A 57,671-nucleotide genomic window follows, 5' to 3' on the forward strand; every position below is an offset into this window, starting at 1 on the left:
ATTTTACTGCTTGCCGGCATTGCCCATCGCCTATTCGATGTATGTACGCCGACAGCCTGGCGTAAGATTGTCGGTTGCTGCACGTGGCGTCTTGGGCGAGAAGTCGAATGGGTGGTTGGGAATCACACTTGATACGGTGGTGGTTTTCGGGATTGTTGGCGGTGTGGGAACATCCCTAGGGTTGGCCGTCCCGCTGGTCTCAACCCTGGCCAGCGACATTTTTGGAATACAGCAGTCCTTCGCATTTGACATGTGCGTTTTGGCGCTCTGGACATTGATGTTCGGCATGAGTGTCTGGTTTGGGCTGAGCAAAGGGATAAAGATACTTAGCGATATAAACGTCTATTTGGCTTTTCTGTTGCTTTTGTTCGCTGCCGTTGTCGGCCCAACCTTGTTGCTCATCAACGGTTGGGCAAACAGCCTGGGCCTGATGCTCAACAACTTCATCCACATGAGCCTGTGGACTGACCCTGTTGCGAAAGGTACGTTCCCTCAGGATTGGACCATTTTTTATTGGGCCTGGTGGATTGCTTATGCGCCCATGATGGGGTTGTTTGTTGCGCGTATTTCTCGAGGGCGCACAATCAAAGAGCTTATTTTGGCTGAGCTTGTGTGGGGAAGCCTGGGGTGCTGGGTTTTCTTTGCGGTCTGGGGAGGCTACTCGCTGAATCTTCAGCTCACAGGCGAGCTGGACGTCAGTGCGATTTTGTCACAGCAGGGTATACCGGCGGCTGTACTCGCCATTTTAAAAACAATGCCATTTTCAAGTCTTGTTATTGGCGCTTTCGTTCTGCTTTGCTTTGTGTTCCTGGCGACAACGCTTGATTCGGCAGCTTATGTGCTGGCGTCAGTGACATCGCGTGAGCTCAGCGGCTATGAAGAACCTCAACGCTGGCTACGGATTGTATGGGCGCTGTTACTGGCGGTGATTGGCATCGGTCTTCTCAAAGTAGGCGGGCTGAAAGCTGTTCAAACGTCTACCATTGTCGTTGCGCTGCCTTTGATACCTGTGCTTGGCGTATTGACCTGGTCGCTACTGCGCATGATTCGTGCCGACCTCACGCATGAACTGGCGTCCAGAGAAATTGTCCTGGAAGACGCGGTGACACTTGCCGATCTGCCGGAGGTTGATGTTTCGCGGGCGGTTGAAGCTGTTTTGGTTTCGACTCATCCTGAACCTAAATATTAAAGATTGACCTCGTGCTCTATTCGCAAAGGCCTAGGGTTTCCTAGGTCTTTGGTTTTCTCGCCGTCGCGCGGGTGAAGAGCGATCGAGTGTTCCCACTCAGGGCGATGCAAGCCTGTGTGGAGGGCAATGTCATGCGGCGGAGCCATAAGCAAAACAAACCCTTTGGGGTGTTTATTCTGATTTTTAGATGGTGGGGCGACTGAGTATATTGATGGGTTTTTTCTGTGGTGTAGAGCGTTGTTTGTGTCGCAAAATGCTTTGTAATGTCGCTGGCGATCAACTGGTCTTTTGTGATGTGTCTTATGTTTTCGCAAACCGTTATCTACGTTGTAGGCAACGAGCTTTTCACTTATTTCGATAAGCGGGCTGCGAGAGAACGCCTGGTTTTAGCAACTCCCAGCCCGAGAACGTTCGTTCAGCCTACTGCCCGTATGCTGATGTGGTTGCCAGATTTGCACGGGCCCATGCCTCAGCGGTCGTGACCTGAATCGACTGCTGCGCATTGAAAGTGCCGGCTTTAGGCCATGCCACGCCTCTGCCTTGGGCGAAGACAGCGCGGTACTTCTTGATGTGATGCGTTGGGTCTTCCTCCAACTCTTGGAGCAAGTACGGCACAGTCCACACGTTGCGTTTGAACGGGCGGCCCAGTACACGTTCGAGGAGGCTCGCAACCTCTCCGTACGTCACGGTGTCGCCCGAGAGGTAGACAATCTGATTGCGGAAGCGAGGTTCGAAGAAAACGATCTCCGCTGTCAACGCGCCAATGTCATCTGGCGTCGTGAGCGTCACGCTGGTCTCAAGACTGCCTAGCGCGTTCACCGTATCGTTTTCGAAGTCAACCACCTCGAATACTGGCTCGAACAGAAAGCTGGTGAACATGCCCGTCGAGATGATTACCCATTCAGTTTTATCCTGGGCTCGAAGCAATTCGCGGACATCAAGCTGAGCATCGAACAAATCCTGAGGGCTGCCCCGACCGATTACCTCGAAGTCGACACCAAACTGCCACGGGAAGTAGCGCTTCACACCAGCCTTCAGGGCGGCGGTGGCCAGCTTCATTGGGGTTTCCCGGCCTGCAACCATGCCTGCACAGCCTATTACGGTATCGAAACGTGCGAATACTTCAGCCAGCTGATCGATTGAGTCATTCACGAGATCGGCAGCCACCATCTGGATCCCGAGGCCCCGAAGCTCATCGATTTTGACCTTTTTCTCGGGCACTTGCGTGTTGATGGTCGAATCTCTGAGCAGGACGCTGATTGTGGAACCGGGCGCGCGTTTTGCTAGTCGCGCAAGATTGCGCAGCACCGGCAGCCCAAGCTCACCGGCGCCTAGAACGAGGATGGATTGGGGGGGAAGCTGGGTCACTTCGGTCATGATTTCTCCTGAGAACTGTTGCCTGTAAGATGAACAAATGCTTGCACGATTAGGCAACGTTCGTAAGAAGGCACACCTGTGATACTTGAGAAAGCAATGACTGATCAGGAGGCGCTAAGCCAGGCAGAGACGATTTGCCGAACGCTTAGAGAAGACGATGATGGCGTCAGGCGAGAAGTGCTCGCTCACGCAGGCAGTCGCTGGTCGTTAGGTATTCTGCATGCCCTGGGGGTATACGGCACGATGCGCCATGCCGAAATAAAAAGGCAGATGACGGGGGTGACTCAGCGGATGTTAACCAAGACGCTGCGCTCCATGGAGCGGGATGGCCTGGTGCTTCGGCGGGAGTTCGGAGAGATTCCGCCACGTGTCGAGTATGAGCTCACGCCACTTGGTATGGGGCTGTTGATCCGCATGTCACCTGTCTGGACTTGGGTTGTCGAGAACGTTGAGGACTTCCGCAAGGCGCGGCGTATTTTCGACAGTCAGGATGACAAGAAGCCAGCGTGGCAAATACCTGCATCAACACCATTCCATTCAGACGCGGATGACTGAATGTAGCTCACAGGGGGTGAGAAGCCCTGTGCCCGTTCATGCATGCCAATTGAATCACAGGTCGAAGACCTTGCGATGAGCATGGGCCATGCAGCCGATTTTGATGATGCGCCCTCCCAAGCCGGCCATGTAGCCTGCGAAGTGATCGCAGACCAGGTTGCCGTTCCAGGTGCCCTGGAAGTTGCGCCCATGTTCGTCAGGACGGCTCGGGCTGAAGTGGATGACGTTGGCGTTGACGTCGTGGCTGATGGCGACGCTCCAAACCGTGGCGCCAGGCTGGAGGCATTCCTGCACTTTACCTTTATCTGTGCCAAAGCTTGATACTCAATGAGCCGCCGACCTTGCTGAATGGGAGATGCCTTTGATGGAGTTACGCCAGCTTCGTTACTTTCTGAGTGTGCTGGAGTGTGGCAGCCTCGGCAGAGCCGCGCTCGAAACGGGCGTTGGGGTATCTGCGTTGAGCCAGCAACTCACGAAGCTCGAAAGTGAGTTGAGTACCCGCCTGCTGACACGCTCTAGCGTTGGCGTCACGCCTACCGCGGCAGGTTTGGCATTTGAATACCATGCGCGCCTGACGCTGCGCCAGGCCGATTACGCCATGCTGGCTGCACGCAGTGGGCGTATGAGTGGGTACGCCAGCGTCGGTATGGCACCCACCACGGCTTCGGTGTTGGGGCTGGCGCTGATCGCCAGGATGCGCGAGCGCTACCCTGATATACGTCTTCATTTGGTGGAAATGCTGTCGGGCTACCTGGTGAACCAGCTCAATACTCGGCACCTGGACTTGGCGGTGTTGTTCCAGCTGGAGGCTGGCATGCGGCTGGATGCGCGGCCGCTGCTGGAGGAGCGGCTGTTCGCATTGGTTCCGGTAGCCTTGGTCAAGGCTGACTGGGGGACGTCGCTGACGTTGCAGCAGATCGCCTCGCTGCCCTTGGTGATGCCCAGCGCCCAGCATGGTCTTCGCGCCACGTTACGCGTCATCCTTGAGCGCGTCGGATTGGACGCGAATATCGTCATGGAGGTTGATGGCCTGTCGCTTCTCATGGATTGCGTCAGCGCAGGTCACGCCGCGACGATTCAACCCGGCGCCACTGTGGCCCGGGCCATGCAGGCAGGCCTGCGGGTGTTTTCAATCGACGATCCGCAAGCTCAGCGTCGCAACTTGGTGGTGAGCCTGGTCGATGATGAACTCTCGCCTGCTGCACTTGCCACGCGAATCGTGCTGCATGAAGTGTCCCGCGAATTGGTGCAGCAGGATCGCTGGCCAGGGGCGCGTTTGCTGTGAGCGCCTGCGAACGACCGTCCCTTTAGAAAAACTGAAGACCTCCCCCCTGCAATCGTGTTTCGCCCAAGGTACGCGACCCTCTAGAGTCCGGGGTCCGCGAGGAGCTGCCCAACCCTGGCTTCTCGCTCCCTGGAGGCGACATGATCGATGTACTTGTCATTGGCGGCGGCAATGCTGCCCTCTGCGCCGCGCTGATGGCGCGCGAGGCCGGCGCCAGCGTGATGCTGGTGGAAGCCGCGCCCCGCGCCTGGCGAGGCGGCAATTCCCAACACACCCGTAACCTTCGATGCATGCACGATGCCCCGCAGGACGTGCTGGTGGAGGCTTACCCCGAAGAAGAGTTCTGGCAGGATCTGCTGAAGGTTACTGATGGCCAGACCAACGAGGCCCTGGCGCGTCTGGTGATTCGTGCCTCGTCCGACTGCCGCGGCTGGATGCGCCGCCACGGCGTGCACTTCCAGCCCTCGTTGTCGGGTGCGCTGCACACTGCGCGGACCAACGCGTTCTTCATGGGCGGGGGCAAGGCCCTGGTCAATGCTTATTACCGCAGCGCCCAGCGGCTTGGTGTGCAGGTGCGCTACGACAGCCCGGTGTGCGATCTGGAGTTGCGCGATGGACGCTTCATCGCTGCCCACCTGGCGGCCCGCGACGTCGACGGGCGGCGCCTGCCCGCCGAGCGCATCGAGGCGCGCAGTTGCGTGCTGGCGGCCGGCGGCTTCGAGTCCAATCGCCAATGGCTGCGCGAGGCCTGGGGGCAGAATAATCGCGGCGAGTGGCCGGCGGACAACTTCCTTGTGCGGGGCACGCGCTTCAACGACGGCGCGCTGCTGCGGCGCATGATCGACCTAGGTGCCGACACCATTGGCGACCCGACCCAGGCCCACATGGTCGCCATCGATGCCCGCGCACCGCTGTACGACGGCGGTATCTGCACGCGCATCGACTGCGTGTCGCTTGGCGTGGTGGTGAACCGCGACGGCCAGCGATTCTACGACGAAGGCGAGGATTTCTGGCCCAAGCGCTATGCCATCTGGGGGCGCCTGGTGGCCCAGCAGCCTGGCCAGGTGGGGTTCTCGATCATCGACCAGAAGGCCCTGGGCCGCTTCATGCCACCGGTCTTCCCTGGCAGCCGCGCCGACAGCCTCGAGGCCTTGGCTGTAGCCCTCGGACTGCCGGTGCCTGCGTTTCTCGAGACCCTGCGCGCCTACAACCAGGCATGCCGCCCCGGCACGTTCGACCACACCCAGCTGGACGATTGCCGTACCGACGGCGTGCAACCGGTCAAGAGCCATTGGGCCTTGCCGATCGATAAGCCGCCGTTCTTCGGTTACCCGCTACGTCCGGGGGTGACCTTCACCTACCTCGGCCTGCGCACCGATGCCACGGCCGCCGTGCATTTCGCTGGGCGGCCCAGTCCCAACCTGTTCGTCGCCGGCGAGATGATGGCCGGCAACGTGCTGGGCAAGGGCTACACCGCCGGTGTCGGCATGTCCATCGGTACCGCGTTTGGCCGCATCGCCGGCACGCAGGCGGCGGCTGCCGCCGGCCATTGTATTTCCCCCCTGGAGGCCCAGCATGACTGTGCAAATGCCTGATCCCCACGTGTTCGAACCCGCCCCGCCACAGGCCGAGCTGATCCCGCTGCTGAACCTGGACGAGCAGGAGGTGGACCGGCAGATGCGCATCTGCAACGCCTGCCGTTATTGCGAGGGGTTCTGTGCCGTGTTCCCGGCGATGACCCGTCGACTCGACTTCGGCAAGGCCGACATCCACTACCTGGCCAACCTCTGCCACAACTGTGGCGCCTGCTTGCACGCTTGTCAGTACGCTGCACCGCATGCGTTCGCGGTGAACGTGCCGCAGGCCATGGCCAAGGTGCGCGGGCAGACCTACGCTGAGTACGCCTGGCCGGCCCGTTTCGGGCAGCTCTACCGGCGCAATGGCACCTTCGTCGCCGTGGCGTTGGCACTGGCGCTGTCGCTGTTCTTGCTGCTGGCCTTGCAGGTCAACGGCACTTTGCTGCCTGGGCGGCTGGCCGGAGATTTCTACGCTGTGTTCCCGCACAACACCTTGGCGCTCTTGTTCGGTGGCGTGTTCAGCGCTGCCGGGGTGGCGCTGGGCGTGGCGTTGAGGCGCTTCTGGCGCACGGTGTCGCCCACCCAAGCGCGGCAACCGGCCAACGGTGCGCTGCCGGAGGCGGCGAGCGCAGTGCTGACGCTCAAGTATCTGGATGGCGGCCATGGCCAAGGCTGCAACAACGCCGACGATCGCTACACGCTGTGGCGTCGACGCTACCATCACTTGACCTTCTACGGCTTCATGCTGTGCTTTGCCGCCACCGTGGTCGCCACCGGATATCACTACCTGCTGGGCCTGCATGCGCCATACCCGCTGCTGAGCCTGCCGGTAGTCCTCGGCACCCTCGGCGGTATCGGCCTGATCGTCGGGCCAGCGGGCCTGCTGGCGTTGAACCTGCGCCGCGCGCCAGAGCATGGCGACGCCGCGCAGCGCCCCATGGACCGTGCGTTCATCCTGCTTCTGCTGTTGGTCAGCACGACCGGTATGGCGTTGCTGGCCCTGCGTGACACCGAGGTGATGGCGATCCTGCTGGCCGTGCACCTGGGCACCGTCATGGCACTGTTCGTGACCTTGCCCTATGGCAAGTTCGCCCATGGCCTGTTCCGCAGTGCCGCGCTGCTGAAGTTTGCGATCGAAAAGCGCCGGCCCGACCCTCACAGCTTGGGCGGGGACTGAACCCTGCCGGGGATGCGATGCGACACCGTGTGTTCGGCCTGGCGAGCAACGCAGTGGCCGCCGTGCTGATCTCGCTGTCCGAGGGTGCCTGAGAACGCGAAACCCTGCTGCGTCGCCTGAAGGGTCCGCCGAACCTCATCGCCACGGCCGACCGAACCGTACACCCCGCATTGACACAAACGCCTACCTGGCATCAAGCGATGCCGGGTGGGGAAGGGGGCCGTCTACCCGTCGGGCGGCCACATAGACAATAAGAACAAGAGAACAAACCATGCTCGCACTTCTGGGCCTGATCATGGTGGTGACCTTCACCTACCTGATCATGAGTAAACGCCTGTCCCCGATCGTCGCGCTGACCATCGTGCCGATTGTTTTCGCCCTTGTTGGCGGTTTCGCGCCAGACCTGGGCAAGATGATGCTCGATGGGCTGAAAATGGTCGCACCGTCTGCCGCGCTGCTGCTGTTCGCCATCCTGTTTTTCGGCCTGATGATCGACGCCGGCCTGTTCGACCCGCTGATCCGCAAGATTCTCAAGCGGGTGAATGGCGACCCGATAAAGATCGCCATCGGCACCGCCTTGCTATCGCTGCTGGTGGCGCTGGACGGTGACGGCACCACGACCTACATGATTACCTGCGCCGCCATGCTGCCGCTGTACAAGCGCATCGGCATGAACCCGATGATCCTGGCGACCGTATCGATGCTGTCATTGAGCATCATGAGCGGCATGAGCCCGTGGGGTGGTCCCGCCACCCGTGCCATTGCAGCGCTCGGCCTGGATGCGACCGAATACTTCATTCCGATGTTGCCCACCGTCATCGGTGGGGCGGCATGGGTCGTGTTCACCGCCTACCTGCTGGGCCGTGCCGAGCGCCGGCGTATCGGCAATATTGCCCTGGAGTCCGGTGGCGGCAACTGCTACATCAAGGAAATCCTCGGCGACAGCCCGCACAAGCGCCCGCGCCTTGCCTATGTGAACCTGGTGCTGGTGATCGCCGTGATGACCGCGCTGGTGCTGGGGCTGATGCACGCGGCCATCCTGTTCATGATCGGTTTCGTCGCCGCACTGATGATCAACTACCCGCAGCTGGACCTGCAGAAAGAGCGCATCCTCGCCCATTCGGGCAACGCCATGACCGTGGTGCTGCTGGTGTTCGCCGCGGGCATCTTTGCCGGTATTTTCTCGGGTACCAAGATGGTCGATGCATTGGCCCAGACGCTGGTGGACTGGATTCCGGAAGCGTGGAGCCACTGGTTCCCGCTGGTGGTGGCGATGACCAGCATGCCGCTGACCTTCGTGCTGTCCAACGACGCGTACTACTTCGGCGTTGTGCCGATCCTGGCCAATGCCGCGGCCGCGTACGGCATCGACCCGGTGGAAATCGCCCGCGCCTCGGTGCTTGGCCAGCCGGTTCACCTGATGAGCCCGCTGGTGGCCTCGACCCTGCTGCTGGTGGGCATGGTCGACCGCGATATCGGTGATTTCCAGAAAGCCACCTTCAAGTGGGCCGTGCTCACTTCTCTGGTGATCACTGCGCTGGCACTGCTGACGGGCGCCTTGTCCTTCATTGTTTGAAGCACTCAGGGCGCCGCTTGCGGGTACGGTGATATCCCGCTTCTGGAACTATCGTGCTGTTTCAAGCAATCGATTTTGTCATTTTACGACCCCTCTCCAAGCCCCATTGAGCTGCATAAATCAAAGGTTTCAGGGCGCGTCGGGATTTCTCGCAAAAAGCACTGATGGCACGTTGACTCTCCCCTTAGGGGGAGACTTTAGACTCCCGGCCCCCGATAGATCTGGCCTTAAAACAGCTTTTTTTGGCCCGATGACTTTATTCATTCAATGCGGCTTTTGTAGGGAAACACTCAATGAATAATCCGTTGGAATTGGACAGCGTTATCAGCAGTACACAGGATATTCTTGCGCAGTTGCTGGTGCTGGATAGGGGCGACGTGACAGAGCACAGCAGTATCGTTGACGACCTCAGCGCCGACTCGCTGGACATCGTCGACCTGAGCTTCCAGCTGGGCCGTCAGTACGGTTGCACCTTGCCGAAAACCAGCGTGCTGGATCACGCGGTAGCGGTGTTCGGCGACGCCACCCGGTTTGTCGAAAATGGCCGAATCACGCAGGACGGCGTGGCCTTGCTGGAGCAGAGCCTCAGCGCTTATGCGCCGGGCCAGCTTCACGTGGGCATGCAGCCGGGCGATGTCTTCTCGGCCACCACCGTGCGGAACTGGGCGCAGCAATGCCATAACGTGTTCAACCACCTCCCCGAAACCTGCCCTGAGTGTGGCGCGGCTCATGCCCAACTCAATGAACGCCAACAAGTGGTGTGTGGCGGTTGCAGTGCTCGCCTGACCCCTCTGGACGGTGACTCGATCTCGCGTCTGTTGGTTGAGCAGTACGCGGCCGCCCAGTTGAAGGCTTCGGCGTAGGGGGTGCCTTGATGCAGGCCCGAGAGGTTCTGGTCACCGGCTATGGACTGGTGGCTCCCACGGCACTGGATGCGGCCTCGCTGTTCACGACGATCAGCGAAAACCGTTCCTGCATTGGCCAGCACCCGGCGTTTGTCGAACTGGGGTTTGCGAACCCGGCGGCCGGATTTATCGATGATCAACAATGGCAGGTCATCGCGGCGGCCTTTCCGGGCGACCTGCAGACCACCTCCCGCCAGGAATGGCTGGCGCATTACGTGGCCCGTCAGGCGCTGGCCCATGCCGGGTTGGCCGACGGCGCATTTGCCCGAGTCGCCAGCGGTATTTTCGTCGGGGCCAACAAATATTGCGTGAGCAGTGATTTGCGGGACGCCAGCCGTTACATGGACGATCAGGGGCGGGTCGATCTCGACCAGTTCCTGGATAACCACACCCTCAGCGGTGGGGCGTTTGCCCGACGGGTTGATCAGCAAACCCGCCATCTCGCCGAATGGCTGGGTGTCCGTGACCATATCTCCACGCATTCCGATGCCTGTGCCGCCGGCACCATGGCCATCGGCAGTGCCTATCGAGCGATCGCCCGTGGCGAGATCGACCTGGCGTTGTGTGGCGCGGTGGAGTTGATGGCCCATGAATTGTCCTACTACAGCTTTGATGGGCTGGGCGCACTCTGCCAGCGCGTGGACTTTTCCCCACAAGAACAGAGCCGGCCGTTCATGCCGGACCGCTGCGGTTTTGTGCTGAGTGAAGGGGCGGCGCTGTTGGTGCTGGAATCCCGCGAGCATGCCGAGCGTCGTCAGGCCTGTTCGCTGGGCCGGGTGCTGGGGTACGCGAATCTGTGCGAGGCAGAGAAAATCACCTCCAGCAGCCGCGACGGCAGCAAGTATGCCGCCTGCATGACGGCGGCCCTGGCCGATGCCGAACTGACCAGTGCGGCTGTGGACCATGTGAATGTTCACGGTACGTCGACACAGGCCAATGACCGTTGCGAGGCCCTGGGCCTGGTGCAGGTCTTCGGCGAAACCCTGGAGCAGATGACGTTCACCGCCAACAAATCTGCCGTAGGGCATTCGTTGGCCGGCAGTGGTGCCATTGAGGCGGTGCTGTCGTTGATGAGCATTCAGTTGGGCGTGGCCTTGCCGACCCTCAATTTTCAGCCGGAAAAATCCGAGTTTCCGGCGTTGAAATTCCTTTGCGAACCGTTGCAGCAACCGATCAATGTCGTGCTCTCCAACTCCTTTGGGTTTGGTGGCGTGAACAGTTCGTTAGTGCTGGGCAGGGCATGACATGACCAGATCCAATTCAACCGCTGTTTATATCACTGCGGCGTCGGTACTCAACGCCGCCGGTACTGAATGTGCGCCTCGTGACAGTCAACCTCAGGCCGCGCAACCCCTGGATTTCGACCCGGCACGTCTGGCCCATTGTGTCGCAGCACCCGCCTTGCCGGCGGGTGTGTACGACCGCAGACTGTCCCGCAGCCTCGAGCCTCAGGGCGCGCGCCTGCTGTATTGCGCCGGCCGTCTCGCCGAGACCTTGCGTGGGCTGGAACTGCCCGACGAGCGGATCGCATTGATCGCTGCCATTCCGGAAGTGGATGGCCCCAGTTCGTGCTGGGATGCAGTGCAGGCCATTGGCGCACAACCGGCAGATCTGTTGGCGCAATTCTTTGCCCACACACCGCCGCTGCATGCGCTGATGATGCTCAACAGCAGCGTCATGGCCCACGCGGCTGAGGCCTTGCGTTGCAAGGGGCCCATGGGCGGTTTTTGCTCCCAGGGCAATGCGGGGCTGGATGCTTTGATGGAGGCCGCTGCCCATCTGAGCGAAGGCCGTGCCGATGCTGCCGTGGTCGTCAGCAGCAGTCCGAACATCACCCCGGCGTTGTACCTGCGTGACGCTACTCACCCACCTGTAAACCCCGGCCCGTGGGTTTTCGGCGAAGGTGCTGCGGCACTGTTGCTGACGACCAACCCAGGCAGCGGTGCTCAATCTGCGTTGCGTATTGCCGGGTTTGCCCGTGGTTACAGCGCGCAACCCGAGCGTGGACTGGCGGTTGGTCGCGACGTCATTGAGCGTGCTTTGAGCAACGAAAAACTGTGCCTCAGCGATGTCGGGCAAGTCGTCGCCGATGCACAGGATCCGCAGATTGCCGCGTTGTTTAGCCTATCGGGGCACACCCTCGAACACTCCAAGGCGTTGCTAGGCGACTTGGGCGCCAGCGCCCTGCTCAGCGAAATTGCTGTGACCTGGGCACTGGATTGCAGCCGTTACACGCTGTTGCTCGAACATAGCCGAGGCGGGCATTGGGGCGCGGTACTGCTGGCCAGAACGTCGTCGGACACAGAGACAATGGAGAGTTACCCATGAGCCCCACACGGATCGTGATCACGGGCATGGGCGCCGTCACCGGCTTCGGTTTCGAGTGGCAGTCCATGTGGCAAAGAATGTTGGCCGGCGAGCATTGCATTCGGCCATGGCAACCGGAAGGCGTCGAGGCGGGTGCGTTCCCCGTGCGTTACGCAGCGCCCGTGGATATGGGCTTGATGCCGGCACACTTGAAAGACCATCCGGCCTGGGGATTGTCGCTGGAAAAACGCACCCGCTTTGGCTGGGTCGCGGCCACCCAAGCCATTGCCGATAGTGGTCTGAGCCCCGAACAGTTGCGTGGCGCGGCGGTATTGTCAGCGTCCGGCGCACCTGCTCATCGTTTGCAGGACATGCTGCTCAGCCTGGCGGATAACCCGGCGCAGGCGCCGTCCTGGGCTCAATTGATGGCGCGACAGGCGCAGGTCGATCCTGACAGTTCACTGTGTCAGAGCAACGACCGCCTTGCGCGGGTGATTGCCGATGGCATCGGCAGTGAAGGCCCGGTGATCAATGTCAGCAGCGCCTGCGCGGGAGCGTCCCAGGCCATCGGCAACGCATTCCAGATGATCCGTCGCGGCGAGATCGAGCTGGCCATTGCCGGGGGCGCCGATTCGGTGTTGAGCCTGGACACCATGACCGCGCTGTATCTGCTCGGCGCCGCCAGCAGCGAACAGCGTTGGGGCACCGAACTGTGTCGGCCGTTCGACCGCCATCGCAGTGGCTTGATTGCGGGTGAAGGTGGTGGTTTCGTAGTGCTCGAAACCCTCGAACGGGCGCTTGCCCGAGGGGCAACGCCGTACGCCGAAGTGCTGGGTTTCGGCAGCAGCCTGGATGCCTACAAAATCACCGCACCCGACCCGCAGGGCCGGGGCGCGGTGCTGGCGATGCAGGCGGCCCTGACGGATGCCGGGCTGGCGCCGCAACAGGTCGATCTGATCAATGCCCACGGTACCTCGACACCCCTCAACGATGCCGCCGAAACCCTGGCGATCAAGACCCTGTTCGCCGAGCGCGAACATTATCGGCGGTTGCTGGTGACGGCCAACAAATCCCAGTTCGGCCACCTGATTGCGGCCGCCGGAGCACCGGAGTTCATGCTCACGGCCCTGGCCTGCCGGGATGATCGAGTCACGCCGACCCTGAACCTGCAGGATGCCGACGAACAATGCGACCTCGACTACTGCGCCCACCAAGCGGTCAAGCGCAAGGTCGACGTTGCCCTGAGCAACTCCTTCGGTTTCGGCGGCCTCAACACTTCGCTGGCGCTGGGCAAGTACCGGGAGGCGCCGCGATGAAACAGGCGGTCGCGATTGCCGGTGCGGGTTGCGTGTTGCCCAGCGGCTGGGGTGTCGAGTCTTTCTGGGCGGCCGCAACCGAAGGGCGCAGTGCAATTACGGCGCTGAACGCCCGACGGTTCAGCAGCGAACGCGTGGTGGCGTTCGGGCAAATTCAGGATCAGGACCACCAACGCAGCCGACAAGACCTTGCGCAAAACCTTCAGCGTTACTGCACGCCGGCAGTGATCTGGGGTGTCAGCGCGGTACGTCAGGCGTTGGAAGAAGCCGGCCTGGCCGATGAGCAGCCGGATGTCCGTTTCGGTTTGTATTGCTGTCAGGGCGGCTACACCCATCCGTCTCTGGAATCCTATGCCGAGTTGTTGCACGGCTGTCGGCAGGACGGCGTCGCCGACATGGCGGCGTTCGCCAAACGGATCCTGCAAGACCGTGCCCAGGACCCTTTTCTGGTGCTCAAAGGCTTGAGCAACTGCTTGCTGGGTGTCACCAGCCTGGCGCTGAAACTGGTGGGCGAGTGCAACGCCTATATGCAAGGTGTCGCCGGCAACCTGGCAGCCTTGCGTGAGGCTACGGCCGCTTTGCAGGATGGCCGAATTGACGCGGCAATCGTTGTCGGCGCGGGCAGCGAGCTGGATGCCCTGGCGCTGTCCGGGTTGGTCCAGGCGGGTGTCATCAGCGCCAACGGCTCGAACACGCTGCTGCCGTTTGACCTTCGGGGCACTGGCGGCATTGCCGGGGAGGGCGCGGCAGCGCTGGTGCTGCGCCGGCGCGAAGACCTGCCGGCCGGTCCTCAGGCGTGCCTCGCCGACATGACGGCCCATGCCTCCCTCGGTCGCTTGAGCCTGCCCGACAGCCCAACCGATGTGTTGGTGTGCAGCGGCACCGGCGATGCGCACAAAGACCGCGTGTTGTGCCAGACGCTGGCCCTTGCGCGCGCCTCGCACATCACCAGCGGGTTGGCGATCAACGGCATTCTCAGCGCGGCGCCGAGCCTGGTGGATCTGACTCTTGCGCGTTGCGCATTGCTGGCCCAAAGCGTGCCGCCGATTGCCGGTTTGCAGCAACCAGTGGCGAACCTGCCGTTCATTCAGGGCGCGCCCCACGCCGCGAGCCTTGCGCATTGCCTGGTGCTGAACCGCGACGACAACGGATTCAGCGCCGCCTATCAAGTGCTCTACAGCGCAAAGGTCACTCAGGACTGCCGCTGACTACCGCCTCTTTTTTACTTTCAAGGGATATGACTGTCATGGATTATCGCGATTTCGTTCGGCCCAAATTCGTCGGCCTGCTCCAGGCACTGGGCCTGGAGTGTGAATTTGAGCGCGCCCTCGGTAGCCAGTTGTTCTACCGCAACCCCAAGGGCGATATGGTCACGGTCACCGACTTTCTCGGCGGTTACGGTGCGGCACTGTTCGGCCACAACGACCCACAGTTTGTCGATCAGCTATGTGCGCTGCTGCGCAGCGACGTGCCGTTCAACGCACAAATGTCGATCCGCGGTGCGGCCGGGCAATTGGGGCGAGCGCTCAGCGACGCCTTCAATCGAGAACTGAAGAACACCGAACGTTATATTTCGACTTTCTCCAACAGCGGCGCGGAGGCGGTGGAGATCGCCGTCAAGCACGCGGAGTTCCGTCGCCAGAAGAGCCTGCAAAAGCAGTTCGACGACATCGATTTCACCCTGGCCAGCCTGACCGCCAGCGAACACGCTTACCGCGAACTGGATGTGGCCGACCTCGACCTGCCTGCAGGTGTCCTGCCGGCCACCCTTGACAGCGTGACCTTGCGTCAGGTGGTTGAAGCCGTTCGCCAACACAACCTGGCGCAGTTGCACATCGAACCGGTATTCGTCGCCCTGCGCGGCAGCTTCCACGGCAAATTGGTCAATACCGTGCAACTGACCTATGGCCGTCAGTACCGCGCGCCGTTTTCCCGTTTTGGTCTGAACGTCGAGTTCATCGACCCACAGCAGCCCCATCAGTTGCAGGAATTGCCGGCACGGCACACGCACCATTGGTTGAGCCTGCAATGGGACGGCGAACACCTGCACGTGCTGCAACTGCCGTTCAGTGCGATTACCGCTGTGTTGATGGAACCGATTCAGGGCGAAGGCGGTATCAACGAGTTCGCGGCCGAGTTCTATCTGGGGCTGCGCAAGCTGTGTAACGAGCAACAATGCCCGCTGGTGGTCGATGAAGTGCAGTCGGGTTTTGGTCGCGCCGGGACGTTTCTTGCCAGCAGCCAGTTCAACCTGCAAGGCGACTATTATTGCCTGTCCAAGGCCCTCGGCGGCGGCTTGATGAAAATCGCCGCGACGGTGATCCGCAGCAGCCACTACGAAGGCGAGTTCAGCTACATCCACAGCTCGACCTTCGCCGAGGACGACCCGTCCTGCCATATCGCGCTGTCGGCATTGCGCCGGTTGTTCGCCGATGACGACGCGATGCTCAAAGACATATGCACCAAGGGCGCCTACCTCAAAGCCTCGCTCAATGAACTGAGGATGGCCTATCCGGATGTGATCGCCGATGTGCGCGGGCGTGGCTTGCTGGTGGGGCTGGAATTGCACGATTTGAGTGTCAGCAGCTCGCTGGTACAGGCGTCGGCCCAGTACAATGATGCCTTGGGTTACTTGATCGCCGGTTACCTGTTGCAATTCGAAGCGTTGCGGGTGGCACCGTCGGGCAGCAACTCCAACGTGATTCGCCTGGAGCCGCCAGCCTGTATCACCCTGGGCGAAATCGACAAGCTGATCGCTGCCCTGCAACGGGTCTGCGACATGCTGCGCCGTGGCGATGCCTTGCCGTTGGCGGCGGGTATCTGCGCGGACTCGATGCCCGCCGTGCCAGCCCGTCAGGACGATTTTCGGGTGGCCGAGCCCGTTGAAAACAGGGATGCCAAGGTCGAAGTCGTCGCTCGGGTAGCGTTCATCAACCACCTGATCGATGCCGATATCCTCGGTGACGTCGATCCCTCGCTGGCAGCCCTGAGCCCGGAACAAAAACGCACGTTCATCAATCGCACCAAGCCTGAACGCCGCGCTGTGCCAGTCGGCCCGGTGATCATTCGGTCGCGCCTCGGCATGGCGGTGGAGTTCACGTTATACCCGCTGTGCATGGACTCGGATGCCATGGCCGAGTACATCCGCAGCGGTGACCTGGACAGCATTCGCGAAGAAGTCGGCAGGCGTGTCACCGATGCCCGCGCCGATGGCTGCAGCATCGCCGGCCTCGGGATGTACACCTCGATCGTCACCAACAATTGTCAGGCGCTGAAGATTGCCGACATGGCGCTGACGTCCGGCAACGCCCTGACCATCGGCATGGGGCTCGAAGCCATCGAGCAAGGCTGTGTACAGCAAGGTTTGGCACTTTGCGAGCAAACCGCTGCCGTTGTCGGTGCCGCCGGTAACGTTGCGTCGACCTATGCCTCGGTGCTGTCCGCCACCGTCGATCACCTGATTCTGATTGGCAGCGGTCGTGACGGCTCGGTTCGGCGCCTGGAGAAAACTGCGCAACAGATTTACGCCGACGCGGCCCGTTCGATCCTCAAAGGCACGGCCGAAAACGACCGCTTGGCCCAGCGACTGCTGACCCTTGATGGTTTTCGTGGCTTGTTGCACTCACATGGCCAAAAAGCCGACCTCGGTTTGCACATCGCCCGTCTGGTGGATGAGCGCCTTGGCGCGAACGCCTTCATCACGGTCACCAACGATCTCGACGCCATCAAGGGCGCACGGATTGTCCTGTGCGCTGCCAATGCGCCTCAGCCGTTCCTCGGTGCCGAACATTTTGCCGAGCGCAGCGTGATTTGCGATATCGCCGTGCCGCTGAACGTCCATCAAGACCTGCCGAGCCAACGCGAAGACGTGCTCTACATGCACGGCGGCATCGTCCAGACGCCGTTCGACGACGGCCTGGCGCCCAACGTGCGGGCCTATCTGAAAAAAGGTCAGCTGTATGCGTGCATGGCCGAGTCGGTGTTGATGGGCTTGTCTGGCATGAGCCAGCACGGCTCCTACGGGGATATCAGCCGTGAGCAAGTTCAGCAGGTCCGCGCACTGGCCACGACCCACGGTTTCACCCTCGCGCAATTCAAAACTCAAAACTCACTTTAAGGAGCGGTCATGACTCAGAAAATAGCTGTTGTGACCGGCGGCAGCCGTGGCATTGGCAAGTCCATCGTGCTGGCCCTGGCCGGCGCGGGTTATCAGGTTGCCTTCAGTTATGTCCGTGACGAGGCGTCGGCCGCTGCCTTGCAGGCGCAGGTCGAAGGGCTTGGCCGGGAGTGCCTGGCCGTGCAGTGTGATGTCAAGGAAGCGCCGAGCATTCAGGCGTTTTTTGAACGGGTCGAGCAACGTTTCGAGCGTATCGACTTGTTGGTCAACAACGCCGGTATTACCCGTGACGGATTGCTCGCCACGCAATCGTTGAGCGACATCACCGAGGTCATCCAGACCAACCTGGTCGGCACGTTGTTGTGCTGTCAGCAGGTGCTGCCCTGCATGATGCGCCAACGCAGCGGGTGCATCGTCAACCTCAGTTCGGTGGCCGCGCAAAAGCCCGGCAAGGGCCAGAGCAACTACGCCGCCGCCAAAGGCGGTGTAGAAGCATTGACACGCGCACTGGCGGTGGAGTTGGCGCCCCGCAACATCCGGGTCAACGCGGTGGCGCCCGGCATCGTCAGCACCGACATGAGCCAAGCCCTGGTCGGCGCCCATGAGCAGGAAATCCAGTCGCGGCTGTTGATCAAACGCTTCGCCCGGCCTGAAGAAATTGCCGACGCGGTGCTGTATCTGGCCGAGCGCGGCCTGTACGTCACGGGCGAAGTCTTGTCCGTCAACGGCGGATTGAAAATGCCATGAGCCAGTTACGCACGATTGTGATTACCGGCGCGGCCAATGGTATTGGCCGCGCCGTCGCGGAAAGTTTTGCAGCCCAGGCCGAGCACCTTTTGATCTTGCTTGATCGGGATCTGGAAACCTTGCAGAGCTGGGTCACCGAGGGCGAATTTGCCGCTCGCATCGAAACCCATCAAGCGGACATCGCCGATCTCGCCAGCCTGCAACTTCTGTTCAAGGGCCTGGCCAACCGGGTCGGCTTTGTCGATGTGCTGGTCAACAGCGCCGGGGTCTGCGACGAGAACGAACCCGAAGACCTCGACAACTGGCACAAGGTCATTTCGATCAACCTCAACGGCACCTTTTACGTCACCTCGTTGTGCCTGCCACTGATAGCCGATGGTGGGCGGATCGTCAACATGTCGTCGATCCTCGGCCGAGCGGGCAAGGTCCGCAACACCGCTTACTGCGCCTCCAAGCACGGCATCATCGGCATGACCAAAGCCTTGGCGCTGGACCTGGCGCCACGGCGAATCACCGTCAATGCCATCCTGCCCGCCTGGATCGACACACCGATGCTGCAAGGCGAATTGGCGGCTCAAGCGCGCATCGCCGGGATCACACACGAGCAGATCCTGCGCAATGCCAAGAAGAAGTTGCCCCTGCGGCGCTTCATTCAGGGCGACGAAGTGGCGGCCATGGTTCGTTATCTGGCGAGCCCGCAGGCTGGTGGTGTCACGGCGCAAAGCCTGATGATCGACGGCGGTGCCGGGTTGGGAATGTAGCCATGGCTCGACTGGGATTGAACCGCGGCCTTTTGGCCGCGCTGGTCAGCCTCGGCCCGCCAGTGGCGATCGCCGAGTGGTTGCCGGAGCATCATGAAGCGGAGATCGGCGTTGCCACGGCCGTGCGTCTGCACGGTGACGACCGGGTCACGCAAAAGGCCGTGTACCTCAAGTTCAGCCTGGAGGATGCCTGGGACAGCGGCTACTACAAGGCCAAGGGCCGAGCCCGTTACGACTTCCGTTATGACGGCAACAACCCATACAGCGCGCAAGCCCGGGATGATTACCGGGCCACTGCCGATTGGCGGCACCTTTACTGGGGGCTCTACGTCGGTGACGGCGAGCTGACGGTGGGCTGGCAGCAGGTGGTGTGGGGGCGTGCAGATGAATTACGGGTGCTCGATCAGATCAACCCGCTGGATTATCGCGAGGGTGTGATCGGTCTGTTGGAAGACAGCCGCATCGCCGTGCCGATGATTCGCCTGGTGCAGCCGGTCGCCGAGTGGGAGCTGGAAGCGCTGGTGATCACTGATTTTGTGAAAAACCAGGCGCCGGCCGTCGGCAGCGAGTTCGATGCACCGATCTTTGCCACACCCGATCCGCAGATGTTCGTGGTCGATTCGCGGCCCGGTTATGACGGTCACAGTGGCTTCGGTTACGGCGCCAGTGCCAACGGCCGGGTCGGCACGGTGGATGTCAGCTTCGTTGCCCTCAACGCCCGCCAACAGGACCCGGTCTACGCCGTCGAAGGCCAGACCGAAGAGGGCCTGATTCGCCTCGAGCGGCAATTCCCGCGCTATTCCATGGGCGGCGCCGGTGTGGCCATCGATGCCGGCCACAGCATCGTGGTACGCAGTGAAGTCGCCTACTTCGACAATTGGCGCGTCACCAATCCTTACCGCGCTTACGGCAGCGACCAGACGGCGATGACCAAGTCGCTGCTGGGCGTCGATTACCTATTGCGGGACTGGCTGATCTCGACGCAGTGGCAACATCAGCGGCTGCTCGACTGGCAGCCCGGCATGGTCCAGGACAAGCGCGACGACCTGTTCACCGTGTCTGCCGAAGGCTCGCAGTTCCAGGATCGCCTCAAGACCCGTCTGGTATTCGGCATGTCGCCGCCAGCGCAGGACGACAGTTTCGTTCAGGGGATCTTCACCTACAAACCGGTGGACTGGCTCAAGTTGGGGCTCGAAGTCGATGTGTTCTTCGGCAAGCCCGACCGCCAGTTCGGTGCGTACGACAACCGCGACCAGGTGCGCTTGTCCGCCGGTTATCTGTTCTGACCACACCGGTGCGGTGTGCGAACCACTCAAACAATGAAAAGGAAATCGCCATGTTGCCCATCTTCAAGACCCTGACTGTAAGCGCACTGCTGCTGAGCGCCGCTGCCGCCATGGCAGCTGAAACACGCACGGCCGACGAAATCATTCGCCAGGCCCGGGACCGCGATGACGGCAAGAGCTTCATGTCCCAGGTGTCCCTGATCCTGATCGACAAGCAAGGTAACAGCCGCATCCGCGAGTTCAGCTACCTGCAAAAGGATTACCCGGACAGCGACAAGTTCACCATGTATTTCTCCGCGCCGAGTGATGTGCGTGACGTCGCCTTCCACATCGAAAACCCGCGCGAGGTCCTGGGCCTCGAAGACAGCCAATGGATGTATTTGCCGGTCAGCCGACAGACCCGAAGGATTTCCACCACCGACAAACGCGGGGCGTTCATGGGGAGCGACTACTCCTATGCCGACCTCGACAAGATTCGCGCCGAAGACTATCGCCAAACGCTGGTTGGCGAAGAGCAGTTGCAGGGCCGCGATTGCTACGTGATCGAGCGTGAGCCGGCGACGCCTGCCGTGCTGGCCAAGACCGGCTACAACAAGCTCAAGGTCTGGGTTGACAAGAAGAACTCACTGGTGCTGCGCCAGGACTTCTTCGATGTAAAAGGTGTGATGTTCAAGCAGATGCGCACCCTGAAGACTGAAACCATCGACCAGATCGACAGCATTACCCTCAGCGAAACCGAGGACTTCATCGCCGGTACGCGCTCTCAGCTGCGCTTCAACCAGTTGCAGTACAACGTCGCGCTGGACGACCGCCTGTTCACGCAGACCGCGATCAAGCGCGGGCTGAAAGCCGGCGACTTGCCGGAATACGCCGTGTCTGCCCGCTAAGCGCCGCTCCCGATTCATCTGGAACCCTCATTCATGGAAAGATACCTGAACTTCGTCGAGCGCTATGCGCGGGCAATTGTGTTCGTGCTGGTGGCGATCACCGCCTACTTCACCTACACCCTCGGCGCGCTGATGTCGGACACCAATCCGTATCTGCTCAAGGACACTCACCCGGCGCGCAAGACGATCATTGATTTGCAGCGCGAGTTCACCGGCACCTATGACTCGGTCATGGTGGCGCTGAACAACCCCGAGAGTGTCTTCAACACCACGTCGTTGAACGCCCAGTTCGAGCTGTCCCAGGCCATACGCCGGTTGATGCTGGCGAACGATGAGGACCGTGTCGAACTGCAGCGCATCGTCGGCCTCCACAGTGGCGACCCTGATGCTCAGGCTTTGCTGGTGCAGATCCTCGCCGAGGGTTTTTCGCAGAACGACTACGCTGCCGCCAAAGCGCTTCGTGACCATGGGATTGCCCGGAACTGGGACAGCCATGACCTGCAGTTTTTGAGGTTTCTTGCCGAGCGGCTCAACCCGATCCAGGAAATGGCCTCGATGGCTGATCTGGAAAACATCAGCTTGAGTGCCGATGGCGAGTTGTGGATCCACAAGACCCTGCACGCCCTGGATATGGACCCGATCAAGGTCGAAGCGCAGATCATGGGCAACGAGCAGATGGTCGGTGGCGTCGTCTCGGCGGACAAGAAAGTCGCCATGGTCGTCGCCGAACTGGGCACCAAACAGGACGACGCTCAAGCCCAGTTGCGTGCCTATCACCAGGTCCGCGAGATCATCGCGAAGTACCAGGCCGCCCATCCGGAGTTCACCGATGAGGTGTTCATCGCCGGCATGCCGATCTTCATTGCGGCCCAGCAGGAAATCATCGATCACGACCTGGCGATGCTGTTCCCGATCGTGTTCCTGTTGGTGACCTCTCTGCTGGTTTTCTTCTTTCGCAAACCACTTGGCGTGGTGCTGCCGCTGTTCAATATCCTGTTCTGCACCATCTGGACCCTTGGCCTGATGGCGCTGCTGCGTGTGCCGATGGACTTGCTCACCAGTGTCTTGCCGGTGTTCCTGTTCACCATCTGTTGTGCCGACGCGATCCACGTCATGGCCGAGTATTACGAACAGCTCAATTCGGGTAAGTCTTTCCGCGAAGCCAACCGTGAAACCCAGCGCCTGATGGTCACGCCGGTAGTGTTGACAACGGTCACGACGATTGCGACGTTCCTGATTTCCACCACCAACAACATTGTCAGCATCCGCAACTTTGGCGTATTCATGTCCATCGGCCTGACGGCGGCGCTGATCATCTCGTTGCTACTGATTCCGGCGTGGATTTCGATCTGGGGCAAAGATGCCGTCCCACGCAAAGTGCAACTGAAAGAGTCGCTGATCTCCCACTATCTGGTGGTGTTCTGTGCCTGGCTGATTCGCTGGCGCAAGCCGGTATTGCTGGTGACCCTGCCGTTGTTGGCGATGATGACGGTGTTCACGTTCAAGGTGGATATCGAAGACTCGGGCATTGCCTACTTCAAGAAGGACAGCCCGGTGCGGATGTCCGACGAGTTCATCAACCGGGCTGGAGTCGCGGGTACATCGCCGGGCTGGATCGCTTTCGACACCAAGACTCCGCGTGGCGCGCTGACCACTGAAACCGTGCAGTTCCTCGACCGTCTGGACCAGTTCATCAAGGCCCAGCCGAACGTGAGTTACACCTATTCGGTGGCAACCTACATCAAGCGCATGAACCTCGTGCTCAACGACATGAACCCTGCTTTCCTGCGGGTGCCGCAGGCGGTGGAGCAGGTGACGGTGGTCGATGATGACGGCAAACCGGAGACCTTCGATGTCGATGGCAACTCGCTCATCGAACAACACATCATGATGTTCGAGAACGGTGGCGGCACTGACTTGCAGAACGTGCTCAATGCCGATTACTCGAAGGCGGTGACGCTGTTCACCATGACCTCCTCTGTGGCGGGCGATTACCAGGCGATGCTCGATAAACTGGACGCCTGGCTGGTCATCAACAAACCGGCCAACCTGCAAGTCACCCATGCCGGTACGCCGTACATATGGACCGGGGTGTTGCAGGAAATCACCCAGGGTCAGGTGCTGAGCTTCTCGCTGGCGTTGCTGGCCGTGACCTTGATGATGATGTTCTGGCTCAAGTCAGTACGCCTGGGCATTCTCGGCATGCTGACGTTGCTGACCACGTCGGTGACGGTGTACGGCAGCATGTACCTGTTGGATATCGAGTTGAACATCGGTACCACACTGGTGACGTTCCTGGTGGTGGGCGTGGTGGATTACGCCGTTCACCTGCTGTCACGGATCAAGATGCTGGTGCAGAAGGGCATCGAGATCGACGAGGCCATCCTGATGGCCATGCAGGGCGTCGGGCGCTCGACGGTGGTCAACGTCGTGATCTTCTCGATGGGCTTTGTCGCGCTGCTGTTCTCCGCCTACAAACCCGTCATTGACCTGGGGGTATTGGTGATACTGGCGCTGTCATCCAGCGGCTTCATGACCATTTTGTTGGTCACGCTGATTTCGCCGTGGTTCTTTGCCTCGATTGTGCCGCAGCCAGCAGTGCAAGAGGGCGAGCAGCCGGGGGGTGGGGCTGTGCCAGGCTAAATCGCCGGGGCGCCTGCGTGCTGAAAACGGCACCGGGCGCCATGGCCGTTCAGGGGCGGCGGAGCGGATTCAGCGGGCTTTTTCCAGGTGTTCGAACTGGCATTGCATCTGAGCATCCTTGAGGCTCAGCTCAAACTCAACCAAGCCGTCATGCACTTGCTGCAAGGCCTGGATCTGCCCCATCAATTCCTGCTTTTTGTTATCGATGGCCTGCATGGCCAGATCCCAGGGCAGCTCCTGGCCGCGATGATCCTGCAGAATGGCCTGCATTTCCTTGAGCTTGAAACCGAGTTGCTGAGCGCATTTGATGAAGGTCAGCAGCTCTACGCTTTGCTGGCTGTAGATGCGGTACTTGCCTTCGCGTTGCGGGGGTGGCAACAGGCCGATTTCTTCGTAATGGCGGATGCTTTTGACGGTGGTGCCCGACAGCTGGGCGGCTTTGCCGATGTACATGAAAATCCCTTTTTGACGCATCAGAAGCGAAAAGATGTCGCGTCCTCGTACAGGCGCGCGACATTTTTGCACAAGCGTCAGGGGGTGGGAAGCCAAGCTGAACAAGGCGTCACAGCAGGGTGGTTCGGCTGGGCAGCGCAGGGGCACGGCCCGACCGGGGCCGATCAGCGGCTGGCGACGGCCTGGACTTGTTTGAGCCAGGCTTCACGCTGTTCCGGCTTGGAGCCCAATACCGGACCGAAGGTCAGGGTTTTCAGAGGTTTTATGCCGCAGAACTCCAGGGTGGTCTTGCGCATTTGGTGCAGGCCCGGCATGCGATACACCCATCGGTAGTACCACGGCGGCGTGTCCATGGTCACCAGAAGGTGAGCCGTGCGGCCCTTGAGCAGCTTATCCGGGAAAGGCGAGCCCTTGCGGTACTTGAAGGCAAAACCGGGCAGAAACACGCGGTCGAAGAACCCCTTGAGCAACGCCGGAATGCCGCCCCACCAGATCGGGTACACCAATGTCAGGTGTTCGGCCCAGGTAATGTCGTTCTGTGCGTTGATCAGATCGGGCTCAAGCAACTGGATCTGGTTATAGCCATCGTGCAAGACCGGATCGAAATCCAGGGTATCCAGGCGCAGCAGGCGCACCTCATGGCCTGCTTGCGTGGCAGCCTCGACATAACGTTCGGACACAGCGCCGCAAAAGCTGTCGTTCGAAGGGTGGCCGAGGATTACGAGCATGCGTTTGCGCTTCATGACAAACTCCAGGTAATGAAGTGCCAAGGGTAAAGTCTGCCCCTTACGGTAGAGTCAAGCCTTGCCGGTTAGTGGTAGCGACAGACAGTCCAGTAGCGCTCGGGTGGAGCCCGGTAAACCGTTGAATGAGGGGGCGCAGAAACGCAATGTGCGTTTTTCCGGCAGCTACGAGTGGATTACAGTGGAAGCACCGAGGGGGGCGGTGTCGAACGTGCAATCCGTCACCCAGTCGCTGTTAAGTCACACCTTCATGGAACAACAGTGTCCAGCCATGTCGCAGCATCAGATCGCGACCTCACCGTCGATATCTTCGTCCAGATTTACAGCGTGGCCCGCATTGGCGAGCATGGTTTGCGCCAGGTCTTCCGGCAGGGTGGTGAGGTTGCGCCCGCTTCGGATATCAGCCTCCAGCAAACCCAGGAATGCACCGATGGCAGGGTCCTCATGGATGGATTCTACGCGGCTGACCACGACTTCCCCGGCGCGTACGGCGAATGCGATCTTGCCACCCGTGTCGAGGCCTAAAAGCTGGCGAACGGACTTGGGCACTGTGACCTGCCCCTTCGAGGTCAACGTGGCGATTTCGTGGATGGCAGGCATGAGCGTTCTCCCGGATGTATTGATTGAGCGGTAAGGAATAATCCTTATATGGTCAATCTTGGTTTTCTGCTGATCAAGCATAGGCGGGGAGGACGCTCAGTAGCGTCGCAGGATGAGTTACATCTCTTCCAGGGACACGATGCGGAAACGGTCGCTACGCGACGGTGTTTTGCAGTTCCTTACCTTGCAGGCGGCTGATTAATGCCCAGAGAGTGTCGTCGACTTGAATGATGTGCTGCATTGGATAATTCCTTCGTTGCTGAATGGAGGCTAGCTTTAGCCTGAAACGACTTATGGAATCTTGATCCCCAACGCATTCAGCGATGGCGTATCCATCCGGCCATTCACGGTCAGCCCACTGTCCATCTGAAAGGCCATCAACGCACCACGTGTCGCCTTGCCCATCACCCCATCAATGGTGCCTTGGTAATACTGGCGCACCATCAGCGCGGTCTGCACACGGGCTACCAGGTTGCTTTTCTGCTCATTGGTCGCGCGGCTCTTTGAAGTGCTCGAACTTGTCCCGCTGGTAGTGCCAGACGACTGATAAAGGCTGTTGCTGCTTGGGGTGCTGCTCGAAGCACTCGGCGCGCTGTAGCTTCGGGTACTGGTAGCGGGTGGGCTGTAGTAGCGAGGTGCGCTATAGCCACCCGAGCCGCTGTAGTGAGAGCTGTGCGAACTGTGGGATCGGTGCGAACTGTGCGAGCGATGTGCCGCATAGATGTTGACGGTGTCTGGCGCATTGAGCGTATCGGCAAATACCGGGGGCTGTAGCTTGTCGTTGGGTTGCCAATTTGCATCGGCGAGCGACAGATGGCCCGCCTGTGCCAGGGTGGTACCTGCCATTGGCAGCAAGCTGATCCCACTGATCAGGACTTTCCAGCGGTCGAGCAATTTCACTGTGCACTCCTTGCGTAGGCGCTAAAGGCCTCGGTCGATAATTGTTTTATGCCGCGGCTCTGCCAGCGGTTGGTGTGGGATTTGAAGAAACCAGAGCAATGTTTGACGGCAGCGCATTGCTGGCAGGTATCGATGAACAGGTTTTTCCAGTCCGAGATGCTCTGGCGGGCGAAATGCGAGAGGTGGGCTGGGATAAGGCACAGGGGCAAGTTGTAGATTGAAACCGGCACTCCGCGGTTGAACAGGAAATACACCGCCTGGCTCAACGTCTCTTGGTAGTCCAGCGGGTCAATCCACAGTTCTTCGTAGTTTTTCCTGGCCAGGCCGGTGCTTTCGATACCCATCAGCGCAACATGCCGCACGAAGGGCAGGTTCCTGAACACGTAGTGGGCGAGCTCTGGCAAGCGTGGCGTAGTCAGGCGATTGAGCACCACGCGTATCTCGATGATCTGGTTGGCGCGCGCCAGGTTGTAAAGACCTTGCAGGGTTTCGCTGAACGCTCCTGGAGCCTGCACCACATGGTCATGGTCTTCGGCATTGTCGGCATACAGCGGGATGCCCCAGCTCAATTGAGGGTGGCCGATGGCAGAGAGCGCTGCGATCCAGCTCGGGTCTTGGAACAGACGCCCGTTGCTGAGCACATGAATGGATTTCTGCGGCAAAACGGCTTTGCACTTGGCCAGGATTTCGAGCAGGCCGTCGCGATAAAGCGTGGGTTCTCCGCCGCTGATTCCCAGATTTTCCTCGCCCGGGTCCATCAGGTCGATCAGCCGTAGGTTCTCCTCAATGTGCCAACGGTCATCGATATCTTTGGGTGGCTGTGAGCACATCAGACAGAGGCTGTTGCAACGATCAGTCATGAACAGCAGGTTGCTGTCTGAGCCTCGTCGATAAAGCACTCGCACCATCGCGTTGCCTGGGGTGATGGCAATGACATCGCCGGGCTGCACGACGTCCGCATCTTTAGGAGTGTGCAGATGTGGCCGCGTGCTGTCGAAGTCGCCGATCAATGGCTCCGGGATCAGGAATCCACCCACTGGTAATGAGAGCAGGTTCGGGCTCCGTAGCCGTTCTTCGTTTGGCAGCCAAAGCAGCAGGTCACCGAACTCCGCGCTTCCGGCACAAACAGCCAGGCCTTGTTCGATGAACTCATCCAGAGTGATGACCTTGAGCAGTTTCGGCTCATTCAGGTGATGGATTTCGAAGTGGGTATCTTTGCGCAGCATCGCCATCAGCCCCTGTAACCCGGAAACCGGACATCGTTGTAAGAGCGCCTGCTCAACCAAGACAGCAGTACCCTCTGCACGTTGTCGTCGCCATCGCAAAGCAGGCCGAAAACGTGCTTCAGCAGCCCCATGTTCTTCTTGCAGAAGCTGCTGAACACTCTGTGTCCGATTGGGTCAGCTTGGCGGGCATAGTGTTCGATGGGGTCAGCACCACAGTACGGGACAAGTGCGCAGTCGGAGCAGCCCGGCAGCGTCTCTGCTACACCGCTGGCGAGCAACGCATCCATAACGGGCGACGCGAGCAATTCAGACAAGGGTTGCTGCACGGTGCCGAGCCTCAAGCCGTCTTCACCCATTTCCAGCAACATTCGGGCTTCGTCCGAGGGATAGACATAACCGTCATAGTTGTAAACCAGTGCCGCAATGCCTGCGCCAGCAGGTGAGCGAAGGTCTACATAGCCGGAGGAGAAGGGTGTCAGGATATTCTTCAGCAACAGGCTCGTATAACTCTCTGAGAGGTATACGCCCTGTTGGTTGATATGCAGCAAATAGGCCAGTGCCTTTTTGTAGAAGGCCAGGTATCGCTCAATAGGGTAATCAAGTCGATGGGCACTCTTGGTGGCAAACCCATAAGGGCTCAGAGGCCGAAGTGAGATGCTGGAGAAGCCCTGGCTTACATACTCATCGATGATCGCTTCAGGTTGTTCGAGGCTTCTTGAAGTCAGCGTGGTCAGCGCGGAAACTGCATCACGGCCAAGGCGCTCACGGACCCACTGGATGCCTTTTACAGTGCGTTCGTAGGAGTCTCGTGACGGGGTAGGGCGGTTGGCATTGTGCAAGGGCGCCGGCCCATCGAGCGAGGTTGAAAACTGGATGCGATTTTGTTCTGCGAAGTCGAGTATTTCCTCCGTCAGGTGGTGCAGCGTGGTGGTGATGACGAACTGGATATCCCGTTGTTCGACCACGTTCCGGTCAACGACCCATTCGACAATCTGGCGGACGCGCTCGAAGGCTAGAAGCGGCTCGCCACCCTGAAACTCCACAGTTAGGGCGGGAGCGTTCGATTCGAACAGGCGATCAACCGCCGCCAGTGCATCCGCTTCCGATAGGTCGTGGCCGGATCCTCCCAGAGGGGCACGCGACACCTGGCAGTACTGGCAGGTGTGGTTGCAACGCAATGTCACTACGAACAAGTGCAGTGCTGGGCCCTGGAAGAGGAAGTCCTTGCGGCTGCGATACTGCGCGGCCATTTCCGGGAACGGGTCGTGGCGGCCTGGTTCGTAGATGAAGTGGCGGGCCAGCAGGTCCTTGTAAAAAGGCGTACCTGTTTGAACGTCGAAGTAACTGAGGGCCCGTAATTGCGCGTCGTTCACGTGCATGTACTCACCGGTATCGGAGGTGAGCAGGATGTCACGGTCACGTCCCGTGTTCATGCGCATGAATCGAAAGGGCAGCAAGTGGTAGTGCTTGGCGTCGGTCGCAATCAGTGTCACTGCGAAACCCCACATCCAGCAAGCGCGGCTTGGGCCAGTATTTCACGCAACCCTACTGTTTCGCGGTTGATATGGTCGCGTAGGGCGAAGTCGTTCAGATGCTGGAGGATCAGCGAGTGAGCCTGCTCCGGGGAAAGCGTTAGCCTTGCTTCAGCGGGGTGGGCCGTGAGGCTTATCTGATTGTTTTCAATACCGACCTGGATCGCGACAGTGTCGGCCAGGGAATAAGCGGCGCGTTGCACCACGCTGAGCGGGTAGGCTGCGCTGTCGAGTTTCAACGTGACTGGCCATGTCATCGGAACCGCCCCTTCAAATCCGCTGGAAACGTGTGGATTTTGCAGCTTGCCGAGGCATTATGCCATCACGATTTTTTACATTTGCACATATCTTATGCAGCGTGATATCGGAGAATCAGTCAAAGGTTCACCGGCTGGATGTTCATTGTTCCGCTGAAAGTTAAGGGCCGGTACCGCCACTCGCAGAAGAGTCCGGTCGGAGCTGCATCCATCAATAGCCCGCCCGACGACGCCTAAAGACTGTCAGGATCCCCGAAGAACATCTGTATCCGCGACCGCAGCCACCGCTCCGCCGGGTCGTTGTCCTGTGCCCCGCGCCAGGCCATGTGCAGTTCGAAACTGCGCACGGGTATCGGCAGATCCTCGGCCCGCAAGCCGCCGGCGGCCGTCAGTGCATCCGCCGTGTAGTCCGGTACCGTAGCCACGATATCGGTGCCTGCCAGCAAGCTCCCCAGCCCGTTGAACTGCGGTACCGCCAGCACCACGTGGCGCTTGCGGCCGATTTCTTCCAGGGCTTCGTCGATGAACCCGGACAAGTCCCCGGCAAACGACACCAGCGCATGGGGGCGGGCGCAGAAGTCATCCAGGGTGATGCTGCCGGGTACGCTGTCGGCGCGCAGCAGTTTCGGCATGCTGCGGCGCAGCACCTTGCGCTTGGCGTTGGCCGGCAGTTCGCTGGTGTAGCTGACCCCCACCGAAATCTCGCCCGAGGCCAGCAGGGTTGGCATCAGCAAGTAGTTGACCCGTCGCACCACCAGCACGATACCGGGCGCCTCGGCGCGAATGCGCTTGAGCAGTTGCGGCAGCAAGGCGAACTCGGCGTCGTCCGACAGGCCGATGCGGAACACCGCATTGCTGGTGGCCGGGTCGAATTCGGCGGCGCGGCTGACTGCAGTGGAAATCGAATCCAGTGCCGGTGACAGCAGGGCGAAGATCTCGTGGGCCCGTGCCGACGGCTCCATGCTGCGCCCTGTGCGCACGAACAACGGGTCATCGAACAGGTTGCGCAGGCGCGACAGCGCCGCGCTGATGGCCGGTTGGCCGAGAAACAGTTTTTCTGCGGCACGGGTCACGCTGCGCTCGTGCATCAGCGTTTCGAACACGATCAGCAGGTTGAGGTCTACACGACGCAGGTCGTTTCGATTCATCGGTGCGCTTCGCCTAATGTGGGGCAGAGGTGAATCTTAAGGCCAAAGGCTGTTACCCTGCACGGGTTTAGGGGGACCAATCGCAGGGAAAGTCAGGTGCCCAATCGATGACAAGCATGTCGACTATTAATGGCCACTGATGGTCTAACGGGCAAAGCCCGGATAGAGTCAGTGGTAATTAGAGGTTCACAAAGGCGAGGTATGCGATGTCCCGCATGATCCGTTTCCACAAGTTCGGCGCTGCCGACGTGCTCCGTTGCGAAGAGCAGGCCGAACCGTCACCCGCTGCCGACGAGGTGCAGATCCGCGTCGAAGCGGTTGGCGTCAGCTGGTATGACGTGCTTTGGCGCCAGAATCTGGCACCGTCCCAGGCGCGTCTGCCAGCGGGGATCGGTCACGAAATGGCCGGGGTGGTGACTGCGGTTGGTGAAGGGGTCGATGACATTGCCGTCGGTGACCGGGTCGCCAGCTTCCCGGCCACCAGTGCCAACGACCATCCGGTGTACGGCGATGTCATCGTACTGCCCCGTACAGCCATCACGCGCTACCCGAATGTGCTCACTCCGATCGAGGCCAGCGTGCACTACACCCCGCTGCTGATCGCCTATTTCGCCTACGTCGACCTGGCACGGGCCAAGGCCGGGCAGACAGCACTGGTCACCGATGCCAGCCATTGCGCCGGGCCTGCCTTCGTGCAGCTGGGTAGGGCCTTGGGGCTGAAAGTATTCGCCGCCACCAAGGAAGCGGCGCAGCGTGATTACCTGCTGGGCTTGGGCGCAGACAAAGTGATCGTCACCGAAGAGCAAGACCTGCTGCTGCAGATTGGCAAGTACACCGATGGCCGTGGTGTGGACATGGTGCTCGACGGCCTGGGCGGCCCGCAGATGTCGCTGTTGGGTGATGTGCTGGCGCCGCGTGGCAGCCTGGTGCTGTATGGTCTGCAAGGCGGCAACCAGACGCCGTTCCCGGCTTGCGCGGCATTCCAGAAGAACATTCAGTTCTATGTGCACTGCATCGGTAATTTCACCGGCAAGCCAGAGCTTGGCATCAGCCAGGATCAGGTGGCACTGCAGCGTGCCTTGCGCGATATCAACCAGTTCACGGCCGACCAGCTGCTGACACCGCAGATCATCAAGGTGTACCCGTTCGAACAGGTGGTCGAGGCGCATCGCTACATGGACCAATGCCCGTGCGGCGGGCGCGTCGTGCTGGACATGGCGCATCACTGACGGTGGATGGCGCAAGCGGCGAACCCGGGCAAGGTCCCGGGTTTTTTGTGCGCGGGATAAAGTAATTCAACACTTAAAGTAGGACTGTTCCTACAATAAATCACGATATGGACTACATATAAGTCCGTAGTTTTCGGGATGTCAGAAATATCCCGGCAAATAATCAGCCTTGAACGCTTTTGCCTTGCGAGTCACTGTGAACTGACACGGATGCTGAATGGTTTTTTTACCCTGAACTGTATCTTCAATTCGCGCTGCCTCCCTCTCGATAATGGCCCAATGATAGTTTGTGCAAGGAACGTGGGATGAGCATGGCAATGCCTGATATGGAGCAGTATGTGACAGCGACAGGCCATCGCAGGGGCGGTTTTTTCTCGATGGCTTGGCGACAGTGAAGGGTTACGTCATTACTTTCATTTTGTTGTAGGAAATTTCTTCTAGGTAAGTTTGGTGCATGTTCACGCTCAAATGTTGGGTGCATGCGCTGGCTGCATGAAGTTGATGAGGTGATTGCGTGACTGCTATTCACGACCAGGCGATGCATTATATCTACCAGCAAGTACTCGAGCGCTTGTTGAATCACATGTCCCAGGCGCAGCGCGCTTCCTTGCAGTTGCTGATACAACGCCTGTTGGTCGCTGCAGGCGGGCCGGAGTACATCGGTACTTTCAGCTTGCAGGTATTGCAAGGGAGCGACCGCCGCAGCAGCCGGCTGCTGGCCATGTTGCGTGCCGCGCAGCTGAGCATTGCCCTGCGTTCGCCGGTAACCTTCCAGCTGCGGGTATTGGTGGTCAGCCTGCCGGTTGCCGATAGCGCCACGCTGGAAGCTCACGAGCGCAGTTTTAGCGCGTTGTTCATGCAGGATGACCCGCGCGTGCAATTGCAGATGATCGAGGGGCGCGCAGTGGTGCCGTTCAGTTGTCGGCTCTCGGTAATGCCTGAGCGCTGGCTGCTGGCGAGGGACGCGATGTTGATGTTCGGCCACATGATCGATGCCAGGCCGGAAGCCCTGCTGGGTTGCCGCCTGCACCTGGAGCTGGCGGGCGCCGTGGTTCAGGCGCTGCAGGCAGCGGTGCCTCCCGATGCGTTGGTCACCGCCATGCCCGGGCTCCAGCGGCGGCGATACCTGGCGTGGGCCCGGCGTAGCCTGCGCCTGGCCGGCGTGCATGCCCCGCATGCAGTGCACCAGTGCCTGGCGGCGCTGGCCCAAGGGCTGAGCCGATTGCACGGTGCTGTTGGGGGCGCACCGGGTGGTCAGCACGAGCCGGTTCCAGGCGCCGTACCGGAGCGTGCGCCGGTGCGGCTGATCGCTATTGATGACCTGTTGCCGCACTTGCTTGAAGAGCAGCAGCTTGACGCGATGCTGGGTTGTCACTTCGAGACGGCTGCGGATGCTTTGCCGCTGTCCGAGTTCGTCGACTCGCTAGCCACGGCACAGCTGCATGAACTGCGCGCCCGCAGTCTGGAGCCGCTGGTCGGGCGCCCAGCGCTGAGGCTGGCAGGGCAGGCGGGTGGCAGCAAGCAGCGTGACGCCGTGCCGTTGCTATTTGGCAAAGCCTACGGCATCAACCAGGCCCAACTGGTGTGCCTGCTGTTCAGCCCGTTTGCCAGGCAGGGGAAAAACCTCGAGCGGTTCTTGCAGTGTCGGCACGCCGACATGGTGGTGGCGTTGCCGTATCTGCACAGGGCCTTGCAAGGCAAACCCTGCCCCGATGCAGTCAAAGCCTGGCTGGTGAATACCAGTGGCTTGCCGTTGGGGCAACTGCGGCAAATTTATGATGGGCAGTTGCCGTTGGCGGGATGGCGCCTGCTTAACAACCTGGCCCGCCGCGATGTACACCTGAGGCTGCTGCCACAGCTGGCGTTGGGGCGGCGGCGTGGTGTTGCGGGGCTGCCTTGATGGGGCGAGCGGCCCCAGGCGAGTTCGCGTATCGCAAGGTGTATCGCTACCTGGAAGCGTTGATCGAACAAGCTGCAGGTGTTGGCACATGCCGGTTGCCGTCATTGCGTGAGTTGTCCCGGCGGCTGCGGGTGTCGTTGGCGACGGTACAAAGTGCCTACAGCCTGCTGGAAGAGGAGGGCCGTGTACACTGCCTGCCGAGGTCGGGCTATTACGTACAGAACGATGGCAAAGATCAGGCTGTGGCCGTGGCCCGGCAGCCTCCCTTGCCGACGCAGCCACTGTTGGAGCGCATGCTGCTTGGTCACGAACGGCGTTTGGCCCGTCAGCGTGATCGCAGCGTTGCGTCCTGGGAAGCGCTGGGTAGCGCCCGTTTGCGCAGTGCCGTGGCTGAGCGATACACCCGCTGCTCCAACCAGTACTGGCATGCCGATGACGTCCATCTGGCCCCCGATGTGCTCGCGTTGCTGGAGACGCTGCTTGCGGCGCTGGCCCTGCAAGGTGGTACCGCATTGGTGCATTCGCCCTGTTGCTGGCAAGTGTTGCGCGCCCTGGCGCGTGCCGGCATGCGCGTGCTGGAGGCACCACTGGATGCCCGTGGCAACCCCGAGCTGCACGCGTTGGCCAAGCTGCTGGGTAGCGAGCCGGTAAGCCTGCTGGTCATGCCGTCTTGCCTGGGCATGCCACAAGGGCGGCTGGTTTCCCCGTATTACCAGCAGCAGCTTGGTCTTTTGCTTGGCCAGCACCCTGTATGGCTGCTGGAAAACGACCTGGACAGCGAGCTCTGTTACGACGGGCCGCCGAGCACACGCCTGCGTGACTGGATCGACCCGCGCTGGCTTCTGGTGATGGGCACGTTCGAGGCCGCAGTGGGGGCAGAGGCGCCGTATGCCTATTTACTGAGCCGTGACACCGTGTTGGCCAAGGCATTCGCTGAACGGGCGTATCGGCTTGCGCCGCTACGTTTGCAGGCGCTTGCTCACATGCTCGGCAAGGGGGAAATCGAAACGCAGCTGGTACAGCAACGCACAGACTTGCAAAGGCGTACGCAATACCTGGCGCATGCACTGCAATCGCAATTCGGCCAACGGGTGGTCTTCGACATGCCGCAAGGTGGGCAGATGCTGTGGGTGAGCTTTTGCCAGCCGCTGGCGTGGGACGGTATTACCGCAGCGTTGGCAGGTTCTGCACTGCACGCACTACCGGGTGAGCAGTTCGGCCTGCCGGGGCATTACCCTCAACACCTTGCTCTGATCTGGCTGGGTGGACGCCCGGATGAACTGCAACTGGTGGTAAGGCGACTGGCGCAGGCGCTTGAGGTGCGCTGCGGGCGAAACACCCGCATCACAAGTTGAAATCAAGACGCTTGCAGGTGCTGCCAAGTGCTGCGAGAGGGCCGACAAGTGAAATGACGGCCTGAAAACCTCAAGGCTCCGCAGCACAAAGAGCCACCTGCAGGCGGCGTAAATTGAGTTCTCCTCAGGGTTGCTCTTGCCCCTGACGCAAACGGGTACTGACCAGCGCCGCACATACCAGCAACGCGGCAATGATCCACAACCCGTTGCGGGTGCTGCCGGTGGTCTGCTCGATCAAGCCCATCACCGACGGCCCGACGAAACCGCCAAACAGACCGCAAGTGGTGACAAAGGCCAGGCCCGCCGCCAACGCACTGCCGCTCAGTCGGCTGGAGGGAAAGACGAAGATGATCGACTGCACCACGAACAGCATCAGCGCGGTCAGGGAAAACCCGAGCAGGCCGATGAACGAGTTGGCCAGCGATGCCAGCAGCAATCCGGCCGCCATGGTCAGCAGGCCAAGGAACAACAGGGTGCGGCAGCGGCGCGGCGAGGTGGCCAGGCGTGGGAAGGTAGCTGCGCCAATGGCTGCTGCAATCCACGGCACCGCTGTCAGCAGGCCGACCTGGAAGGGCGAAAGCGCAGCGTAGGTGCCGATAATGCCCGGCAGGAAGAAAATCACCGTGTAGATGGTGATCTGGTGCACGAAGTAGACCACGATCGCCAGCCAGATCTGCCGGTCGCGGAACATCTGCCCCAGCTTGCTCTGCTGCGGTGCGGCGGCCTGCTCTGCGGCCAGGCGGCGCTCGATGTCCTGGGCGTCGGCAGCCGTCAGCCAAGGCGCCGAGGCCGGACCGTCCGGCAGCTTCTTCCACACCACATAGGCCAAGGCTACGGCGGGCAGGCCTTCGAGCACGAACAACCATTGCCAGCCATGCCAGCCCAGTACACCGTCCAGCTCCAGCAGGGCACCGCCCAGCGGGCCGCTAAGGATGTTGGCCAGGCACACACCCAGCAGGAAGTACCCCGTGGCACGGGCGCGTTGTTCGCGGTCGAACCAGTAGGTCAGGTACAGCATTACCCCGGGGAACAGGCCAGCTTCGGCTACCCCCAGCAACAGGCGCATGATGTAGAACGAGGTTTCACCCTGAACGAAGGCCATGCCCGCCGAGAGCAAACCCCAGGTAATCATGATACGGGTGATCCAGAAGCGCGCGCCCACCCGGTGCATGATCAGGTTGCTGGGCACTTCGGCCAAGGCATAGGTGAGGAAGAACAAGCCCGCGCCCAGGCCATAGGCGGCTGCCGAAAGGCCCAGGTCGATGCCCATGCTGGCTTTCGCCAGGGCGATGTTGGTGCGGTCAAGAAAGCTCATCACGTAGACGACGATGAGCAGTGGCATCAATTTGCGTAGCAGCAGGCCGTTCAAGCGCTGCTCATGGGTGGTGGCAGGGGCGCAAGCCGCTGCGCGGGTGAGGGTTGTCATTGTTTTTTTCCCCGTGAAAAGTGCTGGTGGTGTGCCGCGCAGCAGCGGCACACCCAGGTCTGTGGGTCAGGAACGGTTGATGTCGAGCCACACGGCGCCGTTGGGGTACTGGTAACGTTCCAGGGTCTCAGCGTGCATCTCAATGCTGTAGCCAGGGCGTTGTGGCGGCATGTAGCGCCCGCGATGGATCACCACCGGGTCGATGAAGTGCTCGTGCAGGTGGTCGACGTACTCCAGCACCCGGTTGTGCAGCGAGGCAGAAACCGCGATGTAGTCGAAAAGCGCGATGTTCTGCACATATTCGCACAGCCCGACGCCACCGCCGTGCGGGCAGACCGGCACGTCGTACTTGGCGGCCATCAGCAGCACGATCAGGACCTCGTTAAGGCCACCCAGGCGGGCTGCGTCCAGCTGGCAGAAGTCCAGTGCACCGGCCTGGAACATCTGCTTGAACATCACCCGGTTGTGGCAATGCTCACCGGTGGCGACACCGATTGGCGCAATGCGCTGGCGAATGGTGGCGTGGCCAAGAATGTCATCGGGGCTGGTCGGTTCTTCGATCCAAAGCGGTTCGAATGCGGCCAGGCGGCGCATGTTGGCCACCGACTCTTCGACGCCCCACACTTGGTTGGCATCCATCATCAGGGTGCGTTCCCAGCCGATTTCGTCGCGCAGGATGCTGGCGCGGCGGATGTCTTCTTCCAGGTCGGCCCCGATCTTCTGTTTGATGTGGGTCCAGCCGTCTGCCACGGCCTCGCGGGCCAGTTTGCGCATCTTCTCTTCGCTGTAGCCCAGCCAGCCCGGGGCAGTGGTGTACCCGGGGTAGCCTTCACGCAGCATGTGTGCCTCGCGCTCGGCTTTGCCCGGCGCCTGGCGGCGCAGCAGGGCGATGGCCTCTTCGGGGGTGAGCACGTCGGTGACGTAGCTGAAGTCCAGGCAGCGCACCAGCTGCTCCGGCGTCATGTCGGCCAGCAGTTTCCACACGGGCTTGCCTTCGTGCTTGGCCCAGAGGTCCCACACTGCGTTGATGATGGCGGCGGTGGCCAGGTGGATCACGCCCTTTTCCGGGCCCAGCCAGCGCAACTGGCTGTCGCTGACGGTAAAGCGATGCCAGAAAGCGCCCATGTCGGCGCTGATTTCTTCGAGCGTAAGGCCGACGATCAAGGGGGCCAGCGACTGCACCGCTGCCGCGCATATCTCGTTGCCACGGCCGATGGTGAAGGTCAGGCCGTGGCCCTCGAGGGCGGCAGCGTCGGTGTGCAGCACCACGTAAGCCGCCGAATAGTCGGGGGCACTGTTCATGGCGTCGGAGCCATCCAGCGACAGCGAAGTGGGGAAACGGATATCGCGAACGCTCAGGTGGGTAATGCGTATGCTCATGGTCGACTCTTGTTCTGTTCAGGCACAGGGAGAGCTGACTGTAGGTTGTCGAGCGATACAGGCATAATCGCCAAATCTTAATCAGTGATACCGGATTCGATATGTCTCGCTTGCCACCTGACAAGGCCCAGGCGCCTGCCAGCCTCGGTGCCTTGAAGATTTCCAGCCGTCAGATCACGTTGCTCAATGCGCTGGGCGAATTCGGCAACCTGCGCCGCGCCGCCGCCGCGATGCACACCACGCAATGGACTGCCCCCAAGAAGTTGGACACCAATCCAACCCTTGGGGGATCTATGGGTAAGTACACCGAGCAATTCAAGCTCACAGCGATCACAGCCTACCTGGATGGCAGCAACGGTTTCCGAAAGGTGGCTCAACACTTAGGTATCGATTTCAGCCTGCTTCGACGCTGGGTGGCCAGTTATCAGGCCAATAATGGCATTGGTCCAGGCTCGCATGGGCGGCGCTATACCAGTGATTTCAAACAGCAGGTGCTTAGCTATATGCACGAGCATCGGCTTTCGCTGCGCCAGACCGCTGCCCACTTTGGTCTTGGGCAGTCCTCTCAGATAGGCATTTGGCAGCGGCAGTACTACAGTGGCAGTCCTGCACCCTCTACTGCCATCAAGCCAAGAAAGCCAATCGACGTGTCGAAGAAGATCAAGCCTGCCAAACCCACCGATACCAATGATGATCAGAAGTCTCGAGATCAGCTGATGGCTGAACTTGAGTACCTGCGCATGGAGAATGCTGTCCTAAAGGAGCTCAAGGCTCTGCGCGAGGAAAAGGAACGAACACGCGGGAAAAAGTCCTGATCGTTTCCAAACTCAAGCGCAGGTTTCCTTTGCCTGACCTCCTTCAGTTGGTCGAGCTGGCGCGCAGCACCTTCTACTACCAGCTCAAAGCTCAGCAGAAGCCAGACCGGCATGCTGAGCTCAAGGCATTGGTGCATCGCGTCTATCACGAGCAGAAACGGCTTTATGGTTATCGCCGTATCGCACTCGTAATCAGGAAGGAAAAGCGGGTGAACAAGAAGGTCATTGAACGGCTGATGGCTGAGCAGGGATTGAAATCAGTAGTGCGCCCCAAGAAATATCGCTCCTATCGAGGTACCGTCGGCAAAGTGGCAGCGAATGTACTGGAGCGAAATTTTGTCGCTCAACGCCCAAACCAGAAGTGGGTGACTGACGTAACCGAGTTCAAAGTAGCTCAACAGAAGCTCTATCTGTCGCCCGTGATGGATTTGTACAACGGCGAAATCGTGGCCTACGAAATGGCCAGCCGCCCGTGCTATAGCCTGGTTGGGAACATGCTTGGCAAAGCGCTCGATTGCCTGGGAGAGAAACCGAAGCTCGTGCTGCATTCGGATCAGGGATGGCATTACCAGCAGGCGCAATACCGCCGTAAGCTAAGCGAATGCGGGGTAAAGCAGAGCATGTCCCGAAAAGGCAATTGCCTGGACAACGCGGCCATGGAAAGCTTCTTCGGCACGCTGAAATCTGAGTTTTTCTACCTGAAGCGTTTCGAGAGCATTGATGAGCTGAGAGCGGGTCTGGATGAGTACATTCACTACTACAACCATGATCGCATCAAGCTGAGGCTCAATGGCCTGAGCCCTGTGGAGTACAGGGCTCAGGCTGCAGCTTAAAACTGTCCAACTTTTGGGGGGCAGTCCACAACCGGCCGCCAGCCTGTTGCTACAGCAGCTTGAGGAGCGCCTGGGGGTACGTCTGTTCGAGCGCCTGCCCCGGGGGATGCAAGCGACGCTGTATGGCGAGGTGATGATTCGCTATGCGCAAAACGCATTGCATGAGTTCGATCATGCCCAGGCGCAAATCGCCGAACTGGCGCGCGGGGCGTTGGGCCTGGTGCGGGTGGGCAGCGTCATGGGCCCGGTACCGGGCGTACTGACCAAGGCGGTGCTGGCCTACAAGCGCGACCAGCCCAAGGTACGTATCTCGCTGGAAGTGGGCACCAGCGATACCTTGCTGCCGGCCTTGCTACGCGGTGATTTCGATATGGTGGTGGGGCGCCTGCCGGACCAGAGCGACAGCCAGGAACTGAATATCGAGCTGTTCGACGGCGGTGAGCAGATGCGTGTGATTGCTCGCGCAGGTCATCCCTTGGCGACAGCCACAGGGCTGCAGCTGGCCGACCTGGTGAGCTTGACGTGGATCTTGCACCCCATCGGCAGCCCGATGCGCCGTCGCGTCGAAAGCGCATTGCAGGCCGGCGGCATGGTGCAGTCGCTGGATATCGTCGAAACCGCGTCGATCCTGGCGACCACTGCCATGCTCGAAGCGTCCGAAATGATTGCGGTGGTGCCCAATGACGTGGCCCAGCATTATGCCCGCTATGGCATGGTCGCCATCCTGCCGGTGGAGTTGCCATTGGCGATGGCCAACCTTGGGGTGCTCACCCTGCGTTCGCGGCCCAACTCGGTTGCCCTTGATACCTTGCTGCGCTACCTGCGGGCACAATAACTTTCACCTGCATGAGGCCCTGCGTCTATGCCGCCGGACATGACCCATTCCAGTTTTTGCAACTGGATCCGCTACAAGCACCTGGTGTTGATCGACACCCTGGCGCGCACGCGCAACATGCACGCCACCGCCACGCGCATGAACCTCAGCCAGCCGGCGCTCAGCAAAATGCTGCGTGACCTTGAGGAGCAGTTCGGCTTTGCCCTGTTCGAGCGCCTGCCTCGCAGCATGCCGCCCACCGAACTGGGTGAATACGTGGTGCGGTACGCCCAGGGTGCCCTGGCCGAGTCGCAACAGTTCGTCGATCAGGTCAACCGCCTGCGCAACGGCGGGCACGGTTTCATCCGCGTTGGCGGTATCTTTGCCGCGACCGCATTGGTATTACCGCAGGCCATCGCCGCCATCAAGGCGCGAAGCCCGTTACTGTCGATTGAAGTGGTGGAGCATTCCAGCGATCACCTGCTGACCATGCTCGAGCAGAACAAGCTGGACATCATGATTGGCCGCTTCACCGAGGAACGCTTCGGTCAGCTGTTCGACTTCCAGCCGCTGGAGCCTGAACCCTTCAGCCTGGTGGTGAACAGCGAGCACCCGCTCAACCAGCTCGATAACACACCGCTTGAAGCGCTAGGCGATTGGCCGTGGGTGCTGTATCCGGTAGGTACGCCCATCCGCAACCGCCTGGAGCAGGCGTTCCGGGTGGCCGGAATCGCCACGCCTGCCGACTGCGTGGAGACCATCTCCATGCCCATGTTCCTGCAGTTGCTGCAATCGGCACCGATGATTGCCATGCTGCCGCGCTCAATGGTGGCCGCGCAGTTGGCCAGCGGGCAGTTCAAGGAGCTGCGCAGCTCTTTGCAGGTGCCCGCGCTGGAGTATGGTGTGGTCACCCGCAAGGATGAACCGCTGAGCGCCTCCGCCAGGGCGTTTGTCGAGATTCTGCTGGAGGGCGCGCAGCGCCGGCGGCAATCCCCGGCAGATGCTGCGTTCTGCCCCTAGTGTGGTGTTTCACAAATAACGACCATAACTCGCGGCGCTTTTTGCGCTCATGCGGCGTTGTCGCTCCTCGCCGTAGCTGGGCTACGACTCGTCGCGACGCCTTGCCTGAACGCAAAAATCGCTCGCGAGTTATTGGCCGTATTTGCAAAACACCACACTAGCCGATTGAAGATAACGCACCGGAATACCCTTGCGATAACTTCAGGTTATCGCTCGATCGGATCATCTCATTGGGAATGCGGCACCAGGCTTCTTACAGTGGCTACAGCCATAACAAGAAGTCAGCCGCTCCGCCCTGAGAGGTCCCATGCAACTGATTGCCAAATCCGGTGACCCCGCCGTCATCCGCCTCAACCCTTTGGACAACGTCGTCATTGCCCGCCAGGCCCTGCTGCCAGGCGTGCGCCTGGATGCCGAGGCGATTACCGTGCGCCAGCCCATCCCTTCAGGCCACAAGCTCGCCACCGAGCCTGTGGCGCAAGGCCAGCCGTTGCGCCGTTACGGGCAGATCATCGGTTTTGCGTCCCAGGCGATCGACGCTGGCGACCATGTGCATGTGCACAACGTGCAGATGGGCGATTTTGCCCGTGACTACGCGTTTGGTGTCGATACCCGCAGCCTGCCAGGCAGCGCCGCGCAGTTCCAGGGCATCGTGCGCGCCGATGGCCGTGTCGCCACCCGCAACTACATCGGCATTCTCACCTCGGTAAACTGTTCGGCGACCGTGGCCCGGGCCGTGGCCGACCATTTCCGCCGTGACATTCACCCCGAGGTGCTGGCCGACTACCCGAATGTCGACGGTGTGGTCGCCCTGACCCACGGTGCCGGTTGCGCAGTTGACCCGAGCGGTGAAGCCCTGGGCCTGTTGCGCCGCACCCTGGCCGGTTACGCCGTCCACCCCAACTTCGCTGCCGTGCTGATCATCGGCCTGGGCTGCGAAACCAACCAGATCGAAACCCTGCTGGAAACCCAAGGCCTGCAGGCAAGTGCGCAACTGCGCGCCTTTACCATCCAAGGGATCGGGGGCACTTCGAAAACCATCGCTGCCGGTATCGCCCAGGTCAAGGCTCTGTTGGCCGAGGCCAATCAGGTACGGCGCCAGCCTGTCAGTGCCCGCCACCTGGTGGTCGGCCTGCAGTGCGGCGGCTCAGATGGCTATTCGGGGATCACCGCCAACCCGGCACTGGGCAATGCCGTTGACCGCCTGGTGGCCGCCGGCGGTACCGCCATTCTCTCCGAAACCCCGGAAATCTATGGTGCCGAGCACTTGCTCACGCGGCGCGCGGTAAGCCGTGAGGTGGGGGAGAAGCTGGTGGCGCGCATTCGCTGGTGGGAAGACTACTGCCAGCGTATGAACGCCGAATTGAACAACAACCCCTCGGCCGGCAACAAGGCAGGGGGGCTGACCACTATCCTCGAGAAATCCCTGGGCGCAGTGGCCAAGGCAGGTTCCAGCAACCTGGTCGATGTGTATCAGTACGCGCAAGCCGTGCGAGCCCAGGGCCTGGTGTTCATGGACACCCCCGGCTACGACCCGGTCTCGGCCACCGGTCAGGTGGCCGGCGGGGCCAACCTGATCGCCTTCACCACCGGCCGCGGCTCGGCCTACGGCTGTGCCCCGGCGCCATCGATCAAGCTGGCAACCAACAACCGGGTGTTCGAGCACCAGCAAGAGGACATGGACGTCAATTGCGGCGGCATCGCCGATGGCTCCACCAGCATCGAGGAGCGCGGCGCATTCATCTTCGAGCAGATGCTGCGCATTGCCTCCGGGGAACGCAGCAAGAGCGAACAGCACGGCTACGGGCAAAACGAGTTCGTCCCGTGGCAGATCGGCGCCGTGACCTGATCGACCGCTCCCGTCCCATTTGCGAGGCAACTGCAATGATTCAAACCACGCTGTACAACGTGCAAGCGCTTACCACGTTTGTCGAGCAACTGTTCATGAAAGCCGGAGCCGACGTGGACGTCGCCCAGGTGGTGACCCGTGTGCTGCTCGAAGGCGAACTGCTCGGCCACCGTACCCATGGCCTCAACCTGGTCAGCCGCTACATCGACGGCATGCTCAGCGGCCAGGTCAAGGCCAGCGCGCAGGCGCTGGAACAGGTCGCCGACAGTGGTGTTTCCAGCCTGTTCGACGGCCACTACGTGTTGGGGCCCTATTGCGTCAGCCGGGCACTGGATTGCGCGGCCGCTGGCGCGACCAAGCAGGGCATCGGTATTGCGGTAGTACGCCGCGCTGCCCATATCGGCTGCCTGGCCGCCTACCTCAAGCCATACACCGACCAAGGGTTGCTGGCCATGGTCTACTCGTCGGATCCGTCGGTGGGGTTGGTCTGTGCTCATGGTGGCATCGACCCGGTGTACACCCCCAACCCGATTGCTGCCGGTATCCCGACCCAGGGTGAGCCGATCCTGCTGGATGTCAGCATGTCCACCGTCACCCTCGGCCTGGTCGGCCAATGCCGCGATGCCGGCCGGCGTCTGCCGCACCCGGTGCTGGTGAGCAATGACGGGCAGCTCAGCGATGACCCGGGCGATTTCTTTACCCGCCCGCAAGGCAGCATCCTGCCGCTCGGCGGCCAGGCCTTTGGCCACAAAGGGTTTGCCCTTGCGCTGTTGGTCGAAGCCCTCACCTCGGGGCTGGCCGGCCATGGGCGCAAGGATGCACCGGACCAGTGGGGCGCCTCGGCCACTGCGCTGGTGATTGACCCGCGCATGTTCGGCGGCCTGGAGGCGTTCCTCGACGAAACCAGCTTCCTGGGGGGATTGGTTCTGGCAAGCCGCCCGCTCGACCCCGAACGCCCGGTACGCCTGCCGGGGCAAGCAGGCCTTGCCCTGCGTCGACAGGCCTTGGAGCAGGGCGTGAGCCTTTCGCCGCAGCTGATAGCCGACCTTGAGCGCGTGGCTGGGCAGTTGCAACTGCCGGGACTTTTCCAATGATGCAAAGCAAGGGAACACAGATGACTGATCGAACGAACGCCAATCAACCGCTGCCACTGAGCCATGATGCCAGCGTTTTCGACCGCGGCAGCTGGGTAGGGCGCGTCTGGTTGCCGGAGCAGGGGCCGGCGGTGGTGCTGGTGAAAGCCGGCGCCGTCTACGATATCAGCACCCACGTGGCGACCGTCTCGGCACTGCTGGAAGTGGACGATCCGGTGGCCTACCTGCGTGCCTTGCCGCTGGCCGAACCCTTGATTGCGCTGCCGGCATTGCTGGGCAACAGCGATCCCGCACGGCGCACCCCGCACCAGCCGTGGCTGCTGGCGCCGATCGACCTGCAAGCGGTGAAGGCCGCTGGTGTGACCTTCGCCACCAGCCTGCTGGAGCGTGTGGTGGAAGAACAGGCCAAGGGCGACCCGGCCAAGGCCGACGCCATCCGTGACACCCTGGCCAGCCGCATCGGCGCCGACCTGTCGCAGATCGTGCCCGGTTCGGCCCAGGCCGAAGCGCTGCGCAAGGTGCTGGTAGAGCAGGGCCTGTGGTCGCAGTACCTGGAGGTGGGTATCGGCCCGGATGCCGAAGTGTTCACCAAGGCCCAACCGCTGTCCGCGGTTGGCCACGGCGCAGACATCGGCATCCACCCCAAGTCCAGCTGGAACAACCCAGAGCCGGAAGTGGTGCTGGCCGTGTCGAGCAATGGCAGCATCAAAGGCGCCATGCTCGGCAACGACGTCAACCTGCGCGACTTCGAAGGGCGTAGTGCGTTGCTGCTGTCCAAGGCCAAGGACAACAACGCTTCCACTGCACTGGGCCCGCTGCTGCGGTTGTTCGACGAAAGCTTCGGCCTGGACGATGTGCGTGCTGCCGAGGTGGACCTGCGGGTGGAAGGCGAGGACGGCTTTATCCTCTCCGGGCGCAGTTCCATGCGCCAGATCAGCCGTGACCCGCAAGACCTGGTGCAGCAAACCCTCAACGAAAACCACCAGTACCCTGACGGCCTGGTGCTGTTCCTCGGTACCCTGTTCGCCCCCAAGCAGGACCGCGATCAGCCGGGTAACGGCTTTACCCACAAACCGGGTGACGTGGTGAGCATCAGCAACCCGCAACTGGGTACCCTGTGCAACCGCGTGACCACCAGCGATCTGGCACCGCAGTGGGACTTCGGCCTGCGCGCGTTGATCGACAACCTCGGCCGACGTGGCCTGCTGGAGGTCGCGGCCACCGCCCGCCCGCTTTGAACGGCTCGCTGCGTCAGGGAGGGGCGCAGCATCATCGAGGGATCGTCAAGGCGCTGACAGCGCGGCAACAATAATAATAAAGGTCATCACATGAACCCAATGAAGAAGTACCAGCGCATTACCGTCGTGTTCCTGCTGCTGATCGGCATCGTCAACTACCTGGACCGTAGTGCGCTGTCGATCGCCAACACCTCCATCCAGAAAGACATGATGATCAGCCCGTCGCAGATGGGCATCCTGTTGTCGGCTTTTTCCATTGCCTATGCCTTTGCCCAGTTGCCAATGGGCATGATCATTGACCGCCTGGGCAGCAAGATCGCCCTCGGCGCCTCGTTGCTGGGTTGGTCGGTTGCCCAGGCGGCGTTTGGCATGGTCAACAGTTTTGCCGGTTTCATGGGCCTGCGGGTGTTGCTGGGGATTGGCGAGGCGCCGATGTTCCCATCGGCGGCCAAAGCATTGTCGGAGTGGTTCGACGCCAACGAGCGCGGCACCCCGACCGGCGTGGTCTGGTCGTCGACCTGTCTTGGCCCCTGCCTGGCGCCGCCGTTGCTGACGCTGTTCATGGTCAACTTTGGCTGGCGCGGTATGTTCATCATTACCGGCGTGATCGGCGTGGTGCTGGCGCTGTGCTGGCTGACCTTCTACAAGAGCAAGGCCCGTTTTCTGGCAGAGCTTGCCGCCGAAGGCAAACCGCTGCCGAGTGAGCGCCAGGCTGCGGCCGCCACGGCAACCGCGCCGAAGGCTTCGTACTTTGCCGGCTGGCTTGATCTGTTCAAGCACCGCAGTACCTGGGGCGCGGTGTTGGGTTTCATGGGGGTGATCTACATGCTCTGGCTGCACCTGACCTGGCTGCCGGGCTACTTCGAGCGCGAGCATGGCCTGGACCTGTACAAGACCGCCTGGGTGGTGTCGCTGGCGTATGGCTTCGGTGCGGCGGGGACCATCGTTGCCGGGCGCTTCTGTGACTGGCTGGTAAGGCGTGGCATGAGCGTGCTGGGCAGCCGCAAGTTCAGTGTCATCACTGGCCTGGTGCTGGCAGCGCTGTTCACCTTGCCACTGTCGTTCGTCACCGGCCTGACGGGGTGCATCATGCTGCTTTGCCTGGCGCTGTTCAGCATCAATATGGCCAGTGCCACCGCCTGGATGATCGTCAACACCATTGTCGACAGCCAGCGCGTGGCTTCGTTTGGCTCGATCCAGAACTTCGGCGGTTACATCGCAGGCTCGGTGGCACCGATCGCGACGGGCTTCAGCATCCAGTACTCGGGCTCGTTCACCACAGCGTTCATGATCAGCGCGGTGGTGGCGCTGTGCTCGGCGGTGGCGTACTTCCTGCTGCTACAGGCACCCATTGGCAGTGCCAAGGTCGAGGCGGGCGGGATGGCTGGCGCAACTGAACAGGCGTGAACGCTACGGGGGCTGCAATGCAGCCCCTGAAGTATTGGTTGATCGTCAGGCGACCCGCGGCGCTTGTCATGGAGGGGTATCTGTATGTATAAACAGTGCCTGTTGCCGCAACCTGACCTCCGCCCGTGATCGCCCATTCCGTCGACGACCCGTTCTACTACCTGCATAACTTCCGGCAGGTCGTGCTGTGGGTCGAACAGCGCTACCAGGACCTGCTCGATGACCAGGAACTGGCCTTCATTCGTGCCTTCAGTCAACTGCAAGCGCCAGCTCAGGCCTTGATGGTGCGCATGGTGATGCGTAAAGGCGAGTTGTTTCGCAGCGATCGGCTCGACTACGCCGAAATCGGCGATACTGCGCTGGCACTGCAGCCGTTGCTGGCCCTCGGCTGGGTACGGGAGCCCGAGCAACTGGACCTTGAGCAGCTGTTCGCGTTGCTGCGCAAGGAAGAACTGGCCCGCTGCTTCGCCCGGCAACTGAACCGCCCGCGCGCGGCCAAGCATGAGTTGTTGGCACAGCTGCAACCCCTGGCGCTGGCAGCCCGGTCACTGGTCGAGTGGTTTCCTGACAGCGAGGTGCGCATCCTGCAGTGGTGCCTGCAACCTCTGTGCGACCGCATGCGCCTGCTGTTCTTCGGCAACCTGTACCAGGACTGGTCAGACTTCGTCCTCGCCGACCTGGGCGTGCTGCGTTACGAGCAGGTGCCGTTCAGCTCCGATTCTCGTGCCTTGCAGCAACGTGACGATGTCGACCTGGCCATGGCGCTGCACCAGTGCGCCGAGCGCCTGGAGCAGGGCGGCGACCCGCTGCCGATCCTTGCCACCTTGCAGGGCCTGCACAGCGACAACCCCTGGCTGGCCCGGCGCCATGCGCGGCTGCAATTCGCCGTGGGCCAACAATGCGAACGCCTGGGTGAATGGGACCTGGCCACGGCTGTGTATGCGCAGTGCAACCATCCCCAGGCGCGCATTCGCCAGGTGAGGGTGCTGGAGCGCAGCGAACAGTGGCACCAGGCCCATGCACGGGCGTTGCAACTGGCAGCGGCACCTGCCAATGCGCTGGAGGAGCAGGCGCTGCAACGCATGCTGCCACGCCTGGCGCGCAAACTCGGCGGCCCGCCACAGCGGCGCCAGCGCACCACGCCGCTGGAACTGATCGAGCTCGAACTGCCCCGTGGGCACGCTGCGCTGGGTGTTGAAGAAGCCGTGCGTCAGCACCTGATGCAAGAGGGGGGCAGGCGCATTACGTGGAGAACACGCTGTTCAACAGCCTGTTTGGCCTGTTGTGCTGGGAGGCCATCTTCGCCCCGGTGCCCGGCGCATTCTTCAACCCGTTCCAGGCCGCGCCACAGGACCTGCACGACAGCGACTTCCAGCAGCGGCGCAGTGCGCTTTTCGAACGCTGCCTCGGGCGGCTCGACGAGGGTAGCCATCGCCAGGCGATTCTCGACTGCTACGTGGCCAAACAGGGGTTGCAGTCGCCGTTCGTGTCCTGGTCCATGCTCAGCGAGGAACTGCTGGAGCAGGCCTTGGCGTGCCTGCCGGCCGCAGCGCTCAAGCAATGTTTCCTGCGCCTGTTGCAGGACATTCGCAGCAACCGTGCCGGCATGCCCGACCTGATTCAGTTCTGGCCCGAGCAGGGCCGTTATCGCATGGTCGAGGTCAAGGGGCCCGGTGACCGCCTGCAGGACAACCAACTGCGCTGGCTGGAGTTCTGCAGGCAACACGGCCTGCCGGTCGCGGTGTGCCACGTGCGCTGGAGCGAAACACCTTGAGCTACAGCGTAGCGGTGCGCGCCTTGTGTGAGTTCAGCGCCAAGGTCGGCGACCTGGACCTGCGCTTCACGCCATCGCCCACCGCCCAGGAGGGTATCGAAGGGCATCAGCGGGTGGTGGCACGGCGGGCTGCTGGCTACGAGTCGGAAATCGCCCTTGAAGGCCAGTTCGAAACCCTCAGGGTGCGGGGCCGTGCCGACGGATATGACCCTGCCAGCAATCGTCTGGAAGAGATCAAGACGCACCGTGGCGATCTGGCGCGTCAACCGGCCAATCACCGTCAGCTGCACTGGGCACAGGCCAAGGTCTATGGCTGGTTGATGTGCCAGGCACGACAACTGCCGGCCATCGAGGTGGCGCTGGTGTACCTCGACGTGGACAGCGACGGCCAGACGCTGTTCGCTGAGCACTGTTCGGCTGCCGAGTTGCAGGCCTTCTTCGAAACCCAGTGCCAGCGCTTTCTGGGCTGGGCTCGATGGCAGCAACGACGCTTGGCCGAACGTGACCAAGGCCTGCTGGCGCTGAGTTTCCCCTACCCACAGTTCCGAAAGGGCCAGCGGCAGTTGGCTGAAACCTTGTACAAGGCGGTGAGCACCGGTCGTTGCCTGATGGCCCAGGCCAGCACCGGCATTGGCAAAACCCTTGGTACCTTGTTCCCGCTGCTCAAGGCCATGGTGCCGCAGCAGCTGGACAAGCTGTTTTTTCTCACCGCCAAGACACCAGGCCGGGCACTCGCCCTGGATGCCATGCGCCAGATCACCGATGCCACGCCGCAACCTGCCCTGCGCACACTGGAGCTGATCGCTCGCGACAAAGCCTGTGAATACCCGGACAAGGCCTGTCATGGTGAGTCCTGCCCATTGGCCGCAGGCTTCTACGACCGTTTGCCGGCTGCGCGCGAGGCTGCGGCAGCACTGCCGTTGCTCGACCGCGCCAACCTGCGTGAAGTGGCCTTGGCGCACCAGGTGTGCCCGTACTACCTGGGCCAGGAGATGGCGCGCTGGGCCGACGTGCTGGTCGCCGACTACAACTACTACTTCGATGCGCATGCTTTGCTGTTCGGCCTGACCCAGCTCAACCAGTGGCGAGTGGCAGTACTGGTGGACGAAGCGCATAACCTGGTCGAGCGGGGGCGAGGCATGTACAGCGCCAGCCTTGACCAGGGCCAGCTGCTGGCGTTGCGCCAGAGCAAACCGCCTGGACTGGTCAGTGCGCTGGACCGCCTGAACAGGCAGTGGAACGCGCTGTATAAAGAGCAGCGTGCGCCGTACCAGGCCAGCGAGTCGCTGCCTGAAGGGCTACTGCGCGCCCTGCAGCAGTGCGTCGGGGTGATTCAGGAACAGATGAACCAGGCACCCACGCACATCGACCCCCAGGTGTTGCAGTTCTACTATCAGGCCATGCAGTTCTGCCGGGTTGCCGAGCTGTTCGACGAGCACTTTCTGTTCGACATCAGCCAGCGCCAGGGCCCGCGCAAGCGGCGGCTGGCCACGCTGTGCCTGCGCAATGTCGCCCCGGCGCGGCTGCTGGCACCACGCATGCAGGCGGCGCGCAGTGTGACACTGTTTTCCGCCACGTTGAGCCCGCGGCAGTTCTACAGCGACCTGCTGGGCATGCCAGCCGATACCGCTTGGCTGGACGTGGCCGCGCCGTTCCGTGCCGAACAGTTGGAGGTGCGCATTGCCAGCCAGGTGTCCACCCGTTACCAGCAGCGCCAAGCCTCCCTGGCGCCGATCGTTGACCTTATCGCCCGGCAGTATGAGCGTATGCCGGGTAACTACCTGGCGTTCTTCAGCAGCTTCGAATACCTGCAACAGGTGGCAGGGCTGTTGGCCGAGCAGCATGGGCAGATTCCGCTGTGGTCACAGGAGCCGGGCATGGACGAGGCGGCCCGCCAGGCATTTCTCGATCGCTTTGTCGCCGATGGCCGAGGTGTGGGCTTTGCCGTATTGGGCGGCGCTTTCGGCGAAGGGGTGGATTTGCCGGGCACGCGGCTGATTGGCGCGTTTGTCGCCACCCTGGGGCTGCCTCAGGTCAATCCGGTCAACGAGCAGTTCAAACAGCGCCTGGGGCGGCAATTTGGCGCGGGTTTCGATTACGCGTACCTCTACCCGGGCGTGCGCAAGGTGATCCAGGCGGCGGGCCGGGTTATTCGGGGTGACCAGGACCGTGGCGTACTGGTGCTGATTGACGAACGCTTCGCCGAGCCGCGGGTGCAGCAGATGTTTCCAGGGTGGTGGGCGGCGGCTATCGTCTAGCGGTACTTTGGCCGCTGGTGATCAGCCGTAATCAGGCAAAAAGTATTTATGCAGGTCTCATCAGCATTTGTGGGGGGCCGCTTTGGGGCTCTGTCGCGACACAAGGCGGCGCCTGGCTGTGTTGACCGGGCATTTCGTCTGCCCGGGGCTGCGGCAGGACCGGCAGGTTCGTTCAGTAGGCATCAATTGGGGTAAGATCACGATCCGTGCCAGTTGCAAAGCCCTTGAATATCAAGGTGATGGCACTTCTCAGGGTCCGAATGACACGCGCGTGTTGCGGTCATTCAGACTGGCTTGTATGTCGTTTTGACTTGCTTCAGGGTTTGCCTGGTTCAGTGCCGGCTGACGCTTCGCTACAGGATTCACGTTTTGTCCGACCTCTCGAAAAATCCGCTGCTGCAGTACATGGCCCGTCTGGCCCCATCCAGCCAGCAAACCATGCGCTACATTCTTCAGGACGCCGCCGACCGGCTAGGTTTTGTCGACTGCAACATTGTTGATGTGCCTTGGCATCGGCTCGAGCCGGGCCATGTGATTGCACTGGTGGCTGCCCTGCGTGCCGATGGTTACGCGCCCAACAGCTCGTCGCTGTACGTCAACGCGATTCGCGGGGTGATGAACGAGGCCTGGCGTCAGGGCCTGATCGACCACGAGCAGCTGTTGCGTATTCGCGAGGTCAAGCCAGCCACAGGCTCGCGCCTGCCGCCAGGGCGCAACCTGCGCCGCAGCCTGATCCGCGAACTGATGGATGTGTGCGCTGCCGACCCGCGGCCACAGGGGGTGCGTGATGCGGCGATCATTGCCTTGCTGTACGGTACCGGCATGCGCAAGTCGGAGTCGGTCGACATCGACCTTGACCAGGTCGACTTCGAGGCACGCAGCCTGCAGGTGGTGGGCAAGGGCAATCACCAGCTGGTCAAGTACGCACCGCCGTGGGCGTTCGAGAAGCTGCAGGCCTGGCTTGAACTGCGCCGCCAGGACCTGCCTGCCGGGGCGGAAGATGACCCGTTCCTGTTCAACCGCATCCGTCGCGGCAATCACATTACCCGGGCACGCATTACCAAGCATGCGATCTACTACATAGCCCGCCAGCGCGGCGCGCAGGTGGGGGTGAAGATCATGCCGCACGATTTTCGCCGGGCATTCATTACCCGGGTGATCGAAGAGCACGACCTGTCGATTGCGCAGAAGCTGGCGCACCATGCCAATATCCAGACCACGGCCATCTATGACCGGCGTGATGACAACGAGCGTCGGCGTGCCGTGGACCGCTTCGATTACTGAGGCTTGATATTGTGGGGCTCAACGCAGCCCCATTTTCACGTATGCCGGCACCGAAACAGGGCCGACACACGCCCCTGCTTTGTGCGCCATTCCCCCGCATGCCCGATGCCAGAGCGGGCACTGCACAGGTTTCATCATCGTTCACCTGCGAAGTTGGCCCGCAACCTGCTATATCCAGCCTGCGAATTTGATCGAGTGGTCAGGCCGTGCGCGCTAGCAGGCGCCCGCGCCGGACCCTCTAAACGGCCAGCAGGCCACGGATTTCAGGGGCCGCAGGATGTCGCTCGCGGAGCAGATCGAACAACAGCAAGACGATGCGGGCTGGAGTGCTCACCTGCAGTTGCGCTTTGTCCAGCGCGGCGGCGTGACCCGCCTTGGTGCGTGGAAGCATTTCGGACCTCTTTTGGTGCAGCGGCCTTTCTATCCTGAAGGTGCGCCGTGCCATGTCTATGTCCTGCACCCGCCAGGCGGCATCGTCGCCGGCGACCGCCTGGAATTGGACATTCACCTGGAACCGGGTAGCCACGCGCTGCTGACCATGCCCGGCGCCAGCAAGTTCTACCGCAGCATCGGCCCGACCGCGCGGTTGGCCCAACGCTTCCATCTGGCCGCGGGCAGCACCCTGGAGTGGCTGCCGCAGGACAGCATCTTCTTCTCCGGCGCCCGGGCCAGCCTCGCCAGCCGTTTTACCCTTGAACCGGGCGCCCGCCTGCTGGCCTGGGAAACCCTGTGCCTGGGCCGGCCGGTCATGCACGAGCGTTTCGACCACGGCGCCCTCGACAGCCTCTTGCACATCGAACTGCCTGACGAGGTTGGCCTGCATGAGCGCCTGCGTCTCGAAGGCGGGCATCTGGACAAGCTGGGTGGGCACCCGCTACTCGCCACCTTCTGCGCCGCACCTGCCGATCAGGCCGTGCTGGAGCAGGTTCGCCCGCTACTCGATGAACTGGGCAACCCGGCCGGTGCGACCCTGCTCGGGTCGTTGCTGGTGATCCGGGTGCTCGACCATGACAACCAACACCTGCAACGCACCCTGCAACGCCTGTGGCATGTGCTGCGCCCGGCCATCCTCGGCCTGCCAGCCTGCCCACCGCGTATCTGGGCTACCTGAGAGAGCACCATGGAGCTTACCCCGAGAGAGAAAGACAAACTGCTGCTGTTCACTGCCGCGCTGCTGGCGGAGCGGCGGCTGGCCCGTGGCCTGAAGCTCAACTACCCGGAGGCCGTGGCGCTGATCAGTGCCGCGGTGCTCGAAGGCGCCCGCGATGGCCGCACAGTCGCCGAACTGATGAGCCTGGGGCGTGAAGTGCTGACCCGTGAGCAGGTGATGCCCGGTATCGCTGAAATGCTTCACGACGTGCAGGTCGAGGCGACCTTCCCGGATGGCACCAAGTTGGTGACCGTGCATGACCCCATCGTCTGAAACCGCCAAGGAGCGTCGCATGATCCCAGGTGAAATCCAGGTCGCCGCGGGCGACATCGAGTTGAACAGTGGCCGAGAAACGGTCAGCGTCAGTGTGGCCAACCATGGCGACCGGCCGGTGCAGGTCGGCTCGCACTACCACTTCTATGAAATCAACGACGCGCTGGTGTTCGACCGGGCGCCCACCCTGGGCTTTCGCCTGGACATCCCGGCCGGCACTGCCGTGCGCTTCGAGCCGGGTCAGGCGCGTACCGTGCAACTGGTGGCTTACGCCGGCAAGCGTGAGGTCTATGGTTTTCAGGGCAAGGTGATGGGCGCGCTGGAGGGCAGGGCATGAGCCGTATTTCCCGTCAGGCCTATGCCGACATGTTCGGGCCCACAGTTGGCGACCGCGTGCGCCTGGCCGACACTGCGCTATGGGTGGAGGTCGAGAAAGACTTCACGATCTACGGCGAAGAGGTGAAGTTCGGCGGCGGCAAGGTCATTCGCGATGGCATGGGGCAGGGCCAGATGCTGGCGGCCGAGGCCATGGACCTGGTGTTGACCAATGCGCTGATCATCGACCACTGGGGCATCGTCAAGGCCGACATCGGCATCAAGCATGGACGCATCGCGGTGATCGGCAAGGCCGGCAACCCCGATGTGCAGCCGGGCGTGAACGTGCCAGTCGGGCCAGGGACCGAGGTGATCGCGGCCGAGGGCAAGATCGTCACCGCCGGTGGTGTCGATTCGCATATCCACTTCATTTGCCCACAGCAGGTGGACGAGGCATTGAACAGCGGTGTCACCACGTTCATCGGCGGTGGAACCGGGCCGGCCACTGGCACCAATGCCACCACCTGCACGCCCGGCCCCTGGTACCTTGCGCGCATGTTGCAGGCTGCCGACAGCTTGCCGATCAACATCGGGCTGCTGGGCAAGGGCAATGCCTCGCGGCCGGACGCGCTGCGCGAGCAGATTGCCGCAGGCGCTGTCGGGCTCAAGCTGCATGAAGACTGGGGCTCTACGCCAGCAGCCATCGACTGTTGCCTGGGCGTGGCCGAGGAAATGGATATCCAGGTGGCAATTCACACCGACACCCTCAACGAGTCGGGCTGTATCGAAGACACGTTGGCGGCCATCGGCGACCGCACCATTCACACCTTCCATACCGAAGGTGCCGGTGGCGGCCATGCCCCGGACATCATCCGTGCGGCGGGCCAGGCCAACGTGCTGCCATCCTCGACCAACCCGACCCTGCCTTACACGATCAACACCGTGGACGAGCACCTGGACATGCTCATGGTCTGTCACCACCTGGACCCGAGCATCGCCGAGGACGTGGCCTTCGCCGAGTCACGCATTCGCCGCGAAACCATCGCTGCCGAGGATATCCTCCACGACATGGGCGCCTTTGCCATGACCTCGTCCGACTCCCAGGCCATGGGCCGGGTTGGCGAGGTGGTGCTGCGCACCTGGCAGGTGGCGCACCAGATGAAGCTGCGTCGCGGGCCGCTGGCACCGGACACCCCATACAGCGACAACTTCCGGGTCAAGCGCTACATCGCCAAGTACACCATCAACCCGGCACTCACCCATGGCATCGGTCACGAAGTGGGCTCGGTGGAGGTCGGCAAGCTGGCCGACCTGGTGCTGTGGTCGCCAGCGTTCTTTGCGGTCAAGCCGGCCCTGGTGCTCAAGGGCGGGATGATCGTCACCGCGCCCATGGGCGACATCAACGGCTCCATACCCACCCCCCAGCCTGTGCACTATCGGCCGATGTTCGGCGCGCTGGGTGCGGCGCGGCATGCCACACGCATGACATTCCTGCCCCAGGCGGCAATGGACCGCGGGCTGGCCGAGGAGCTGAACCTGCGCAGCCTGATTGGCGTGGTCAACGGCTGTCGGCGGGTACGCAAGCCGGACATGGTCCACAACACCCTGCAGCCGCTGATCGAAGTCGATGCGCAGACCTATCAGGTGCGTGCCGATGGCGAACTGCTGGTCTGCGAACCGGCCAGCGAACTGCCGCTGGCCCAGCGCTATTTCCTGTTCTGAGGAGCACAAATGATTGTCTTGAGCCGCCGTATCTCCGAACCCGGCACGCGGGTTGTCAGTGGCACTGTCACCCTCGACGTGGACAGCCGTATCAAGAGCCGCCTGCGAGTAACCCTGGACGATGGCCGCGAAGCCGGGCTGATGCTGGAGCGCGGCCACCTGCTGCGCGGAGGTGAACTGCTGGCCGATGCCGAGGGCACCCAGCTGATCCGCGTGCTGGCGGCGCCCGAGGCGGTGTCGACGGTGCGCTGTGCCGATCCACATCTATTGGCCCGCGCCGCCTACCACCTGGGTAACCGCCATGTACCGCTGCAGATCGAGCCCGGGCTGTTGCGCTTCCAGCACGACCATGTGCTGGACGACATGCTGCGGGGGCTGGGCCTGACGGTAGAGGCCGAACAGGCCCCGTTCGAGCCTGAAGCGGGCGCTTACCAAAGTGCACCGCATGGCCACAGCCACAGTCATGCCCATGGCCACGATCACCCGTTCGTACGCCTGCCTGCCCATTCCTGAACTGCCCTGGAGCAACCGATGAAAAAGACTTTCGCCCTGTTTCTGTTGATGCTGGCACTGCCAGCCTTCGCCCATCCAGGCCATGACAGCAACCCGCTGCAGGACGGCCTGCTGCACCCGCTGACCGGGCTCGATCACCTGCTGATGCTGCTGGGCACCGGCGTGCTCGCCGCGTTGACCCGGCGCAACCTGACGTTGCCTCTGGCGACTCTGGCGGCCATGTTCGGTGGCGCTGTGTGCGGTCACCTGTTCGGCGATGTGCTGGGCATGGAAACCCTGATTGCCGTGTCGCTGCTGGTGGCTGCCGGGGCGGTGCTGCTGCCGAGCCGCCAGTTGCTGCTGGCCATGGCCATGCCGGTGTTCGCCCTGTTCCATGGCTGGGCCCATGGCGTAGAAGCCACCCCGAGCGCTTTCTGGCAATTCAGCGCAGGGTTTGTCGCGGTCAGCGGCTTGCTGCTGGCCGCGGGCTTTGCAGTCGGTTGCCTGCTGCGCCGTCACAGCGGCCTGCAGAAGGCCTTTGGCGGTGGCCTGTTGGCCGGCGCCGCGCTGGTACTGGCCGGTTGATGAACAGCGACCTGGCGCTGCTGCGCCTGCTGCAGTTGGCCAGCCCCGGCTTGCCGGTGGGTGGTTTTACCTATTCGCAAGGCCTGGAGTGGGCGGTCGAGGCCGGCTGGGTTCGGGGCGTGGACAGTTTTGTCGGTTGGCAGCGTGAGCAGGTGCACGACACCCTAGCCTGCCTCGACTGGCCGGTGCTGGCGCGTCTGTACCATGCTTGCCAGGCTGAAGACGCCGAAGCGTTCGGCCACTGGAGCCGGTTCTTGCTGGCCAACCGCGAAACCGCCGAGCTGCGCCTGGAAGAACAGCAGCGCGGCGCAGCGCTGGCGCGGTTGCTCGACGGCTGGCAACTGGGCCAGGCACCGGCCTGGCGCGCCAGCCTTGAGCTGACCCAGTTGGGCGGTATGGCCTGGCTGGCTGCACACTGGGCCATCCCGCTGCGCCAGCTGGCATTGGGCCATGGCTTTGCCTGGCTGGAGGGCGCGGTCATGGCCGGGGTCAAGCTGGTGCCGTTCGGCCAGCAGGCTGCCCAGACCTTGCTACGCGACCTTGGCGCCGACTTGCCCGCTGCACTGGACCAGGCGCTAGCCCTGGGCGATGACCAGCTCGGCGGCGGCCTGCCGCTGCTGGCCATCGCTTCATCGCGTCACGAAACCCAATACACCCGTTTGTTCCGTTCCTGAGGACTGCCTGCATGCAAAGCTATCAACAACCCCTGCGCGTCGGTGTCGGCGGCCCGGTCGGCTCTGGCAAGACCGCTCTGCTGGAAGCGCTGTGCAAGGCCATGCGCGATCACTACCAGATCGCCGTGGTTACCAACGACATCTACACCAAGGAAGACCAGCGCATCCTCACTGAGGCCGGCGCCCTCGAGCCGGAGCGCATCGTTGGCGTTGAAACCGG

49 protein-coding genes and 2 pseudogenes (2 of these 51 only partly in view) are annotated in these 57,671 nt (G+C 61.6%); 38 read left to right on the forward strand and 13 right to left on the reverse strand.

Annotation, left to right across the window (positions count from 1 at the left end; translation table 11 throughout):
• Nucleotides 1–1,189 carry the 3' portion of a BCCT family transporter gene (locus tag C4Q27_RS24490; protein WP_064493294.1) on the forward strand. Its footprint begins 449 nt before the window's first position, so only the last 1,189 of its 1,638 coding nucleotides appear in the window; its start codon lies off the left edge, out of view; it ends in the stop codon at nt 1,187–1,189.
• A gap of 420 nt (nt 1,190–1,609) precedes the next feature.
• Here the strand turns inward: C4Q27_RS24490 and C4Q27_RS24495 are convergent, their stop codons facing one another.
• Nucleotides 1,610–2,566, reverse strand: coding sequence for an aromatic alcohol reductase (locus tag C4Q27_RS24495; RefSeq protein WP_064493293.1), 957 nt, complete (start codon nt 2,564–2,566; stop codon nt 1,610–1,612).
• A 96-nt stretch (nt 2,567–2,662) separates the two neighbouring features.
• Here C4Q27_RS24495 and C4Q27_RS24500 point away from each other — a divergent pair, with 96 nt between their 5' ends.
• Nucleotides 2,663–3,121 (forward strand): helix-turn-helix domain-containing protein, encoded by a 459-nt coding sequence (locus C4Q27_RS24500; RefSeq protein ID WP_020191703.1) that lies wholly within the window; start codon nt 2,663–2,665, stop codon nt 3,119–3,121.
• 57 nt (nt 3,122–3,178) lie between these two features.
• Here C4Q27_RS24500 and C4Q27_RS24505 read toward each other — a convergent pair.
• A pseudogene (locus C4Q27_RS24505) lies at nt 3,179–3,391 on the reverse strand (transposase); the annotation flags it as partial.
• Nucleotides 3,392–3,485: 94 nt separating this feature from the next.
• On the opposite strand from C4Q27_RS24505, the gene C4Q27_RS24510 reads away from it, so the two are divergent.
• The 15 genes from C4Q27_RS24510 to C4Q27_RS24580 all read left to right on the forward strand — a co-directional run bounded on the left by C4Q27_RS24510 (nt 3,486) and on the right by C4Q27_RS24580 (nt 23,705).
• Nucleotides 3,486–4,406, forward strand: coding sequence for a LysR substrate-binding domain-containing protein (locus C4Q27_RS24510; protein WP_020191705.1), 921 nt, complete (start codon nt 3,486–3,488; stop codon nt 4,404–4,406).
• 140 nt (nt 4,407–4,546) lie between these two features.
• Entirely contained in the window at nt 4,547–6,001 is a 1,455-nt protein-coding gene (tcuA, locus tag C4Q27_RS24515; protein WP_064493291.1) for an FAD-dependent tricarballylate dehydrogenase TcuA, read from the forward strand.
• Nucleotides 5,982–7,160 (forward strand): tricarballylate utilization 4Fe-4S protein TcuB, encoded by a 1,179-nt coding sequence (tcuB, locus tag C4Q27_RS24520; protein ID WP_104887484.1) that lies wholly within the window; start codon nt 5,982–5,984, stop codon nt 7,158–7,160. The genes tcuA and tcuB overlap by 20 nt, the downstream gene beginning before the upstream one ends.
• 271 nt (nt 7,161–7,431) lie before the next feature.
• The gene (locus C4Q27_RS24525) at nt 7,432–8,736 is read left to right on the forward strand and encodes a CitMHS family transporter (protein ID WP_104887485.1); all 1,305 of its coding nucleotides are present in this window, start codon (nt 7,432–7,434) and stop codon (nt 8,734–8,736) included.
• A 293-nt stretch (nt 8,737–9,029) separates the two neighbouring features.
• Entirely contained in the window at nt 9,030–9,599 is a 570-nt protein-coding gene (locus C4Q27_RS24530) for an acyl carrier protein (protein WP_064493112.1), read from the forward strand.
• An 11-nt stretch (nt 9,600–9,610) separates the two neighbouring features.
• Complete coding sequence (locus C4Q27_RS24535; RefSeq protein WP_104887486.1) at nt 9,611–10,885, forward strand: beta-ketoacyl-[acyl-carrier-protein] synthase family protein; 1,275 nt, start codon at nt 9,611–9,613, stop codon at nt 10,883–10,885.
• 169 nt (nt 10,886–11,054) lie between these two features.
• A complete protein-coding gene (locus tag C4Q27_RS24540) occupies nt 11,055–11,969 on the forward strand; it encodes a beta-ketoacyl synthase (RefSeq protein ID WP_104887487.1) in 915 nt (304 codons plus the stop codon).
• Entirely contained in the window at nt 11,966–13,264 is a 1,299-nt protein-coding gene (locus C4Q27_RS24545; protein ID WP_064493110.1) for a beta-ketoacyl-[acyl-carrier-protein] synthase family protein, read from the forward strand. The genes C4Q27_RS24540 and C4Q27_RS24545 overlap by 4 nt, the downstream gene beginning before the upstream one ends.
• On the forward strand, nt 13,261–14,472 hold the full coding sequence (locus tag C4Q27_RS24550) for a beta-ketoacyl synthase N-terminal-like domain-containing protein (protein ID WP_064493109.1): 1,212 nt from the start codon (nt 13,261–13,263) through the stop codon (nt 14,470–14,472). The genes C4Q27_RS24545 and C4Q27_RS24550 overlap by 4 nt, the downstream gene beginning before the upstream one ends.
• Nucleotides 14,473–14,510: 38 nt before the next feature.
• On the forward strand, nt 14,511–17,381 hold the full coding sequence (locus C4Q27_RS24555; RefSeq protein ID WP_104887488.1) for an aminotransferase class III-fold pyridoxal phosphate-dependent enzyme: 2,871 nt from the start codon (nt 14,511–14,513) through the stop codon (nt 17,379–17,381).
• A 9-nt stretch (nt 17,382–17,390) separates the two neighbouring features.
• Entirely contained in the window at nt 17,391–18,128 is a 738-nt protein-coding gene (locus C4Q27_RS24560; RefSeq protein ID WP_020190178.1) for a 3-oxoacyl-ACP reductase family protein, read from the forward strand.
• Nucleotides 18,125–18,889: an SDR family NAD(P)-dependent oxidoreductase gene (locus tag C4Q27_RS24565; RefSeq protein ID WP_104887489.1), complete on the forward strand. Its 765-nt coding sequence runs from the start codon at nt 18,125–18,127 to the stop codon at nt 18,887–18,889. Before C4Q27_RS24560 ends, C4Q27_RS24565 begins: the two co-directional genes overlap by 4 nt.
• Before the next feature lie 2 nt (nt 18,890–18,891).
• Nucleotides 18,892–20,175 carry a DUF1302 family protein gene (locus C4Q27_RS24570; RefSeq protein WP_104887490.1) on the forward strand — a complete coding sequence of 428 codons (1,284 nt, stop codon included), beginning with the start codon at nt 18,892–18,894 and terminating at the stop codon, nt 20,173–20,175.
• A gap of 50 nt (nt 20,176–20,225) precedes the next feature.
• The gene (locus C4Q27_RS24575; RefSeq protein WP_104887491.1) at nt 20,226–21,062 is read left to right on the forward strand and encodes an outer membrane lipoprotein-sorting protein; all 837 of its coding nucleotides are present in this window, start codon (nt 20,226–20,228) and stop codon (nt 21,060–21,062) included.
• A gap of 33 nt (nt 21,063–21,095) precedes the next feature.
• Nucleotides 21,096–23,705 (forward strand): RND family transporter, encoded by a 2,610-nt coding sequence (locus C4Q27_RS24580; RefSeq protein ID WP_104887492.1) that lies wholly within the window; start codon nt 21,096–21,098, stop codon nt 23,703–23,705.
• Between the two features lie 69 nt (nt 23,706–23,774).
• On the opposite strand, the gene C4Q27_RS24585 is transcribed toward C4Q27_RS24580, so the two are convergent.
• The 8 genes from C4Q27_RS24585 to C4Q27_RS24620 all read right to left on the reverse strand — a co-directional run bounded on the left by C4Q27_RS24585 (nt 23,775) and on the right by C4Q27_RS24620 (nt 30,564).
• Nucleotides 23,775–24,158 carry a MerR family transcriptional regulator gene (locus C4Q27_RS24585; RefSeq protein WP_003253954.1) on the reverse strand — a complete coding sequence of 128 codons (384 nt, stop codon included), beginning with the start codon at nt 24,156–24,158 and terminating at the stop codon, nt 23,775–23,777.
• A 164-nt stretch (nt 24,159–24,322) separates the two neighbouring features.
• Nucleotides 24,323–24,901: an NAD(P)H-dependent oxidoreductase gene (locus C4Q27_RS24590; RefSeq protein ID WP_003253953.1), complete on the reverse strand. Its 579-nt coding sequence runs from the start codon at nt 24,899–24,901 to the stop codon at nt 24,323–24,325.
• A 282-nt stretch (nt 24,902–25,183) separates the two neighbouring features.
• Nucleotides 25,184–25,501: a type II toxin-antitoxin system PrlF family antitoxin gene (locus tag C4Q27_RS24595; protein WP_104887493.1), complete on the reverse strand. Its 318-nt coding sequence runs from the start codon at nt 25,499–25,501 to the stop codon at nt 25,184–25,186.
• A 291-nt stretch (nt 25,502–25,792) separates the two neighbouring features.
• Nucleotides 25,793–26,401 (reverse strand): His-Xaa-Ser repeat protein HxsA, encoded by a 609-nt coding sequence (hxsA, locus tag C4Q27_RS24600; RefSeq protein ID WP_104887494.1) that lies wholly within the window; start codon nt 26,399–26,401, stop codon nt 25,793–25,795.
• On the reverse strand, nt 26,398–27,633 hold the full coding sequence (gene hxsC, locus C4Q27_RS24605; protein ID WP_104887495.1) for a His-Xaa-Ser system radical SAM maturase HxsC: 1,236 nt from the start codon (nt 27,631–27,633) through the stop codon (nt 26,398–26,400). Before hxsC ends, hxsA begins: the two co-directional genes overlap by 4 nt.
• Nucleotides 27,633–29,120: a His-Xaa-Ser system radical SAM maturase HxsB gene (gene hxsB, locus C4Q27_RS24610; RefSeq protein ID WP_104887496.1), complete on the reverse strand. Its 1,488-nt coding sequence runs from the start codon at nt 29,118–29,120 to the stop codon at nt 27,633–27,635. The genes hxsC and hxsB overlap by 1 nt, the downstream gene beginning before the upstream one ends.
• Nucleotides 29,117–29,416, reverse strand: a complete 300-nt coding sequence (hxsD, locus tag C4Q27_RS24615) for a His-Xaa-Ser system protein HxsD (RefSeq protein ID WP_104887497.1) — start codon at nt 29,414–29,416, stop codon at nt 29,117–29,119. Before hxsD ends, hxsB begins: the two co-directional genes overlap by 4 nt.
• 233 nt (nt 29,417–29,649) lie before the next feature.
• The gene (locus tag C4Q27_RS24620) at nt 29,650–30,564 is read right to left on the reverse strand and encodes a LysR family transcriptional regulator (RefSeq protein ID WP_003253946.1); all 915 of its coding nucleotides are present in this window, start codon (nt 30,562–30,564) and stop codon (nt 29,650–29,652) included.
• Nucleotides 30,565–30,770: 206 nt separating this feature from the next.
• Between C4Q27_RS24620 and C4Q27_RS24625 the strand changes: the two genes are divergently transcribed.
• The 3 genes from C4Q27_RS24625 to C4Q27_RS24640 all read left to right on the forward strand — a co-directional run bounded on the left by C4Q27_RS24625 (nt 30,771) and on the right by C4Q27_RS24640 (nt 35,048).
• Nucleotides 30,771–31,793, forward strand: coding sequence for a zinc-dependent alcohol dehydrogenase family protein (locus C4Q27_RS24625; protein ID WP_104887498.1), 1,023 nt, complete (start codon nt 30,771–30,773; stop codon nt 31,791–31,793).
• 514 nt (nt 31,794–32,307) lie between these two features.
• On the forward strand, nt 32,308–33,693 hold the full coding sequence (locus C4Q27_RS24635) for a hypothetical protein (protein WP_064493102.1): 1,386 nt from the start codon (nt 32,308–32,310) through the stop codon (nt 33,691–33,693).
• Complete coding sequence (locus C4Q27_RS24640) at nt 33,693–35,048, forward strand: aminotransferase class I/II-fold pyridoxal phosphate-dependent enzyme (RefSeq protein WP_064493101.1); 1,356 nt, start codon at nt 33,693–33,695, stop codon at nt 35,046–35,048. Before C4Q27_RS24635 ends, C4Q27_RS24640 begins: the two co-directional genes overlap by 1 nt.
• A gap of 124 nt (nt 35,049–35,172) precedes the next feature.
• Here C4Q27_RS24640 and C4Q27_RS24645 read toward each other — a convergent pair whose 3' ends face one another.
• Nucleotides 35,173–36,474, reverse strand: coding sequence for an MFS transporter (locus tag C4Q27_RS24645; protein WP_104887499.1), 1,302 nt, complete (start codon nt 36,472–36,474; stop codon nt 35,173–35,175).
• Between the two features lie 66 nt (nt 36,475–36,540).
• Nucleotides 36,541–37,854, reverse strand: coding sequence for an L-fuconate dehydratase (locus tag C4Q27_RS24650; protein WP_049586184.1), 1,314 nt, complete (start codon nt 37,852–37,854; stop codon nt 36,541–36,543).
• Nucleotides 37,855–38,147: 293 nt separating this feature from the next.
• Here C4Q27_RS24650 and C4Q27_RS24660 point away from each other — a divergent pair.
• The 10 genes and pseudogenes from C4Q27_RS24660 to xerC all read left to right on the forward strand — a co-directional run bounded on the left by C4Q27_RS24660 (nt 38,148) and on the right by xerC (nt 52,240).
• A protein-coding gene (locus C4Q27_RS24660) for an IS3 family transposase (RefSeq protein WP_098089532.1) occupies nt 38,148–39,502 on the forward strand; the annotation gives its coding sequence in 2 pieces (ribosomal slippage) (nt 38,148–38,621 and nt 38,624–39,502; 1,353 coding nt in all).
• Nucleotides 39,503–39,548: 46 nt separating this feature from the next.
• Complete coding sequence (locus tag C4Q27_RS24665; protein WP_177410023.1) at nt 39,549–40,337, forward strand: LysR family transcriptional regulator; 789 nt, start codon at nt 39,549–39,551, stop codon at nt 40,335–40,337.
• 27 nt (nt 40,338–40,364) lie between these two features.
• The gene (locus C4Q27_RS24670) at nt 40,365–41,336 is read left to right on the forward strand and encodes a LysR family transcriptional regulator (RefSeq protein ID WP_104887500.1); all 972 of its coding nucleotides are present in this window, start codon (nt 40,365–40,367) and stop codon (nt 41,334–41,336) included.
• A gap of 307 nt (nt 41,337–41,643) precedes the next feature.
• Entirely contained in the window at nt 41,644–43,185 is a 1,542-nt protein-coding gene (locus tag C4Q27_RS24675; RefSeq protein WP_064493097.1) for a UxaA family hydrolase, read from the forward strand.
• Between the two features lie 35 nt (nt 43,186–43,220).
• Nucleotides 43,221–44,279 carry an Ldh family oxidoreductase gene (locus C4Q27_RS24680; protein WP_104887501.1) on the forward strand — a complete coding sequence of 353 codons (1,059 nt, stop codon included), beginning with the start codon at nt 43,221–43,223 and terminating at the stop codon, nt 44,277–44,279.
• A 20-nt stretch (nt 44,280–44,299) separates the two neighbouring features.
• Nucleotides 44,300–45,517, forward strand: coding sequence for a fumarylacetoacetate hydrolase family protein (locus C4Q27_RS24685; protein ID WP_104887502.1), 1,218 nt, complete (start codon nt 44,300–44,302; stop codon nt 45,515–45,517).
• A 99-nt stretch (nt 45,518–45,616) separates the two neighbouring features.
• Nucleotides 45,617–46,924, forward strand: a complete 1,308-nt coding sequence (locus tag C4Q27_RS24690; protein WP_232968798.1) for an MFS transporter — start codon at nt 45,617–45,619, stop codon at nt 46,922–46,924.
• A 125-nt stretch (nt 46,925–47,049) separates the two neighbouring features.
• A pseudogene (locus tag C4Q27_RS24695) lies at nt 47,050–48,698 on the forward strand (VRR-NUC domain-containing protein).
• A complete protein-coding gene (locus C4Q27_RS24700; RefSeq protein WP_104887503.1) occupies nt 48,695–50,956 on the forward strand; it encodes an ATP-dependent DNA helicase in 2,262 nt (753 codons plus the stop codon). The pseudogene C4Q27_RS24695 and the gene C4Q27_RS24700 overlap by 4 nt, the downstream one beginning before the upstream one ends.
• A 369-nt stretch (nt 50,957–51,325) precedes the next feature.
• Nucleotides 51,326–52,240, forward strand: coding sequence for a tyrosine recombinase XerC (gene xerC, locus C4Q27_RS24705; RefSeq protein WP_004576552.1), 915 nt, complete (start codon nt 51,326–51,328; stop codon nt 52,238–52,240).
• Between the two features lie 238 nt (nt 52,241–52,478).
• On the opposite strand, the gene C4Q27_RS29880 is transcribed toward xerC, so the two are convergent.
• Nucleotides 52,479–52,631 carry a hypothetical protein gene (locus C4Q27_RS29880; protein WP_232968801.1) on the reverse strand — a complete coding sequence of 51 codons (153 nt, stop codon included), beginning with the start codon at nt 52,629–52,631 and terminating at the stop codon, nt 52,479–52,481.
• Between C4Q27_RS29880 and C4Q27_RS24710 the strand changes: the two genes are divergently transcribed.
• The 8 genes in view from C4Q27_RS24710 to ureG are tightly spaced (at most 19 nt apart) and all read left to right on the forward strand, a layout consistent with a single transcriptional unit that may run on beyond the window.
• Nucleotides 52,581–53,351: an urease accessory protein UreD gene (locus C4Q27_RS24710; RefSeq protein WP_232968800.1), complete on the forward strand. Its 771-nt coding sequence runs from the start codon at nt 52,581–52,583 to the stop codon at nt 53,349–53,351. The genes C4Q27_RS29880 and C4Q27_RS24710 overlap by 51 nt on opposite strands.
• 9 nt (nt 53,352–53,360) lie before the next feature.
• Complete coding sequence (locus tag C4Q27_RS24715; protein WP_003253929.1) at nt 53,361–53,663, forward strand: urease subunit gamma; 303 nt, start codon at nt 53,361–53,363, stop codon at nt 53,661–53,663.
• Between the two features lie 19 nt (nt 53,664–53,682).
• On the forward strand, nt 53,683–54,000 hold the full coding sequence (locus tag C4Q27_RS24720) for an urease subunit beta (protein WP_104887505.1): 318 nt from the start codon (nt 53,683–53,685) through the stop codon (nt 53,998–54,000).
• Nucleotides 53,997–55,700, forward strand: a complete 1,704-nt coding sequence (gene ureC, locus C4Q27_RS24725; protein ID WP_014591285.1) for an urease subunit alpha — start codon at nt 53,997–53,999, stop codon at nt 55,698–55,700. Before C4Q27_RS24720 ends, ureC begins: the two co-directional genes overlap by 4 nt.
• Before the next feature lie 9 nt (nt 55,701–55,709).
• Complete coding sequence (ureE, locus tag C4Q27_RS24730) at nt 55,710–56,213, forward strand: urease accessory protein UreE (RefSeq protein WP_003253926.1); 504 nt, start codon at nt 55,710–55,712, stop codon at nt 56,211–56,213.
• An 18-nt stretch (nt 56,214–56,231) separates the two neighbouring features.
• Nucleotides 56,232–56,777 carry a HupE/UreJ family protein gene (locus C4Q27_RS24735; protein ID WP_064493089.1) on the forward strand — a complete coding sequence of 182 codons (546 nt, stop codon included), beginning with the start codon at nt 56,232–56,234 and terminating at the stop codon, nt 56,775–56,777.
• On the forward strand, nt 56,777–57,451 hold the full coding sequence (locus C4Q27_RS24740) for an urease accessory protein UreF (RefSeq protein WP_003253924.1): 675 nt from the start codon (nt 56,777–56,779) through the stop codon (nt 57,449–57,451). The genes C4Q27_RS24735 and C4Q27_RS24740 overlap by 1 nt, the downstream gene beginning before the upstream one ends.
• A gap of 11 nt (nt 57,452–57,462) precedes the next feature.
• On the forward strand, nt 57,463–57,671 hold the 5' portion of the coding sequence (gene ureG / locus C4Q27_RS24745; RefSeq protein ID WP_003253923.1) for an urease accessory protein UreG. Its footprint extends 415 nt past the window's final position; 209 of the gene's 624 nt are visible here — the first part of the coding sequence; it begins with the start codon at nt 57,463–57,465; the stop codon falls past the right edge of the window.

Source organism: Pseudomonas sp. SWI36 (assembly GCF_002948105.1).
Taxonomy (GTDB): Bacteria; Pseudomonadota; Gammaproteobacteria; order Pseudomonadales; family Pseudomonadaceae; genus Aquipseudomonas; species Aquipseudomonas alloputida.

What these genes read in the sequence shown, in the direction of transcription:
- hxsD (WP_104887497.1), bottom strand. Translation starts at nt 29,416, where the DNA reads ATGACATGGCCAGTCACGTTGAAACTCGACAGCGCAGCCTACCCGCTC.
- C4Q27_RS24510 (WP_020191705.1), top strand. Translation starts at nt 3,486, where the DNA reads ATGGAGTTACGCCAGCTTCGTTACTTTCTGAGTGTGCTGGAGTGTGGC.
- C4Q27_RS24560 (WP_020190178.1), top strand. Translation starts at nt 17,391, where the DNA reads ATGACTCAGAAAATAGCTGTTGTGACCGGCGGCAGCCGTGGCATTGGC.
- C4Q27_RS24740 (WP_003253924.1), top strand. Translation starts at nt 56,777, where the DNA reads ATGAACAGCGACCTGGCGCTGCTGCGCCTGCTGCAGTTGGCCAGCCCC.
- C4Q27_RS24680 (WP_104887501.1), top strand. Translation starts at nt 43,221, where the DNA reads ATGATTCAAACCACGCTGTACAACGTGCAAGCGCTTACCACGTTTGTC.
- C4Q27_RS24535 (WP_104887486.1), top strand. Translation starts at nt 9,611, where the DNA reads ATGCAGGCCCGAGAGGTTCTGGTCACCGGCTATGGACTGGTGGCTCCC.
- C4Q27_RS24530 (WP_064493112.1), top strand. Translation starts at nt 9,030, where the DNA reads ATGAATAATCCGTTGGAATTGGACAGCGTTATCAGCAGTACACAGGAT.
- C4Q27_RS24555 (WP_104887488.1), top strand. Translation starts at nt 14,511, where the DNA reads ATGGATTATCGCGATTTCGTTCGGCCCAAATTCGTCGGCCTGCTCCAG.
- C4Q27_RS24675 (WP_064493097.1), top strand. Translation starts at nt 41,644, where the DNA reads ATGCAACTGATTGCCAAATCCGGTGACCCCGCCGTCATCCGCCTCAAC.
- C4Q27_RS24525 (WP_104887485.1), top strand. Translation starts at nt 7,432, where the DNA reads ATGCTCGCACTTCTGGGCCTGATCATGGTGGTGACCTTCACCTACCTG.
- C4Q27_RS24550 (WP_064493109.1), top strand. Translation starts at nt 13,261, where the DNA reads ATGAAACAGGCGGTCGCGATTGCCGGTGCGGGTTGCGTGTTGCCCAGC.
- C4Q27_RS24575 (WP_104887491.1), top strand. Translation starts at nt 20,226, where the DNA reads ATGTTGCCCATCTTCAAGACCCTGACTGTAAGCGCACTGCTGCTGAGC.
- ureC (WP_014591285.1), top strand. Translation starts at nt 53,997, where the DNA reads ATGAGCCGTATTTCCCGTCAGGCCTATGCCGACATGTTCGGGCCCACA.
- C4Q27_RS24495 (WP_064493293.1), bottom strand. Translation starts at nt 2,566, where the DNA reads ATGACCGAAGTGACCCAGCTTCCCCCCCAATCCATCCTCGTTCTAGGC.
- tcuB (WP_104887484.1), top strand. Translation starts at nt 5,982, where the DNA reads ATGACTGTGCAAATGCCTGATCCCCACGTGTTCGAACCCGCCCCGCCA.
- C4Q27_RS24720 (WP_104887505.1), top strand. Translation starts at nt 53,683, where the DNA reads ATGATCCCAGGTGAAATCCAGGTCGCCGCGGGCGACATCGAGTTGAAC.
- C4Q27_RS24590 (WP_003253953.1), bottom strand. Translation starts at nt 24,901, where the DNA reads ATGAAGCGCAAACGCATGCTCGTAATCCTCGGCCACCCTTCGAACGAC.
- C4Q27_RS24650 (WP_049586184.1), bottom strand. Translation starts at nt 37,854, where the DNA reads ATGAGCATACGCATTACCCACCTGAGCGTTCGCGATATCCGTTTCCCC.
- ureE (WP_003253926.1), top strand. Translation starts at nt 55,710, where the DNA reads ATGATTGTCTTGAGCCGCCGTATCTCCGAACCCGGCACGCGGGTTGTC.
- C4Q27_RS24595 (WP_104887493.1), bottom strand. Translation starts at nt 25,501, where the DNA reads ATGCCTGCCATCCACGAAATCGCCACGTTGACCTCGAAGGGGCAGGTC.
- C4Q27_RS24670 (WP_104887500.1), top strand. Translation starts at nt 40,365, where the DNA reads ATGCCGCCGGACATGACCCATTCCAGTTTTTGCAACTGGATCCGCTAC.
- C4Q27_RS24500 (WP_020191703.1), top strand. Translation starts at nt 2,663, where the DNA reads ATGACTGATCAGGAGGCGCTAAGCCAGGCAGAGACGATTTGCCGAACG.
- C4Q27_RS24580 (WP_104887492.1), top strand. Translation starts at nt 21,096, where the DNA reads ATGGAAAGATACCTGAACTTCGTCGAGCGCTATGCGCGGGCAATTGTG.
- C4Q27_RS24625 (WP_104887498.1), top strand. Translation starts at nt 30,771, where the DNA reads ATGTCCCGCATGATCCGTTTCCACAAGTTCGGCGCTGCCGACGTGCTC.
- tcuA (WP_064493291.1), top strand. Translation starts at nt 4,547, where the DNA reads ATGATCGATGTACTTGTCATTGGCGGCGGCAATGCTGCCCTCTGCGCC.
- C4Q27_RS24645 (WP_104887499.1), bottom strand. Translation starts at nt 36,474, where the DNA reads ATGACAACCCTCACCCGCGCAGCGGCTTGCGCCCCTGCCACCACCCAT.
- C4Q27_RS24570 (WP_104887490.1), top strand. Translation starts at nt 18,892, where the DNA reads ATGGCTCGACTGGGATTGAACCGCGGCCTTTTGGCCGCGCTGGTCAGC.
- C4Q27_RS24545 (WP_064493110.1), top strand. Translation starts at nt 11,966, where the DNA reads ATGAGCCCCACACGGATCGTGATCACGGGCATGGGCGCCGTCACCGGC.
- hxsC (WP_104887495.1), bottom strand. Translation starts at nt 27,633, where the DNA reads ATGGCGATGCTGCGCAAAGATACCCACTTCGAAATCCATCACCTGAAT.
- C4Q27_RS24735 (WP_064493089.1), top strand. Translation starts at nt 56,232, where the DNA reads ATGAAAAAGACTTTCGCCCTGTTTCTGTTGATGCTGGCACTGCCAGCC.
- C4Q27_RS29880 (WP_232968801.1), bottom strand. Translation starts at nt 52,631, where the DNA reads ATGCTTCCACGCACCAAGGCGGGTCACGCCGCCGCGCTGGACAAAGCG.
- C4Q27_RS24565 (WP_104887489.1), top strand. Translation starts at nt 18,125, where the DNA reads ATGAGCCAGTTACGCACGATTGTGATTACCGGCGCGGCCAATGGTATT.
- C4Q27_RS24585 (WP_003253954.1), bottom strand. Translation starts at nt 24,158, where the DNA reads ATGTACATCGGCAAAGCCGCCCAGCTGTCGGGCACCACCGTCAAAAGC.
- C4Q27_RS24685 (WP_104887502.1), top strand. Translation starts at nt 44,300, where the DNA reads ATGACTGATCGAACGAACGCCAATCAACCGCTGCCACTGAGCCATGAT.
- C4Q27_RS24640 (WP_064493101.1), top strand. Translation starts at nt 33,693, where the DNA reads ATGGGGCGAGCGGCCCCAGGCGAGTTCGCGTATCGCAAGGTGTATCGC.
- C4Q27_RS24620 (WP_003253946.1), bottom strand. Translation starts at nt 30,564, where the DNA reads ATGAATCGAAACGACCTGCGTCGTGTAGACCTCAACCTGCTGATCGTG.
- C4Q27_RS24715 (WP_003253929.1), top strand. Translation starts at nt 53,361, where the DNA reads ATGGAGCTTACCCCGAGAGAGAAAGACAAACTGCTGCTGTTCACTGCC.
- C4Q27_RS24690 (WP_232968798.1), top strand. Translation starts at nt 45,617, where the DNA reads ATGAAGAAGTACCAGCGCATTACCGTCGTGTTCCTGCTGCTGATCGGC.